Origin of the sequence: Marinobacter sp. EN3, from assembly GCF_000475315.1 — a bacterium.
Taxonomy (GTDB): Bacteria; Pseudomonadota; Gammaproteobacteria; order Pseudomonadales; family Oleiphilaceae; genus Marinobacter; species Marinobacter nauticus.
Genome location: NZ_AXCC01000024.1, coordinates 55,244 through 112,914, shown reverse-complemented (window position 1 = coordinate 112,914; position 57,671 = coordinate 55,244). Strand labels below are relative to the sequence as shown.

49 protein-coding genes (2 of these 49 running past the window's edge) are annotated in these 57,671 nt (G+C 59.1%); 20 read left to right on the top strand and 29 right to left on the bottom strand.

Features of this window, described 5'->3' with window-relative positions:
• Together Q675_RS29130 and slmA are read left to right on the top strand one after the other, a co-directional pair.
• A protein-coding gene (locus Q675_RS29130) for a thiazole synthase (protein ID WP_023011294.1) crosses the window boundary here: on the top strand, nt 1-290 show its 3' end. 520 nt of this gene lie to the left of the window's left edge; 290 of the gene's 810 nt are visible here — the last part of the coding sequence; its start codon lies off the left edge, out of view; it ends in the stop codon at nt 288-290.
• Nucleotides 291-359: 69 nt separating this feature from the next.
• Nucleotides 360-947, top strand: a complete 588-nt coding sequence (gene slmA / locus Q675_RS29125) for a nucleoid occlusion factor SlmA (RefSeq protein ID WP_023011293.1) — start codon at nt 360-362, stop codon at nt 945-947.
• Between the two features lie 184 nt (nt 948-1,131).
• On the opposite strand, the gene Q675_RS29120 is transcribed toward slmA, so the two are convergent.
• The 4 genes from Q675_RS29120 to Q675_RS29105 form a co-directional block, all read right to left on the bottom strand.
• Entirely contained in the window at nt 1,132-1,956 is an 825-nt protein-coding gene (locus Q675_RS29120) for an inositol monophosphatase family protein (RefSeq protein WP_011786912.1), read from the bottom strand.
• A gap of 52 nt (nt 1,957-2,008) precedes the next feature.
• A complete protein-coding gene (locus Q675_RS29115; RefSeq protein ID WP_023011292.1) occupies nt 2,009-3,304 on the bottom strand; it encodes a pyridoxal phosphate-dependent aminotransferase in 1,296 nt (431 codons plus the stop codon).
• A 45-nt stretch (nt 3,305-3,349) separates the two neighbouring features.
• The gene (locus Q675_RS29110; protein WP_023011291.1) at nt 3,350-4,669 is read right to left on the bottom strand and encodes a substrate-binding domain-containing protein; all 1,320 of its coding nucleotides are present in this window, start codon (nt 4,667-4,669) and stop codon (nt 3,350-3,352) included.
• Between the two features lie 136 nt (nt 4,670-4,805).
• A complete protein-coding gene (locus Q675_RS29105; protein ID WP_011786910.1) occupies nt 4,806-5,117 on the bottom strand; it encodes a DUF3301 domain-containing protein in 312 nt (103 codons plus the stop codon).
• Between the two features lie 221 nt (nt 5,118-5,338).
• Here Q675_RS29105 and Q675_RS29100 point away from each other — a divergent pair, with 221 nt between their 5' ends.
• Complete coding sequence (locus Q675_RS29100; protein WP_023011290.1) at nt 5,339-6,295, top strand: helix-turn-helix domain-containing protein; 957 nt, start codon at nt 5,339-5,341, stop codon at nt 6,293-6,295.
• Here the strand turns inward: Q675_RS29100 and Q675_RS29095 are convergent.
• Complete coding sequence (locus Q675_RS29095; protein WP_011786908.1) at nt 6,265-9,345, bottom strand: efflux RND transporter permease subunit; 3,081 nt, start codon at nt 9,343-9,345, stop codon at nt 6,265-6,267. The genes Q675_RS29100 and Q675_RS29095 overlap by 31 nt on opposite strands.
• A complete protein-coding gene (locus tag Q675_RS29090) occupies nt 9,345-10,442 on the bottom strand; it encodes an efflux RND transporter periplasmic adaptor subunit (RefSeq protein ID WP_011786907.1) in 1,098 nt (365 codons plus the stop codon). The genes Q675_RS29095 and Q675_RS29090 overlap by 1 nt, the downstream gene beginning before the upstream one ends.
• Here Q675_RS29090 and Q675_RS38120 point away from each other — a divergent pair.
• The gene (locus Q675_RS38120; protein ID WP_152525363.1) at nt 10,417-10,692 is read left to right on the top strand and encodes a hypothetical protein; all 276 of its coding nucleotides are present in this window, start codon (nt 10,417-10,419) and stop codon (nt 10,690-10,692) included. The two genes, Q675_RS29090 and Q675_RS38120, sit on opposite strands and share 26 nt — an antisense overlap.
• 42 nt (nt 10,693-10,734) lie before the next feature.
• On the opposite strand, the gene Q675_RS29085 is transcribed toward Q675_RS38120, so the two are convergent.
• Together Q675_RS29085 and Q675_RS29080 are read right to left on the bottom strand one after the other, a co-directional pair.
• Nucleotides 10,735-13,845 carry an efflux RND transporter permease subunit gene (locus Q675_RS29085; RefSeq protein WP_011786906.1) on the bottom strand — a complete coding sequence of 1,037 codons (3,111 nt, stop codon included), beginning with the start codon at nt 13,843-13,845 and terminating at the stop codon, nt 10,735-10,737.
• A 12-nt stretch (nt 13,846-13,857) separates the two neighbouring features.
• Nucleotides 13,858-15,000, bottom strand: coding sequence for an efflux RND transporter periplasmic adaptor subunit (locus Q675_RS29080; RefSeq protein ID WP_273132492.1), 1,143 nt, complete (start codon nt 14,998-15,000; stop codon nt 13,858-13,860).
• Between the two features lie 191 nt (nt 15,001-15,191).
• Here Q675_RS29080 and Q675_RS29075 point away from each other — a divergent pair, with 191 nt between their 5' ends.
• Together Q675_RS29075 and Q675_RS29070 are read left to right on the top strand one after the other, a co-directional pair.
• On the top strand, nt 15,192-15,968 hold the full coding sequence (locus Q675_RS29075) for an IclR family transcriptional regulator (RefSeq protein WP_011786904.1): 777 nt from the start codon (nt 15,192-15,194) through the stop codon (nt 15,966-15,968).
• 2 nt (nt 15,969-15,970) lie between these two features.
• Nucleotides 15,971-16,477: a DnaJ domain-containing protein gene (locus Q675_RS29070; RefSeq protein ID WP_011786903.1), complete on the top strand. Its 507-nt coding sequence runs from the start codon at nt 15,971-15,973 to the stop codon at nt 16,475-16,477.
• Here the strand turns inward: Q675_RS29070 and Q675_RS29065 are convergent, their stop codons facing one another.
• Nucleotides 16,478-17,272 carry a secretin N-terminal domain-containing protein gene (locus tag Q675_RS29065; protein WP_011786902.1) on the bottom strand — a complete coding sequence of 265 codons (795 nt, stop codon included), beginning with the start codon at nt 17,270-17,272 and terminating at the stop codon, nt 16,478-16,480. It abuts the gene before it with no gap.
• Nucleotides 17,273-17,637: 365 nt separating this feature from the next.
• On the opposite strand from Q675_RS29065, the gene Q675_RS29060 reads away from it, so the two are divergent.
• A complete protein-coding gene (locus Q675_RS29060) occupies nt 17,638-18,690 on the top strand; it encodes a 3-deoxy-7-phosphoheptulonate synthase (RefSeq protein WP_011786901.1) in 1,053 nt (350 codons plus the stop codon).
• Here Q675_RS29060 and Q675_RS29055 read toward each other — a convergent pair.
• Complete coding sequence (locus tag Q675_RS29055) at nt 18,635-19,306, bottom strand: LysE family translocator (RefSeq protein ID WP_011786900.1); 672 nt, start codon at nt 19,304-19,306, stop codon at nt 18,635-18,637. The genes Q675_RS29060 and Q675_RS29055 overlap by 56 nt on opposite strands.
• Nucleotides 19,307-19,487: 181 nt before the next feature.
• Here Q675_RS29055 and Q675_RS29050 point away from each other — a divergent pair, with 181 nt between their 5' ends.
• Nucleotides 19,488-20,927 carry a dihydrolipoyl dehydrogenase gene (locus tag Q675_RS29050; protein ID WP_023011286.1) on the top strand — a complete coding sequence of 480 codons (1,440 nt, stop codon included), beginning with the start codon at nt 19,488-19,490 and terminating at the stop codon, nt 20,925-20,927.
• 33 nt (nt 20,928-20,960) lie between these two features.
• Here Q675_RS29050 and Q675_RS29045 read toward each other — a convergent pair whose 3' ends face one another.
• Nucleotides 20,961-21,227, bottom strand: a complete 267-nt coding sequence (locus Q675_RS29045; protein WP_023011285.1) for a DUF2061 domain-containing protein — start codon at nt 21,225-21,227, stop codon at nt 20,961-20,963.
• A 226-nt stretch (nt 21,228-21,453) separates the two neighbouring features.
• Here Q675_RS29045 and Q675_RS29040 point away from each other — a divergent pair, with 226 nt between their 5' ends.
• The 4 genes from Q675_RS29040 to Q675_RS29025 all read left to right on the top strand — a co-directional run bounded on the left by Q675_RS29040 (nt 21,454) and on the right by Q675_RS29025 (nt 25,786).
• Nucleotides 21,454-21,927, top strand: coding sequence for a Dps family protein (locus tag Q675_RS29040; protein ID WP_011786897.1), 474 nt, complete (start codon nt 21,454-21,456; stop codon nt 21,925-21,927).
• A gap of 156 nt (nt 21,928-22,083) precedes the next feature.
• Nucleotides 22,084-23,952, top strand: coding sequence for a choice-of-anchor I family protein (locus Q675_RS29035; RefSeq protein ID WP_023011284.1), 1,869 nt, complete (start codon nt 22,084-22,086; stop codon nt 23,950-23,952).
• A 177-nt stretch (nt 23,953-24,129) separates the two neighbouring features.
• Nucleotides 24,130-24,756, top strand: a complete 627-nt coding sequence (locus tag Q675_RS29030; RefSeq protein ID WP_227499544.1) for a DUF2057 domain-containing protein — start codon at nt 24,130-24,132, stop codon at nt 24,754-24,756.
• 34 nt (nt 24,757-24,790) lie between these two features.
• Nucleotides 24,791-25,786 carry a porin gene (locus Q675_RS29025; protein WP_023011282.1) on the top strand — a complete coding sequence of 332 codons (996 nt, stop codon included), beginning with the start codon at nt 24,791-24,793 and terminating at the stop codon, nt 25,784-25,786.
• 91 nt (nt 25,787-25,877) lie between these two features.
• Here the strand turns inward: Q675_RS29025 and Q675_RS29020 are convergent, their stop codons facing one another.
• The 7 genes from Q675_RS29020 to Q675_RS28990 form a co-directional block, all read right to left on the bottom strand.
• Nucleotides 25,878-27,002 carry an NAD(P)/FAD-dependent oxidoreductase gene (locus Q675_RS29020; protein ID WP_022988402.1) on the bottom strand — a complete coding sequence of 375 codons (1,125 nt, stop codon included), beginning with the start codon at nt 27,000-27,002 and terminating at the stop codon, nt 25,878-25,880.
• Nucleotides 27,002-28,318 (bottom strand): SAM-dependent methyltransferase, encoded by a 1,317-nt coding sequence (locus Q675_RS29015; protein WP_023011281.1) that lies wholly within the window; start codon nt 28,316-28,318, stop codon nt 27,002-27,004. The genes Q675_RS29020 and Q675_RS29015 overlap by 1 nt, the downstream gene beginning before the upstream one ends.
• Before the next feature lie 193 nt (nt 28,319-28,511).
• Complete coding sequence (locus Q675_RS29010; RefSeq protein WP_023011280.1) at nt 28,512-29,810, bottom strand: TRAP transporter large permease; 1,299 nt, start codon at nt 29,808-29,810, stop codon at nt 28,512-28,514.
• The gene (locus Q675_RS29005) at nt 29,807-30,352 is read right to left on the bottom strand and encodes a TRAP transporter small permease subunit (protein WP_023011279.1); all 546 of its coding nucleotides are present in this window, start codon (nt 30,350-30,352) and stop codon (nt 29,807-29,809) included. The genes Q675_RS29010 and Q675_RS29005 overlap by 4 nt, the downstream gene beginning before the upstream one ends.
• 104 nt (nt 30,353-30,456) lie before the next feature.
• Nucleotides 30,457-31,533: a TRAP transporter substrate-binding protein gene (locus tag Q675_RS29000; RefSeq protein WP_011786889.1), complete on the bottom strand. Its 1,077-nt coding sequence runs from the start codon at nt 31,531-31,533 to the stop codon at nt 30,457-30,459.
• Nucleotides 31,534-31,672: 139 nt separating this feature from the next.
• Complete coding sequence (locus Q675_RS28995) at nt 31,673-32,131, bottom strand: hypothetical protein (RefSeq protein WP_023011278.1); 459 nt, start codon at nt 32,129-32,131, stop codon at nt 31,673-31,675.
• 52 nt (nt 32,132-32,183) lie between these two features.
• On the bottom strand, nt 32,184-33,254 hold the full coding sequence (locus Q675_RS28990) for an acyltransferase family protein (RefSeq protein WP_023011277.1): 1,071 nt from the start codon (nt 33,252-33,254) through the stop codon (nt 32,184-32,186).
• 178 nt (nt 33,255-33,432) lie between these two features.
• Between Q675_RS28990 and Q675_RS28985 the strand changes: the two genes are divergently transcribed.
• A complete protein-coding gene (locus Q675_RS28985; protein ID WP_023011276.1) occupies nt 33,433-34,500 on the top strand; it encodes a beta-N-acetylglucosaminidase domain-containing protein in 1,068 nt (355 codons plus the stop codon).
• A gap of 14 nt (nt 34,501-34,514) precedes the next feature.
• Here Q675_RS28985 and Q675_RS28980 read toward each other — a convergent pair whose 3' ends face one another.
• The 3 genes from Q675_RS28980 to Q675_RS28970 all read right to left on the bottom strand — a co-directional run bounded on the left by Q675_RS28980 (nt 34,515) and on the right by Q675_RS28970 (nt 36,527).
• A complete protein-coding gene (locus tag Q675_RS28980) occupies nt 34,515-35,225 on the bottom strand; it encodes an SIMPL domain-containing protein (RefSeq protein WP_023011275.1) in 711 nt (236 codons plus the stop codon).
• A 95-nt stretch (nt 35,226-35,320) separates the two neighbouring features.
• On the bottom strand, nt 35,321-36,253 hold the full coding sequence (locus Q675_RS28975; protein ID WP_023011274.1) for a ChaN family lipoprotein: 933 nt from the start codon (nt 36,251-36,253) through the stop codon (nt 35,321-35,323).
• A 91-nt stretch (nt 36,254-36,344) separates the two neighbouring features.
• Nucleotides 36,345-36,527 carry a hypothetical protein gene (locus Q675_RS28970; protein ID WP_022993113.1) on the bottom strand — a complete coding sequence of 61 codons (183 nt, stop codon included), beginning with the start codon at nt 36,525-36,527 and terminating at the stop codon, nt 36,345-36,347.
• A gap of 126 nt (nt 36,528-36,653) precedes the next feature.
• Here Q675_RS28970 and dauA point away from each other — a divergent pair, with 126 nt between their 5' ends.
• Both dauA and Q675_RS28960 read left to right on the top strand, forming a co-directional pair.
• Entirely contained in the window at nt 36,654-38,390 is a 1,737-nt protein-coding gene (dauA, locus tag Q675_RS28965; protein ID WP_023011273.1) for a C4-dicarboxylic acid transporter DauA, read from the top strand.
• A gap of 162 nt (nt 38,391-38,552) precedes the next feature.
• A complete protein-coding gene (locus Q675_RS28960; protein WP_023011272.1) occupies nt 38,553-40,511 on the top strand; it encodes a CASTOR/POLLUX-related putative ion channel in 1,959 nt (652 codons plus the stop codon).
• Nucleotides 40,512-40,521: 10 nt separating this feature from the next.
• Here Q675_RS28960 and Q675_RS28955 read toward each other — a convergent pair whose 3' ends face one another.
• From Q675_RS28955 to Q675_RS28945, 3 genes are read right to left on the bottom strand one after another with little or no spacing between them, the layout of a single operon-like run.
• Complete coding sequence (locus tag Q675_RS28955; RefSeq protein ID WP_022993110.1) at nt 40,522-40,911, bottom strand: CBS domain-containing protein; 390 nt, start codon at nt 40,909-40,911, stop codon at nt 40,522-40,524.
• A 14-nt stretch (nt 40,912-40,925) separates the two neighbouring features.
• Nucleotides 40,926-41,276 carry a P-II family nitrogen regulator gene (locus Q675_RS28950; RefSeq protein WP_022993109.1) on the bottom strand — a complete coding sequence of 117 codons (351 nt, stop codon included), beginning with the start codon at nt 41,274-41,276 and terminating at the stop codon, nt 40,926-40,928.
• On the bottom strand, nt 41,273-42,760 hold the full coding sequence (locus Q675_RS28945) for a DUF1538 domain-containing protein (RefSeq protein ID WP_023011271.1): 1,488 nt from the start codon (nt 42,758-42,760) through the stop codon (nt 41,273-41,275). Before Q675_RS28945 ends, Q675_RS28950 begins: the two co-directional genes overlap by 4 nt.
• A gap of 311 nt (nt 42,761-43,071) precedes the next feature.
• Here Q675_RS28945 and Q675_RS28940 point away from each other — a divergent pair, with 311 nt between their 5' ends.
• Together Q675_RS28940 and Q675_RS28935 are read left to right on the top strand one after the other, a co-directional pair.
• Nucleotides 43,072-44,664, top strand: a complete 1,593-nt coding sequence (locus tag Q675_RS28940) for an isocitrate lyase (protein ID WP_023011270.1) — start codon at nt 43,072-43,074, stop codon at nt 44,662-44,664.
• Between the two features lie 174 nt (nt 44,665-44,838).
• A complete protein-coding gene (locus Q675_RS28935; protein WP_023011269.1) occupies nt 44,839-46,656 on the top strand; it encodes an SLC13 family permease in 1,818 nt (605 codons plus the stop codon).
• Between the two features lie 7 nt (nt 46,657-46,663).
• Here Q675_RS28935 and Q675_RS28930 read toward each other — a convergent pair whose 3' ends face one another.
• Entirely contained in the window at nt 46,664-47,158 is a 495-nt protein-coding gene (locus Q675_RS28930) for a TetR family transcriptional regulator (protein ID WP_023011268.1), read from the bottom strand.
• On the opposite strand from Q675_RS28930, the gene Q675_RS28925 reads away from it, so the two are divergent.
• From Q675_RS28925 to senA, 3 genes are all read left to right on the top strand, one after another.
• The gene (locus tag Q675_RS28925) at nt 47,138-48,313 is read left to right on the top strand and encodes an efflux RND transporter periplasmic adaptor subunit (protein WP_031211358.1); all 1,176 of its coding nucleotides are present in this window, start codon (nt 47,138-47,140) and stop codon (nt 48,311-48,313) included. The two genes, Q675_RS28930 and Q675_RS28925, sit on opposite strands and share 21 nt — an antisense overlap.
• Complete coding sequence (locus Q675_RS28920; protein WP_023011266.1) at nt 48,313-51,423, top strand: efflux RND transporter permease subunit; 3,111 nt, start codon at nt 48,313-48,315, stop codon at nt 51,421-51,423. The genes Q675_RS28925 and Q675_RS28920 overlap by 1 nt, the downstream gene beginning before the upstream one ends.
• Nucleotides 51,424-51,718: 295 nt before the next feature.
• Nucleotides 51,719-53,053 carry a selenoneine synthase SenA gene (gene senA, locus Q675_RS28915; protein WP_023011265.1) on the top strand — a complete coding sequence of 445 codons (1,335 nt, stop codon included), beginning with the start codon at nt 51,719-51,721 and terminating at the stop codon, nt 53,051-53,053.
• On the opposite strand, the gene Q675_RS28910 is transcribed toward senA, so the two are convergent.
• The 4 genes from Q675_RS28910 to purH all read right to left on the bottom strand — a co-directional run.
• Nucleotides 53,023-54,594: a cation:proton antiporter family protein gene (locus tag Q675_RS28910; RefSeq protein ID WP_014422720.1), complete on the bottom strand. Its 1,572-nt coding sequence runs from the start codon at nt 54,592-54,594 to the stop codon at nt 53,023-53,025. The two genes, senA and Q675_RS28910, sit on opposite strands and share 31 nt — an antisense overlap.
• Before the next feature lie 78 nt (nt 54,595-54,672).
• Nucleotides 54,673-55,608 (bottom strand): alpha/beta fold hydrolase, encoded by a 936-nt coding sequence (locus Q675_RS28905; protein WP_023011264.1) that lies wholly within the window; start codon nt 55,606-55,608, stop codon nt 54,673-54,675.
• Between the two features lie 103 nt (nt 55,609-55,711).
• Nucleotides 55,712-56,998: a phosphoribosylamine--glycine ligase gene (gene purD, locus Q675_RS28900; RefSeq protein WP_023011263.1), complete on the bottom strand. Its 1,287-nt coding sequence runs from the start codon at nt 56,996-56,998 to the stop codon at nt 55,712-55,714.
• A 22-nt stretch (nt 56,999-57,020) separates the two neighbouring features.
• On the bottom strand, nt 57,021-57,671 hold the 3' end of the coding sequence (gene purH / locus Q675_RS28895; RefSeq protein WP_023011262.1) for a bifunctional phosphoribosylaminoimidazolecarboxamide formyltransferase/IMP cyclohydrolase. Its footprint extends 930 nt past the window's final position; only the last 651 of its 1,581 coding nucleotides appear in the window; its start codon lies off the right edge, out of view; it ends in the stop codon at nt 57,021-57,023.

Here is a 57,671-nt window from a genome sequence, read left to right as displayed (position 1 = left end):
GCCTGGGTATCCAGAACCGCTACAACATCCGGCTGATTGTCGAGAACGCCAAGGTGCCGGTGCTGGTGGATGCGGGTGTTGGTACGGCCTCGGACGCTACCATTGCCATGGAGCTGGGCTGTGACGGCGTGCTGATGAACACCGCGATCGCCCAGGCCAAAGACCCGATCAGAATGGCCAATGCCATGCGCCTGGCCATCGAATCCGGCCGTGAAGCCTACCTCGCCGGCCGTATGCCCAAGAAACTGTATGCCAGTGCCTCGTCACCGATCGACGGCACTTTTTTCTGAAAAGTCCCTCCCTCGCCGGGGAGGGCATATAAAACCAAAACCAGAATTTCAGAGCGCTGTAGTCCTGTCATGACCAACCAGAAACCCAGTCGCCGGGAGTCTATTCTCCAGGCGCTAGTCGAGCTGTTGCAAAGCGATCCCGGTGCCCGAATCACCACGGCTGGCCTGGCCAAAACCGTGGGCGTTACCGAAGCGGCCTTGTACCGGCATTTTCCCAGCAAGCGCAAAATGTTTGAGGCGCTGATCGAATTTGCCGAGGAGGCGGTTTTTTCCCGTTGCCAGGTGATTCTGCAGGAACAGGAGGATGTGCGCGTGCGCCTGCAGCAGCTGTCGCATCTGGTGCTGGTGTTTGCCGAGCGTAATCCGGGCCTTTGCTGTGTGCTGACTGGCGATGCGCTGGTGGGGGAGGATGAATCCCTTAGAAAGCGGGCATCCCAGTTTTTCGAGCGGCTGGAAACCCAGATTCGCCAGGCCCTCAAAGAAGGTGAAATTCGCCAAGGCCTGCGGCCCAGAACCACGGCGGCCCGTGGTGCGGACTTTGTCATGGTGTTCGTGGAAGGCCGGATTCAGCGCTTTGTGCGCTCTTCGTTTTTGCGTTTGCCGACGAGTGATTTCGACGAGGCCTGGGGGCTGGTGTCCGAAGCGGTCTGGGGATAAAGGTTGGGAGGTGGTGTACCCCTAGCCTGATGGTTTTGGAGAATGGCACTGGCTGGAAGCCCTTTCCCGAAACCGCTACAAGCACATCCCTGTGCGCTTCTCTCCGGCCATCCATGGCCTCTGAAATTTCGGGAAAGGGCTTCCAGCCAGTGCCGATCGTGCCTCGGTGAAATGTCGATAAAACTCAGTCGTAACCCGAAGCAGTCCGCAGAATTGAGCGCACTGGCGCCCACACGGCCGGCGCCGAGATGAGAATATCCCGCCCATAGAGATCCGCCGGATAGCCCTCCGGAACTTCCCCGAAATGGCCTACCGTAGCGCCAGCTTCTTTTGCGATCAGACGGGCGGCGGCGAAGTCCCAGGGGCTGACGTTTTCGTAGTAGATGTCCAGCCGGCCACAGGCCACCCAGCAGATGTCCAGAGCGGCGGATCCGATCCGGCGCAGGTCGCGGCACTGGTGAATCATGGCGTCCAGGCGGCGTACCAGCGGTTCCAGGTTGTCCTTGGTGTACGGAAAACCGGTGGCGAACAGCGATTGTCTGGGATTGGTCGCGCCGCTGTGGCGGATAGGTTGGTTGTTCAGGGTTGCGCCTTCGCTCTCGGTGGCCCGGAAGGTCTCGCCGGGAAACGGCGCGTGCACAACGCCCACCCGCACTTTGCCCTTCTCGGCGTAGGCGATGGACACCGCAACCTGCGGATGGCCGTAAGCGTAGTTCACCGTGCCGTCGATGGGGTCGACTATCCACAATGGCGTTTCCAGCTCTTCCGCCTGGGACAGATCCGGCATGGTTTCCTCAGAGAGGATGCGGTGGTGGGGGAAGCGTTCGCGGATGGTGCCGGTGATGAATTCGTCGGCCATCACGTCGGCGTGGGTGACCAGTTCGGTCTGGTGTTTGTAGTCGGTGCGCAGGGTGTTTTCTTCCCGCTCGTGGCGGATCAATTCGCCGGCTTCGCGGGCCAGGGCTTCGGTGAAATCGGTGATTTCCTGGAGAGAAACTGAGTCAGACATGGCACCCCCGCGGTTTTTGAAACTGTGAGGGTGCCAGTCTAGCACGGCAGGTTTACAGGCTGTTCAGCCACTTCTCCATTTTATCCATGGCCAGCACCAGTTTTGGGCAGGCCTGCTGGACAAAGCTGTCATCCAGTTCCTGATCGGCGTAATCGCCACCGGCCAGGTTCAGGGCCGCGGTACCGTCGAAATCGACAAATGCCAAACGGGCGCCGAGGTGGTCCGGTACAAAGCCGAAATCACTGGAGGGCAGGATGGCGACGCCGGTATTCTCCAGCAGGGCGGTGCAGAAGGCCTGGGAAGTCTTGATGTCCTTGCGGGCCAATTGGTCGCGGAAACCGGAGAAGTCCGGGAACAGGTAGAACGCACCTTCGGGCTTCTGAACCACCGCGCCCATGTCGGTCAGACGGCGATGCATGTATTCACCCACCACTTTCAGCACCCGGCGGGACTGAACCAGGTATTCCTCAATATCCTCACCACCATTGAAAGCAGCAATGGCCGCATGCTGGATGGGGGCACTGGTGGCGGTGTAGGTTTCGCTGGCGATGATTGCCATGGCGTCCTGCAGTGGCCTCAGCTCGGGCGGGAAGATAAAGGTGCCCAGGCGCCAGCCGCCGGCGCCGGCCCACTTGGACAGGCCGGTGCTGATGATGGTGCCTTCCGGGTAGTAGCGGGCAATGGACTTGTGCTTGCCCTCAAAGTGCACTTCTCCGTAGATCTCGTCTGAGAGCAGGATCAGCTTGTACTTGCGGGCCACGTTGGCGATGGCCAGCAGCTGGTCGTCGGTGTAGGTGCAACCGGTGGGGTTGGACGGGTAGTTGAGAATCAGGATTCGCGGGCGCGACGGGTCGTCCCGGCAGATAATGTCCAGTTCCTCGGCGGTCAGCTGCCAGTTGTTCTCAGCGTGGGTCGGCAGCCAGTGCACCGAGCGACCGATGATGCGGGCCTGGGGCGCGTAGGACACCCAGCTCGGGCGCGGGATCAGCAGGTCGCCGTAGTAGGCCAGCTGCAGCATGAACAGCAGCTCTTTGGAGCCCGGGCCGATCAGCACGTCTTCCCAGGTACAGCGCATGCGCTCGGCCCGGTTGATGTAACCGGCAATGGCCTGGCGCAGGCCTTTCAGCCCCTTCACCGGCAGGTAGTCTTTCTCGTGGGCGTGTTCTTTGAGGGCATTAACCACACGTTCCGGTACCGGGAACGGAGACTGGCCCAGTCCCAGCTTGATAATGTCCTTACCTTCCGATCGCAGCTGGTTGCTGAGTTCGTTGATACGCAGGGTAGAGGAAGGCTGGATGCCCCGAACGTTCAGGTTGATGGCGAAGCGGTGGTCGTTTTTGATGTCCATTGTCCCGGTCTGTTGGTTGGTGGTGACAATGGCAGTATAGGAAAATTATCGCGCCCTGATCCACACTTCCACCCGGCCGTTTCTCTGGTTACCGCTGCCACCGACAGGCATGTATTGTCCGTAACCAGTGTAGGCCACCCGGGGCAGTCCTGTCTGGTGCAGGGCCTTGCGAACGGACAGCGCGCGCAGTTCGGAAATCATCTGGGCCCGCAGTTCGTGGCTCTGGGCGTCGGCAAAGCCGATCAGCAACAGGTCGTCCGCGGAGCGGCCATGCTGTTCCAGGTAATCGATGACTCGTAGCAGGTCACGCTGGGCCTTGTTATCCAGCTTGGTGCGGCCTTCCGAGAACCGGAAGTTCACAGTCAGGCGCTGATACTCGGCGGTCAGGCGCTTGAAGGTGTCCGGCACCGAGCTATCAAGCTCCGGCTTTACCGCAATCGGGTTCTGGGAAATAAAGCCGGATTCGGCCACCAGCGCCTGCCCTTCATTGCCGAGGGCGAATTCAATCAGTCCGCGGGCGAATTCCGGGGTCTGGTTGCCCATGGTGTACATGAACAGCCGGCGTGACAGCGGGTAGTCTTCGCTGGCCACGGTGAGCTGGTTCGGTTTCAGGGCCGGGGCATTGCCGTCGGAAATGGCCAGCAGCTTGCTGTTGCGCACCGAGGCCAGGCCGGAGAAACCGATGCCGCCCGGGTCCCGGGACACATCGTCGGAAAGCTGGTCGTTGGATTCATAGCGCATTGCGCTGCTGTCCAGCGTGTAGGTTTTACCGAGGACCAGGGATTTGAAAGTATCCCAGGTGCCGGAACGGTCGTCCCGGGCGTACAGGCTGATGGCGTGGTCCGGGCCGCCGAGTTCTGACCAGTTGCGGATTTCGCCGGCAAAGATCTGCCCCAGTGTCTGTATGCTCAGGCTGCTGACGGGGTTGGACGGGTGCACCAGGATGGCCAGGCCGTCGATGGCGATCACATGTTCACTTTCCAGCGCGGTCAGGTCGGCCTGTGCATTGACCTGATCGGCCTCGCTCTGTTTGACCGGGCGGGACGATGCCCAGATACCGGCCTGGCCGCTAGCCAGGGTGCGAAAACCGGTGCTGGAACCATGGGCGGCCACCAGCACGCTCAGGGGACCACCTTCGCTGGTCACGCCCAGGATCTTTTCGTTCTCTACGCCGGTTGCACCCGTTTGCACGGAGCCGTTACCAATCTGTTCCAGATAACCGGTCACCAGCATGGGTGCCAGGGTCGCCCCCACGGTGTTGGAGCCGTGGATTTCCAGGTTATGGGCCAGAGCAGAGGACAACGGCAGGGCGGTCAACAACGCCAGTGCGCCAGCCTTGAAGGCTGCAGAAATGGAATAAGACATCACCAGAAAACCTATTCAGGACAAGAAGTTGTGCTGGCGCAAGGATGCTACATAAATATGACAGTTATGTTTCAGGCCGGTCGGGCAGGGCCTGGATTCGGGATTTTAAGGTAACGAATTGTAAACAGTCTTTCGGTCAAAACCGGTGTGGATCCAGTTCCATATGCACAATTTTGCGGCCGAGCATGATTACCCGGCCGGTATAGCGTTCTTCGCCGGTGGTGGCAAAGTCGAACAGAAAACGGCGCCATACCCGCAAGCTGCCTTGTGGGTCCCGTTTGAACCAGAGGCCCCGCAGGTACACCGCATCGTCCAGCAGCAGTACGTCCATGCTTTTGCAGTAGCGATGGGCCGCTTTCAGCACCGAGTCTTTGATGGCTTTGGCCTGCCACCAGTACCAGACAACAAAGCCGGCAATAAACAGCCAGAAGAGGGTTCCGAGGGTCAAGGGTGTGTCCTGTAGAGTTCTGTGTGAACAAGCATGGCTGGCAGCCAGCCTACCTTATCCTGTGGTGTCGGGGAATTGTGATGTTGGTGATATCAGGGCTTGATGGGTATCAAGAAATTGCCAATAACCATGTGGGTAATAGGGTTTTTGCAAGATATGGCTAGGGATTTGTGGGATTGTTGCTTAAAACAGCAGCCTCACCTTTTGCCTGTTCGAGTGGTATGCAGAACTTTATCGCCAATCCTGAGCTGGAATCTTACCTTCGCCTGAACCGTGCCGCCTGTGGGGAGTGGACCCTTGCCCTGCAGGATTTGCTGGGCTGCTCAGGGCTGGCCTGTGATTTGTCCCGGCCAAAAGAGGAAGTAGGCTCGCTGTCGGCACTGGGCGTGGGCGGCGGCCTGGTAGCAGCCTTGTCGGTGAGACAGGGCCTGGAGCTGCAGCACTGCCGTCTGGAATCGGTGTTGCTGGTGTTTCCGGTTCAGGGCCACTGTGAGCTTCTCTCTGATGGCGCGGCTGCCAATACCCTGCTTCCATTTCAGCTAATCCTCCCGGGGCAAACCTTCAGTCTTCGGGTGACGGCCGAAAGCCGCCTGCTCCTGTTGATGCCGGCCGAGCAGCCACAGGCGGTGCAGCTGGCCGCGGCAACCAGTGAGGCGATCACCCTGAGTATCCAGCGGTTTCTGTACCAGGCCGGATTTCTGCAAGACCACCATCAGGGATGCCAGGCGGCAGAAACCGTCTTGCGGGAGGTTAGAGAGATTCTGGCGGGAAGTTCAGGTGTTACCAAGGTAACCGAAGCCGTACCGGAGCCGGACCGCCGGTTGCTGAAAGCCATCAGCAAGATACGGACAGAGCCGGACTGGCCCTTTGACCTGCAGGAGTTATCCAGCCACGCCGGAGTGAGCGAGCGTAACCTCTACTACCTGATGAAACGGCAGACCGGAATGACACCCTACCGCTATTACCAGCGCTGCCGGCTGATCCGCGTGCGCCGGCGGCTGGTGGATTGCCAGTGTGCAGTGCCCCATATCTCCCGCTACGCCGGTGATGAAGGCTTCAGCCACTTTGGCCGTTTCGCGGCGCTCTACCGGGAACACTTCGGAGAGCTGCCCAGCGAAACGGTTCAGTGGCGCCGGCGTTTGCAGGCTCAGGAGCTGCTGGCGCCGGCACTTTCCTGATCTTCGTGCTCATCAGCGGCGGAGCCGTGATGATCACGGGCGAGCAGGATGTAGAACGCCGGCAATACGAACACGGTGAACAGGGTGCCAATGCCCAGGCCGGCACTGATGGTCAGGCCGATGGCAAACCGGCTTTCGGCGCCGGGGCCCACCGCGATCAGCAGCGGCACCATGGCGAAGATCAGTGCCAGTGAGGTCATGATGATCGGCCGCAGGCGAATAGCTGCTGCCTCAATCACCGCTTCTACTTTGTTCAGGCCTTGCTCTTTCTGCAGCTGGTTGGCGAACTCCACAATCAAGATGCCGTTCTTCGACACCACACCAATCAGGGTGATCAGGCCCACCTGGGTGTAGATGTTCATGCTGGCGAAGCCCAGCACGATGAACGCCATGGCGCCGGCAACCGACATGGGCACCGACACCAGGATGATGATCGGGTCGCGCCAGCTTTCGAACTGCGCCGCCAGTACCAGGTAGATCACCAGCAAGGACAGGAAGAAGGTCACCACCAGGGCGCTGCCCTGGGTCGCCAGCTGCCGTGATTCGCCGGTGTAGTCGAAGCTGAAGCCCTGCGGGAACACTTCGCCTGCGGTCTGCTCCATGAATTCCATGGCGGTACCGGCGGCCACGCCGGGCATGACTACCCCTTCGAGCGTGAGCGAGTTCAGCTGGTTGAACTGGGTGCGGTTGGATGGTTCCACTTCCTCGGTAAAGCTGACCACACTGGACAGCGGCACCAGCTCGCCGTTGCCGGCGCGGATGTAGTAGTCATCCAGTGCTTCCCGGCTGGCGCGGAACTGGTCGTCCACCTGCGGAATCACCTGGTAAGAGCGGCCTTCCATGTTGAAACGGTTGATGTAACCGCCACTGAGCATGCTGGCCAGCGACTGGCCAACATCCTGCATCGACAGGCCCAGGTCTGCCACCCGGTCACGGTCCACGTTAATGCGGGTGCTCGGCTTGTCGAAGTTGATGGATTTCTTCAGGAACATGAAGTTGCCGCTCTGCATGGCCTTGCCCAGCAGTTCATCGGCCACCTGGTCCAGCTGCTCGTAGCTGCCGCCGGTGGTGATCACAAACTGGAACGGCAGGCCACCGCCGGAACCCGGCAGGGCCGGCAGCGGGAACACCGCGGTTTGCAGGCCGGTGACATTCTTCAGCTCGGCATCCAGCAGCGGCTGGGCCTCGAACTGGCTGATTTCCCGCTCGCTCCAGGGCGACATCTTGAAGCCGCCAAACACGGCGTTCGGGCTGGTGACACCCAGGATCATGAAGTCTTCGTTGTAGCCGGGCACGGTGGCCATGCGGTCCTGCACTTCCTGGCCGTGCTCATAGAGGTAGTCCAGGGTGGACGTTTCCGGCCCCAGACCCTGATAGAACAGGATGCCCTGGTCTTCGGTGGGGGCCAGTTCGTTCTGGCTCATCATCACCATGAAGTAAATGGAACCCAGCACCACCACAGCGAAGAACACCACCACAGACTTGGTCTGCATCAGCGAGGTCAGTGCTGCTTTGTAGGCATTGGCCAGGCCGTTGAAGGTTTTCTCGACCAGTTGCTCGAACTTGCCCGGGTTGCCGTGTGGCTTGAGCACCTTGCCGGACAACATGGGCGATAGGGTCAGGGCCACGATGCCGGAGATGACCACGGTGCCGGCCAGGGTGAAGGCGAACTCGGTAAACAGCGAGCCCACCAGGCCACCCATAAAGCCGATGGGGGCGTACACCGCCACCAGGGTGGTGGTCATGGCGATGATGGGGGTAGCCATCTCCCGGGCGCCGTTAATGGCGGCCTCGAACCGGGATTCGCCCTGTTCGATATGCCGGTGCACGTTCTCCACCATGATGATGGCGTCATCCACCACCAGGCCGATGGCCAGCACCATAGACAGCAGGGTCAGCAGGTTCAGGGAAAAGCCGAACATCAGCATGATGAAGGCGCCGCCAATCAGCGACAGCGGCACGGCAACCGACGGCACCACGGAGGCACGTACTGAGCCCAGGCACAGGAACACCACCACCAGTACGATGATCATGGCTTCGATCAGGGTACGGATAACTTCGTTGATGGAGTCGTCGATAAAGTCCGAGGCATCGTAGGCCAGGCGTACATTCAGGCCGCTGGGCAGCTGGCTTTCGATGTCGGGCAGTTCGTCTTTCACCAGTCCGGCTACCGTCAGCGGGTTGGCTCCGGGCGCCATTTCGATGGCCACGTAGGTGGCCGGCTGGCCTTTGTACAGGGCCAGCTGGTCGTAGTTCTGGGAGCCCAGTTCCACCCTGGCAATGTCCTGAAGGCGGATCAGCGTGCCGCCGGATTGCTTCACTACCAGGTTGCGGAAGGCTTCCGGGTCCGCGATGTCGGTGTCGCTGGTCAGGCTCACTTCGGTGTACTTGCCCCGGGTCTGGCCCACGGCGGCCTGGTAGTTGTTGGCCCGCAGCTTGGCGGCCACTTCTACCGGCGTCAGGTCTACCGCAGCCAGTCGTTCCGGATCCAGCCATACCCGCAGGGCGAAGGTTCGGCCCAGCAGCTGGGCCTTGCCGACGCCAGACAGCGCCTGCAGCTTCGGCTGCACAACACGGGTCAGGTAATCGGTAATCTGGGGTACATCCATCTCGGTGCTGTAGAAAGCGATGTACATCAACGCGGTGTCGTCACCGGTGGTGGAGGTGATCACCGGGTCTTCGGCTTCCGCTGGCAGCACGTTGCGCTGGCTGGCCACCTTGGCCTGGATTTCCGCCAGGGCATCGTTGGCGTCGTAGTTCAGCACCATCTTGGCCTGGATGGTGGACACGCTCTGGGAGCTGGTGGAGGTCAGGTAATCAATGCCGCTGGCTTCGGCAATGGCCTGTTGCAGCGGCGTGGTGATAAAGCCCTTGATCAGGTCCGAACTGGCACCGGGGTAGGCGGTGGTGACCGTCACCGTGGTGCTTTCCAGCTTCGGGTACTGGCGGATTTCCATTTCCATGGCGGCCCGGGCACCGAGCAGCAGGATCAGCAGGCTGACCACCGTGGCCAGCACTGGCCGGTGGACAAATATATCGGTGAATTTCATTACTCAGACGCCTCCTGGCCGGATTCGTCCTGAATCTCAACCCGCTGGCCCGCCCGCAACCTGAGCAGGCCCTTGGCAACCACGGTTTCACCGGATTCGAGGCCGGACGTTACGGAGGCCCTGCCCTCACGGACTTCGCCAGTGGTGACGCTGCGGCGGCTGACCACCAGCTGGCCTTCATCGTTTTCTTCCACTACGAACACGAAGTTGCCGTAAGTGTTATAGGAAATAGCCTCGCGGGGCAGGGTGACGACTTCGTTATCCCGGGGCTGGCCGGTCTGGACAGTGGCAAACATACCCGGGCGCAGCAGGTTATCTTCGTTGTTCAGGATGGCGCGTATGCGCACGGTGCGGGTTTCCGGGTTCACCGAGGTGTTAATGGCGCTGACGTCACCCTCAAAGGTGCGGTCAGGCACTGCGGCTACAGTGACAGACACCGGATAGCCCTGGTCGACATCCGGCAGGTATTTCTCGGACAGGGTGTAGTCCACATAAATGGGGTGCAGCATGTTGATCTCGACGATCGGGGTGCCGGTGCCGATGTACTGGCCCTGGTCCACCATCCGGATGCCCAGCTTGCCGTCAAACGGGGCCTTGATCACCTTCTTGTTCAGCTGGGCCTCGGCCTCGTTCACCCGTGCCCGGGCGGCATCGTAGTTGGCCTTGGCTTCGTCGTACTGGGACTGGGACACGGCGCGCCGCGGCAGCAGGTCGGAAATCCGCTTGAACTCCTGCTGCGCCAGTTGAGCCTCGGCCCGGCGGGTGCGCAGGGCGGCTTCGTCGATAGCGGCATCCAGGCGCACGAGAACGTCCCCCTGTTTCACCGTATCCCCGGATTCAAAATTGATACTTTCGATCACCCCCGGAACCTCGTTGGCCACCTCAATACCGTTAATGGCCTCTACGCTGCCCACCGCCTTGATGGCCGGCTGCCAGTTTTCGGTGATTGCCTCGGTTACGGAAATGATCGCTGGCGGCTGCGGCTGTGACAGCATTTCCTTCATCTGGCCAAACTGCATGAACTTGTAGCCGAAGATGCCGCCAAGGACGACACCAAGGAAAATGACGACGATGACAAAACGGGATGCGGTGCGCATAGGTCTGTTCCTGGAGTGGATTCCTGTAGTTTCGGACGCCTGCCGGGGGGTGTTCATTAAAGTCAATAGGCGTTTTGGATTAGCATGCTACAAAAGCGACAGGACATTGTCACTATTGCAATTACGCCAGGTGGTGTGGGTTAGATTACCGTGGTTGATGTGTGCGGGTATTGCGGCCTATGCCGCCTATGGTTTCGGTGCCAGCCATGCAGGTTGGGCGGCTATGGGTGGTGTTTTCATCGCTGGATGACCGGGCCCTCCTGGCCCGGCATCACTCTGAGCGGCTGGGCGGTTAATCGTCAGCGGATTTCCGCTTTCCGGTCAGGCCCACCACAAACACGTAGAACAGCGGTACAAAGAAGATCGCCAGGATGGTCGCGGCCAGTGTGCCGCCGACCACCGCGGTGCCGATGGCATGCTGGCTGGCGCTGGAGGCACCGCTGGCGATGGCCATGGGCAGTACCCCGAAGATGAACGCCAGCGAGGTCATGATGATCGGCCTCAGGCGCAGCCGGGCGGCCTCGGCGGTGGCCTGCAGCAGCGGCTTGCCTTCCTGCTCATAGAGCTGGCGGGCGAACTCCACGATCAGGATGGCGTTCTTGGCGGCCAGCCCCATGGTAGTCAGCATACCCACCTGGAAGAACACATCGTTGGACAGCCCTCTGGCCATGGTGGCCAGGACCGCGCCAAGCACGCCCAGTGGCACCAGCATGATCACCGCAAACGGAATCGACCAGCTTTCATACAGGGCTGCCAGGCACAGGAACACCACCAGGATCGACAGCAGATACAGCATCATCGCCTGGTTGCCGGCCTGTTTTTCCTCGAACGACAGGCCGGTGTATTCCAGGCCCAGGCCCTGGGGCAGGTCGGCGGCAATGCGTTCCAGTGCGGCCATGGCATCACCGGTACTGTAACCGTTAGCCGGAGCACCCTGGATTTGCGTAGCGGGTAAGCCCTGATACCGCTGCAGGCGCGGCGAACCGAACACCCACTCGCCAGTGGCAAAGGCGGCAAAGGGCACCATCTCACCCTGGGCGTTGCGCACAAACCATTTGTCGAAGTCTTCCGGTGCCAGTCGTGAATCCGGTTTGCCCTGCACATAGACTTTCTTCACCCGGCCGTTGTGCAGGAAGTCGTTCACATAGCTTGAACCCCAGGCGGCAGACATGGTGGCATTGATGTCGGCAATGGACACCTGCAACAGCCGGGCTTTTTCGTCATCGATGATCACCTGGTATTGGGGCTCGTCCGGCAGGCCGTTGTGGCGCACCATGTTCAGCTCCGGCGCGGCATTGGCTCTGCTGATAAACTCATTGGTGGCGGCCATCAGGGCGTGGTGGCCGATAGCTCCGTTGTCTTTCAGGTAGAGGTCAAAGCCGGTGGCGTTGCCGAGCTCCAGAATGGCCGGTGGCACAATCGGGAACACGATGGCGTCTTTGATCTGGGCGAACCTTGCCCCGGAGCGGCCCGCGAGGGCGAACACGCTCTGGGCAAAGCTTTCCCGGTCAGCAAAGGGCTTCAGGTCCACGAACAGAATACCGGAGTTCTGGCCACGGCCGGCGAAGTTGAAGCCCCGCACAGACATCACGCTCTTGACCACCTCGGACTCTTCTTCCAGCAAATAATTTCCAGCTTCTGCCAGTACGGCTTCGGTGCGCTCGCCCGTGGCATTGGTGGGCAGCTGCACCATCACAATCATCACGCCCTGATCTTCGTCCGGCAGGAATGCGGTGGGCAGGCCCTTGAACAGGAAGCCCACAGCCACGACCAGCAACAGGTACACGCCCATAAAGCGGCCCTTACGTTTGATCAGGTAACTGACGCCTGATTTGTAGCGGTCTGCGCTGCGGTCAAAGGTGCGGTTAAACCAGCCGAAAAAGCCTTTCCTGACGTGCTGGTCGCCGGGTTTCAGCAAGGTGGCGCACAGGGCCGGGGTGAAAATAAATGCCACCAGCACAGAGAACGACATTGCCGAGATGATGGTGACCGAGAACTGCCGGTAGATCACCCCGGTGGAGCCGCCAAAAAAGGCCATGGGCAGGAACACCGCCGAAATCACCAGGCCGATGCCCAGCAGTGCGCCGGAGATCTGGTCCATGGATTTCTTGGCGGCTTCCTTGGGCGACAGCCCCTCTTCTTCCATCAGTCGCTCGACGTTTTCCACCACTACGATGGCGTCGTCCACCAGCAAACCGATGGCCAGGACCATGGCAAACATGGTCATCACGTTGACGGTGAAGCCAAAGGCGTACAGTACGCCAAAGGTAGCCAGCAGAACCACCGGCACCGCCAGTGTGGGAATGATGGTGGCGCGCCAGCTTTGCAGGAACAGGAACATCACCAGGAACACCAGCACCACGGCTTCGATCAGGGTCATGGCGACGGTCTCGATAGACGCCGACACGACCGGTGTGGTGTCGTAGGGGAAGACGATCTCTACGCCTTCAGGCAGAAAGCGTTCCAGTTCTGCCAGGGTTTCTTTTACCCGGCCAGCGGTTTCCAGCTGGTTGGCGCCGGTGGCCAGGCGCAGGGCCATACCGGCTGCCGGCGCGCCGTTGTATTTACCGGTGGTGGCGTAGTTCTCGTTGCCCAGATTCACCTCGGCGACATCGGCCAGGCGCACCTGGGAGCCGTCCGGGTTCACTTTCAGCAGGATGTTTTCGAATTCTTCGGCGGTCTTCATGCGCTGCTTGCCGATAACGGTGGCCTGCAGCTGCACGCCTTCTGCGGTGGGCAGGCCACCGAGCTGGCCGGCAGAGACCTGCACGTTCTGGGCGCGCACCGAATTGATCACGTCCTGCGGGGTCAGCTGGTAGCTGTTGAGTTTTTCCGGGTCGAGCCACAGGCGCATGGCGTACTGGGAGCCGAACAGCAGAAAGTCACCGACGCCCTGGGTTCGCGCAACCGGGTCCTGGATATTGGACACGATGTAATCGGCCAGGTCGCCCTGGGTGTACTTGCCATCAGGGCTGGTCAGCGCAAATACGGTGAAGAAGTTCACCTTGTACTTAGACACCCGGATGCCTTGACGCTGCACTTCTTCGGGCAGCAGCGGGTTGGCCAGCTGCAGTTTGTTTTGCACCTGCACCTGGGCGATGTCTGGGTCGGTGCCCTGTTCGAAGGTGGCAATGATGGTCATGCTGCCATCCGAGTTGCTCTCGGAGGAGATGTAGCGCAAGCCGTCCAGGCCGTTGAGCTGTTGCTCGATCACCTGGACCACCGTGTCCTGCACGGTCTGGGCGGAAGCGCCGGGGTAATTCACCGACAAGGCAATCGCCGGCGGGGCGACATCCGGAAACTGGTTAACGGCGAGGTTCTTTACTGCCAGTCCGCCGCCGAGCATCAGCATCAGGGCGACGACCCAGGCAAATATGGGGCGTTCGATAAAAAATCGGGGCATGTCCGGAGCTCCTTATTCGGCCTGGGTTGCGAATTCGGTTTTCAGGTCGACATTGGCTGCCGGTGCCGGCTGCACGGGAATGCCCGGCGCCAGGCGCTGAACGCCCTCGGTCACCACCTGTTCACCGGCCTGCAGCCCCTTTTGCACCAGCCAGGCGTTGCCCACGGTGCGCTCGGTTTCAATCTGGCGGACGCTTACCGTGTTGTCCTCGGCCAGCACCCAGACGGTTGGTACGCCGCGGGTATCGCGTGACACCGCTTGCTGGGGCACCAGGATGGCGTTCGGGCGGGTGCCTTCTTCCACCAGCGCGCGCACAAACATACCCGGCAGCAGCTTGCCATCCGGATTCGGGAACTCAGCCCGCAGGGTGACCGAGCCGGTGCCCTCATCGACCACCACTTCGGAGAACTTCAGCAAACCGGTGTGCGGATAGTCCTGGCCGTTCTCCAGCACCAGCGAGACTTCAACCACGTCGTTCTCATCGGCTTCAATCAGCCCGGCTTCGATAGCGCTCTGCAGGTCCAGAAGGCGGGTGACCGGTTGCACGATGTCCACGTAGATCGGGTCCAGTTGGGTGATGGTGGCCATTTCCTGCTGCTGGCCGCTGGTCACCAGGGCGCCTTCGCTGACTCGCGAACGGCTGATCTTGCCGGTGATCGGGGCTTTCACCCGGGTGTAGTTCATGTTGATGCTGGCGGCTTCGTATTCCGCCTCGGCGCTGCGCAGGGCAGCCAGGGCGTCGTCATACTGCTGCTGGCTGATGGAACGGGTGCCCACCAGGTTTTCGTAGCGCTTGGCCAGGTTGCGGGCATTGGTCAGGCTGGCATTGGCCCGGGCCAGGGCGGCCCGGTAGGGAGCGTCATCGATCTGGTACAGCACTGACCCCTCATCCACTACGCTGCCTTCAACGAACAGTCGCTCTTCAATAATGCCATTCACCTGTGGGCGAACCTCGGCAGTCCGCCAGGCGCGGGTGCGGCCAGGCAGGGCGGAAGACAGGGCCAGTGGTTGTTCTTCCACTTCATACACCCCCACCTGAGGCGCCGGGCGCTGGTTTTGTTGTTGCGGTGCCGGATCGCTGCATCCGGAAAGTACAAAAATACTGGTTAGCAGCAGCGCCAGCAGGCGGCTGTCGGGCAGGTGTTTGTTTGAAATCACAACGTTGTCCCCGTATGTGGTTGGCTCGGAGGTAATAGGTTCAATGTATTGTATTGCGGGATTGTAACCGAATTGTGATACATAGGTAACTTCGGATTTTACTGCGCTGGGGGCGGGAACCTTGCTTGACATAGCCTGTCTGCGCGCTCGTAATACCGGGTGATCGAAAACCCACGAGTCAGGAATCCATGCAGCAAACAGAAGACACAGGGCACGAAGATCGTCGCCAGGGTGGCATTCAGGTGATTGCCCGGGCGGCGGCGATTATGCGCGAACTCGGAGAGCATCCCGACGGCCTGAGCCTGGCGGAAATCGCCCGGGCCGTGGCCTTGCCCCGCTCTACCATTCAGCGCATCATCGGTGCACTGGAAGCTGAAGGCTTTGTTGAAATGGTGCGGGCCGAAGGCGGTTACCGGCTTGGGCCGGAGCTCGGGCGCCTGCTTTACCACACCCGGATTGACGTGATTTCCGTGGCTCGTCCCCTGCTGGAAGAACTCAGCCACCAGATTGGCGAAACCCTGGTGTTCTGTGGCGTGGAAGCCAACCAGGTGCTTGTGATCGAGCGCATTGTGGCGGAGCGGGAGCTGCGGGTGGTGCCGGCTATGGGGGTGATTCACGTGCCTTTCCATACCACTGCGGTAGGCAAGGCCCTGTTGGCCAGCATGGAAGACAGCAAGGTTGAAAAGATTCTGCGGGATACTTTGCCGTCGGGTAGCGAAGGCGTGGCAGTTAAGCGCCAGTTGCTGGCAGACCTTGAAAAAATCCGCCAGTCCGGCGTGGCAGAAGATTACGAAGAATATATGCCGGATATTGCGGCATTCTCAGTGGCGATGGACACTTACCTTGGTCGTTTTGCAGTGGCAGCAATTGTGCCCGTGAGTCGGGCAAGGACGCACCGCGATAAATACCTTGAACCCCTGAAAACCTTCAAGGCGAAGGTTGAAGCCCGAATCGGGGAGAGTTAAGCATGCAGTTGATTCTCGGCCTGGCCCTGGCGGCCGCCGTGTTTGTCATCCTGAAAAAATGGGGCGCGCTGTCGCCGGAAGGCCAGAAAGCGGCCATCTGGAAAGTGGTGCTAGTGGCTGGCGGTGCGCTGTTGCTGTTCATGGTGCTGACGGGCCGGGTGCATGTGATCACGGCCGGTATTGCCGCTCTTATTCCCCTGTTGAGAAAGGTGCCGGCACTACTGCGTTATGCGCCGATGTTTCGCAAGGCCATGGGCGATTCATCCGGTAATGACTCGACGCGCCATGCGAATGCCGGGGGCGATCGGGCTGCCACCCGGGGGCCAATGAGCACGCAGGAAGCCTGCGATATTCTGGGAGTTAACCCCGGTTGCTCCCGTGAGGAGGTGACCGCTGCCCACCGCAAACTGATGTTGAAGGTGCACCCGGACCGCGGCGGCAACGATTACCTGGCCGCCAAGCTCAATGAGGCCCGAGATGTCTTGCTGGGCAAGCGTAATCAGGCCTGATCAGGGCAGAATTTCCACTTTGACGTCGATGGACAGGTTTTCTGCACGCTTGCCGTTCACACGGTAGGTGATGCCTTGCTGCTCCTGATTCATGGAGGTGCGAGTTCCCCCGAGGCTGACCCATTGCCCCGGCTCGACCCGCCGGATGGTCATCAGGGCTTCGGTTTCGTAGCCGGGCAGTGCGGCGGGGTCTTCCTCAAAGGACACGATACTCAGCTCTACCGCCTGGTTCGAGATGGCCTGGGGGCTCACGACAAAGCCGCTTCGGGTTTCGACCTGCTGCAGTATGGCGGCGGGGTTGCGCCCACCCTTAACGGCAAATGGCAAGGTTCGCACATTGCCGGAGGTAATGTGGGCTGACTGGCCATCCTGCACGATCAACTGACGTTCACGGGTTGAATTGGTGCTGATGGTGCGGCGTTCGACGCTGGCGCCGGCCGAGCCGTTCGAGAGGCTGACGCCGCCTCCGGATTGTTTGCCGCCGATGTCCTGACGGTAGCGTACGCTGATCCTCATCTGTACCGGCGGCACATCCATCGATTGCACCAGTGTTCCGATTTCGTCCAGCAGTGCGGGTTCGCCACGGACCACCAGTTGTTGTCCGCGTGCCGTCACCGTAACCGGCGACTGTTGGTAAAGTTCGCGAATCTGTAGCGCAATGTCGTCGGCCGTTCGGTTGTTCAGCTCATAGACCCTGGCTTCTGATTGTGCCCAAACGACGGTGGAAGCCGTTAACATCGCAAGAAACAGGGCAGGTATCAGCCAGAGAACGGAGCGGTGCTCGGTGTTTCGCATGCAGGCCTCCAGAGCCATGACGGCCATGCCCGCATTAAATAATCCGTTTTGCGGGTTGCCATCGTTAAAACCGTAGGTATATAGTGAAAAGCATGAAGACCTTACACGCAGCCTGTCAATTGAATGTTCTGAAAGCTTTCGGTGAAAAACTGAAGGCCGCAGGCTCTGCTGTGTATTTTTGGTGGTTTGGTTATGGCTTTTATTTTAGCCAGAGCCCGGGCCGCCCATAAGATCTTCATCGACCGAATACAACGAGGAAGGCAGCCCGGCAAGCAACCCAGGCTGCCACCGGACTCCGAAAAGCCCCGACTGGTAGCCCAGCCGGGGCTTTTTTGATTCTGACACAGGGAAACGGGAACACAGACATGAACATGCCGCTGAAATCTGAAACACTGGATGCGCAAGCCTCAAGCGCCTGCCAGCACCGCCAGGAAGCGAGACTGCCCACCGCCGCCGAGTTGCGCCAGCAGTTTCCTGCCGATGAGCAACAGGTGCGGGCCATTGCCGGTTACCGTGATCAGATCCGCGCCGTGCTGCACGGTCAGGACGACCGCACCCTGATCGTGATGGGCCCCTGCTCCATTCACGACGAGCAGGCTGCCCTGGATTACGCCACCCGCCTGAAAGCACTGTCAGACGAAGTCAGTGACCGTTTCCTGATTGTCATGCGCGCCTACCTGGAGAAACCCCGTACCACGGTGGGCTGGAAAGGCCTTCTGTACGATCCGGAACGCACCGGTCAGGGCGATCTGAAACAGGGCCTGGAGCGTTCTCGCAAGTTGTTGCTGGCGTTGTCCGAGCTCGGCCTGCCGCTCGCCACCGAAGCCCTGAGCCCGTTCATGATGGATTACCTGGGGGACCTGGTAAGCTGGACCGCGATCGGCGCCCGTACCACCGAATCCCAGATTCACCGGGAAATGGTCAGCGGCCTGCCCATGCCTACCGGGTTCAAGAACGGCACCGATGGTGGCATTACCGTGGCCAGCCACGCCATGAAGTCGGCCTCGCACCCGCACCACCACATGGGGATCTCCCATAGCGGCGCACCGGTGATGATTTCCACCGCCGGCAATCCGGATACTCATCTGGTTCTGCGCGGTGGCCGGGGTGTGACCAACTACGATGAACTGAGCATTGCCAAAGCGGTGGCAGAGCTGGAAAAAGCCGGCGTATCAACGGCGGTGATGGTGGACTGCAGCCATGATAACGCCTGCAAGCAGGCTGAGCGGCAGGTGGACATCGCCCGGGAAGTGATGGCGCAGAAGCGTAACGGCAATCGGCACATCAAGGGCCTGATGCTGGAAAGCTTCCTGGAATTCGGCCGCCAGGACGACGGCAAAGAGCTGGTCTACGGGTGCTCGATTACCGATCCATGCCTGGGCTGGGAACAGACGGAGACTCTGATCCGCTCACTGTAGACAGCAGCAGTTGCCCGGCCAGCAATACCAGAATGCCCCCCATGGTCCGGTCGAGCCAGTGTCCGAACCGGTTGAACCCCCGGCGGACACGGGGGTGGGTAAAGAACACCGCTACCATGGCAAACCACAGGCCGGTGGCCAGGGCCATATAGATGCCGTATCCGGCCTGCAGCAGAACCGGCGTGCCTGGATTGATGATGACGGAGAACAGGGACACGAAAAACAGGGTGGCCTTGGGATTGAGGGCGTTGGTTAAAAACCCGAGCCGGAACGCCGCCCAGCCAGTCTGGGCCTGCCCGCCGTTCGCTTGCACGTGAATGGCTCCGGGTTTGGCCCGCAGGCAGTGCCAGGCGATATAGAGCAGATACACGGCCCCAATCACTTTCAGCACGGTAAACAGCATTACCGATTGCTGGATGATCAGCCCGATACCCAGCAGCGAATAGCCCACATGCAGCAGAATGCCGATGCCAATGCCCATGGCGGTCAGCAGGGCATTGCGCCGGGCCTGGGTCAGTGCCTGGCGCAGCATGACTGCAAAATCCGGCCCGGGGCTGGCCACCGCCAAAAGGTGCACCAGGGCAACGGTCAGAAACTCCAGCCAGTAATTCTGCACATTCATTCTCCCGCGTGTTTGCAATTGTGCTTGGGTTGTTGCGCCTGCAGCCAGTAACCACAGGGATTTTTTCTGTGATTCCCCTGTCAGCGGATAATAAGCTTTCTATACTTTACCGAAAGGCTCCTTAAGTTTAATAGCCCAAACCACCTGAAATTTCAGTCAGTCTCCAGGAGGCAGGATGGACAAGCGAGAAGTGCATGTAGCGGTTATCGGTGCGGGTACGGCGGGAATGGTCGCCTATCAGCGCGCCCGCAGGGCCACCGACCGGATTGTGTTGATTGAGGGTGATCAATACGGCACCACCTGTGCCCGGGTAGGGTGCATGCCCAGCAAGTTGCTGATTGCCGCCGCGGAAAGGGCCCATCAGGTGAGGCAGGCGGAAGCGTTCGGTGTGCTTCCGGGCGATGTGCGCATTGATGGTCCGGCTGTGATGGCGCGAGTGCGTGAAGAGCGCGATCGCTTTGTGGCACCGGTGGTGCGGTCCATGGAATCGCTGCCGCAGGAACACCGGTTGATGGGGCATGCCCGATTTGTTGACAGTCATCGTCTTGTCGTGGGTGATCATACCGAGGTCACCGCGGGCCGGATTGTTATTGCCACCGGCTCCCGCCCCAACATCCCGGGCATTCTGAAAGAAGCGAAAGACCGACTGGTGGTCAACGATGACGTGTTCGACTGGCGGGATCTGCCGTCTTCGGTGGCGGTGTTCGGCCCGGGAGTGATTGGGGTCGAATTAGGTCAGGCATTGAGCCGGCTGGGCGTAAAGGTCCGCATGTTTGGCGTCAGCGGCGGCATTGGCGGTATTCAGGATGAGAAGGTGAGGGAGTATGCGCTGGACACCTTCCGTGAAGAGTTTGCCATCAGCCCGAAAGCCGATACCCGGCGTGTTGAACGCATCGAGGAGGGGGTTCGCATCAGCTGGAGCGAGGGCGGCAAGGAGCATCAGCAAACCTTTGATTATCTGTTGGCAGCCACCGGGCGGAGACCCAACATTGATCACCTGGATATCCAGAATGCCGGCATCGAACTGGATGAACGGGGCATGCCGGAGTTTGACCCCTTCACCCTGCGCTGCGGTGACAGCCATATCTTCATTGCCGGTGATGTGAACAACGACCGCCCCCTGCTGCACGAGGCGGCAGACGAAGGCCGGATTGCCGGCGACAATGCCGGGGCCTGGCCGGAAGTCCGCACAGGCCTCAGGAAAACCCCCATGGCGGTGGTGTTTACCGAGCCCCAGATTGCCTCGGTGGGGTTGAATATCCACCAGGTAGATGAACGGTGCCAGGGCTGTTTTGCGGTTGGTGAGGTGTCATTCGAGGATCAGGGCCGTAGCAAGGTTATCGGCAAGAATCGGGGACTGCTCCGAGTGTACGGTGAGCACGGTAGTGGCCTGTTTATGGGCGCCCAGATGTTCGGACCTGCCGCGGAGCACATTGCCCATTTGCTGGCGTGGTGCGTGCAAAAGCGAATGACCGTGAGCGAAATGCTGGATATGCCGTTTTACCATCCGGTGATTGAGGAAGGGGTGCGAACCGCCTTGAAAGACCTGAGCAAAAAGCTCCAGATCGGCCCTGCGCCCGGGGAGGGGTGCATGGATTGCGGGCCGGGAGTGTAGCTTTACCCTCCGTCCTTGACGGAGGGCAAGCCATTAGAGCGTGTTCTGCCTTAGATTCATGGCATTAGCGGTTGTATTCCGCTGATGCCGTGCCCATATCTTCTCATGGAAGAAGTACGCAACGGTGTTGATGGCCGGTTCGACCATCGCGATCAGGCTACCGATCAGGATGTCACCGGTCAGCAGATACGCCACCGTGAACGCCACGGTAAAGTGGGTAATCGCGAAGGTGATTGTTTTCAGAAACGACTGGTCGCCCTTCGAGCTGTGATTGTGAACAAACAGTTTCAGGGTACTCATGGGATCAGCTCCGCTTGGTAAATGCCTATGACTCTATTTAAGGGCAAACGAGAATTGTTTCCAAATAGAAAGTGACATTTTTCTTGATAGGGTTCGGCTATGATTTTTCCTTATTGGTATAAGTTTCTGCTATGAGCGGTATTGAATAACCAAACTTTCGTTCTGACACTGAGCTGTCTTATAGTGACAGTTAGACAAAACCCCAAAACGAATCAGGAGGTTCAACATGGGTAAGAACTTTATAGGTCTCGACACAGACAAAACCCAGAAGCTGGCAGATGCACTTAACGAACTGCTCTCGAATTACCAGATTTTCTACATGAACGTGCGTGGTTATCACTGGAACATCAAGGGCGAGAACTTCTTTGAGCTGCACGCCAAGTTTGAAGAACTCTATGACGACCTGCTGCTCAAGATCGATGAAATTGCCGAGCGGGTGCTCACCCTGGGTCATCGTCCGGCTCACGCCTACAGCACCTATATTGAAAAATCTGAAGTGCCGGAGCGCAAAGATGTATCTGACGGCAAAGAAGCGGTGGGTAACATCGTTGAGAGTTTCGGCAAGCTCATCGCCAAGCAGCGCGACCTGCTGAACCTGGCCGGTGAAGCAGAAGATGAAGGTACCGTGGCACTGATGAGTGACTACATCTCTCAGCAGGAAAAAACGGTATGGATGTACCGGAGCTACCTGGGCCAGTAAGTTCCGGCTGATGCTCCGACATTCCCCGGCCCGGTATTGGGCCGGGGAGCTGTCACAGAAACGTCACTGCCCTGTCACTTTCCTTTCCCGCGTTCGTCACGTCTGTCGCCTAGCCTTCTTTGCTCTTTCATCATCAAATAAGCAAAGGAGCCCGCTGTGCCCAAGACATCGCACCCATTCCAACTGTCATTGCTCGCTCTCGCTGTGAGCGCCGTGCTGGTTTCCGGCTGTAATTCCTCGGACAACGATGATGACCTGGCAACGGAAGCTCAGGTCACTGGCCTGACGCTTGAATTCGCCGGTCGATACAGCACCGGGCAGTTTGATGAGTCTGCCGCGGAAATCACGGCGTTTGACCCTGCCAGTCTCAGGGCGTTTGTGGTTAACGCCTTGTCCGGAGCTGTGGATGTGCTGGATATGAGCGACCCGGTCAATCCAGCGAAAATCGACACGCTGACGGTTGCTGACATTGCCGCTGATGCGGTGGTTAACAGTGTGGCTGTGGCAAGCGGGCTCGTTGCGGTTGCTGTTGAATCGAATCCGAAAACTGCCCCCGGTTATGTCGCGGTATTTGGAGCTGCAGACCTGCAGTTGCGTGACAGTATCCAGGTAGGGGCGCAGCCCGATATGGTGACCTTTACGCCGGATGGGCGATATGTCCTGGCGGCAAACGAAGGCGAGCCGAGCGATGATTACCAGGTCGATCCGGAAGGATCGATCAGTGTGGTTGATGTTTCTAACCCGGCGAGCCTCACGGTACGAATAGCCGATTTTCTGGCCTTCAACAGCCAGGAAAGTGCCCTGAAGGCATCGGGTGTTCGAATTTATGGCCCGGGGGCCACCGTGGCCCAGGATCTCGAGCCGGAGTACATCACCGTCAGTGCCGACAGCCGCACCGCCTGGGTGTCATTACAGGAGAACAACGCTCTGGCGAAGCTGGATATCGATACGGCAACGGTCACCGATATTCTGCCTCTGGGCTTCAAGGATTACGGTGTTGAGGGGCAGGGTATTGATGCCTCGGACGATGACGGGGTTATCAATATCAAGCCATGGCCGGGTGTTGTGGGTATCTATCATCCCGATGCCATCACCAGTTATGACGTAGATGGTGCAACCTATATCGTGACGGCCAATGAGGGGGATGCCAGGGCCTGGGGTGAAGATAACGCTGACTACTGGAATGGCGACAGTTCCAAGGGCTTTGTCGAAGAGTTACGAGTTAAACACCTGGTACATCCGGATGGTTTTGCTCGCCGGGTTGGTGACGACATGCCACCTCAATTGACCGCGCTGGCCGAAGGGGCGCTGCTGAATCCTGAGGTCTTCGAATACTGTGGTGCCACAGCCGGGGCAGCCAATGCCTGTCGTGATGACGATCAGCTGGGAAGGCTCAACATCAGTTGGGTGCAGGGTTACCGGGTTATGGAAAATGGTGCTCCCGTCATGTTCAACGCGTCGGGCGCAGAGGACCCTGACGGCACACTTCTGATGTACGACACGTTGTACTCCTACGGCACGCGTTCTCTGGCAATCTGGAATGAGGACGGTGAGCTGGTATGGGACTCCGGTGATGCGATTGAGCAGTTCCTGGCCAGTGAGGAGTGCCGTCTGGGTACGGATCGCTCTATTCCCTGCGCAGACCACTTCAACTCCGCCCATGATGAGGGCATGGCATTCGATTCCCGGTCTGACGCCAAAGGTCCGGAACCTGAAGCCGTGACCGTGGCGACATTCGGCAATAAAACCTTTGCCTTTCTGGGCCTTGAGCGCATGGGCGGTATTCTGGTCTACGACGTAACGGACCCTGCCAGTCCGGTTCAGGTGGATTACCTGAATACCCGTGATAACTGGACCACTGTCGACACGGCTTCAGTACTCGAAACCGCAGGGGATCTGGGCGTGGAGAGTATCACTGTGGTGGCCGCCGATGACTCACCTACTGGTGAGCCGTTACTCATCACCGGCAACGAAGTCAGCGGCACCACGGCGATCTACCGTGTGAAACTCGAACTGACTGATTAATTCAGTTTCCGGAATAAAAAAGCCCCGTCTTCATGGCGGGGCTTTTTTGTGTCCGGGCCAAAAAAGTGTCCACAGGATCGTGTCATATAACCGAAACATATTATTAACAGTCCGTTAATAAATTCCCGCCATAGTGTCGTCTCAAGATTGCTGCCAACCACTGATTGGAAATAAAGCGTGACGAGACTTGCCTGGACGACCTGTTTACTTGCCGCCTTGATACCGTTGCCGGCTCTGGCAGAGGTTCAGCTCACTTTGGGGGCCTGTGTGAACGTGCAGGCTGTTCAGGATAGCGAACAGACCGCCGGCTCTGGCCAGTCACTGACTCTTGCTGATGGTACCCAGCAGTTGGTGGTGGAGTGCACCACCGAAATTGGTCGTGAAGAAGTGCTGGAAACCAGCGACGCCTTCGTTGTCCGTTTCGAGGCTGCTGATACCGCACTGGCCCTGAGCGCTCCGGAAATCGAGTCGCGCAATCAAATGGACGCTTTCAATCAACAGGGTAACTGGCAGTTGACTGATCGCCAGGGCCGTGAGGTGGCGTTTACCGCCGATGTGCTCGAGAAAGAGGGCTTTCAGCTGGTGCGGGACTATGCCCGTGAGCTGGCGGCCTATAACCGTTCCGGCGCCAAAGCGGCAGTAGCTGCTCCGGGGCTGATAACCAACCAGGACGGGTTGTTGCTGGATTCGCACGTCGATCCGGATCAGGAAATGGTCAGCAGGATGCTGCGCTACTGGTATCTGAAAGCTGACGAACAAACTCGAAAAGAGTGGGACAGCTGGGTCGATTCCAGCAACCGATAAACACCAAACCAAACTGAAAGTGGAGTTATAAGAAATGAAGAAGCTTCTTCTGGCTGTTGCTGTGTCTACTGTTGCCGCAGGTTCTGTAAACGCTGCGACTGTTTATGAGAAAGACGGTTTTACTTACAAGCTGAATGGTGATTTCCAGGTTCAGTTCCGTCAGGCAACCGGCATTGACGAGCGCGCCGAGGTTGAATTCGACGATCTGGAACTGAAAAACTACGTTGCCTACGACCTGGGCAATGACCTGACTGCCTTCGGTCGTCTGGACTTTGGTTTCAAGGATGCCGCTGAAGACGACGAGAATGGCAGTAATCTGGAAGAGGCGTTTGTGGGTCTGAAGTACGGTGTGACCTCTTTCTCCTTCGGTAAGCAGAACTTTGCCACGGATGAATTTGGTATCGAAGAAGCGATCGAAGTAGAAGACATTGATGAAGATCGCTTTGACGGCTTTAAGACTGATGGCGACGACACTATCCGCGTAGATATTGAACTAGACAATGTATACATCGCGGCATCCCATGAAATGGATGCAAGAGATGATAATGACGGCATTGATGGTGAGTTCTACGACCTATTCGTTGCGACTGAACTGGCTGGTCTTGAGCTCGCTGCCGCATTCCAACAGTATAATCCTGTTGAAATTGACGACTCCGTCAGCACTTGGGGCTTGAGTGCGGCCTACGATTTTGGCGTTGTAAAACTGGCTGCTGATTACAGTGTGTCTGATTGGAGTAAAGATAAAGACCAGATTACCGGTGAATGGGCAGAAGAAGACATGACCCAGTACAACGTTGCCGCTGTGTTCGCCGTTGCCAGCACTACCGACGTTGCCGTGGGTATGGGCAACAAGGATTCTGACGCTGATCGTTATGACGACATTACCGAGTGGTACGCCAACGTGACCTACAAGTTCCCGGAAGCCAAGAACGTGAGCGTCTTCGCTGAAATCGCCCAGAGCGATGTTGAGAATGAAGCTGGTGACGACGCCGACATGGGCTTCCTGGCCGGCATGCGCGTGAAGTTCTAAGCACCACCGCCAACGCACCAACCACGGTCACCCCCGTGGTTGGCGCACGTAAAAACAAAGGCCGGGCATCATTGCCCGGCCTTTGTGCTTCTCACACCGCCATATCCAGTGGCGGCACCTGCTGGTGTAAAAACCATTTCTCTGTCACCACCTTCCGTGTAAACCAGTGTGAGCGCATCAGCGTGCTGGCAATGGGTTGCTTGAGCCATTCAGGCAGGTCAAAGCCATGCTCCTGTTCGGAGGCGCGATTGCCAAAGCGGGCGGCAATTTGTTCGCCGTAGGACTGCAGGGAAACTGCAGAATAATCCGGGGCTTCCTGTATCACTTTCGCAGCCATCAGGGCAGATTCGATGGCCGGGCGGATGCCTTCGCCGCTCTGGGTGTAGGCCAGCCCTGCGGCATCGCCGATCAGCAGCACGCCATCGTCCACCAATGGCCGGTCGGCGTGGGCATACAGCAGATAGGCGTGGCCCTTGAACCGGCCGGGCAGGTCGGCGGGAATGCGGCCGGCTTGCTTCATATCTTCTACAAAGGCTTCCAGGTGATCCGTCAGTCGGTGATTGTCTTCCCGGCCCAGGCCGATGTTCAGGTAGCTGCCTTTGCGGAATACCCAGGCATAGCCTTTGAGATCCCGGCAGAACCAGAGCTCCGGCGTGTCGCCCCGGGCTTCGCAGGCGCGGGCCTGTTCCGGTGTCATCTCGAACTCTACTTCCTTGGCCGCAACCACGGTTTCATGCTTGCCGGGGCCGTTGCCCAGCTGCCGGGCCACCGGGCAGAAGTGACCGCCGGCGCCCACCAGTAACGGCGCCTGCCATTGTTCGTTGATTACCCAGTTGCCGTTGTCACGGGTAATGGATTTTACCGGCGTACCCAGCTGTTTGGTGCAGGACACCCGGCCAAGCAGGTAGTCATCAAACTCGCAGCGGCGGATGCCGTAACTGACCACTTCACCGTGGTCGTTCTCCACCGCGTCCTGGCCCATCATGCCGATGCGGAAGCGGCGAATGGGTTGCAGGGTGCGGCCATTGCCATACCCGGTGGTATCAATATCCAGGCTTGCCAGTACTGCGGGGGTCACCCAGCCGGCGCAGGTTTTATCCCGGGGGAATTTGGCCTTGTCGATAATCAGCACCTGCTTGCCGGCGCCCTCCAGCGCCCGGGCCAAGGTAGCGCCGGCGGGGCCGGCACCGACAATGATCACATCGTAGTAATCCATCAAATGCCCTCCGGTGTGGCTGGGAAGGTATAAAGATCCTGCCGGCTCCGGGGCAGCTGATTGTTATCGCCGTGGGTGAACACCACCTGGAACAGCTGCAATGAGCCGGCCCGGAACGCGGCGATGGAACCAGCTAGATACAGTCGCCAGGCCCGGGTGAAATGTTCGTCGTACATCTCGGTGACCTGGTCCTGGTTGGCGGTGAAATTGTCCATCCAGTGGGTCAGGGTCTGAGCGTAATGCAGCCGCAGGTTTTCCACATCCAGTACCGAGAAATCGCTGTGCTCGCAGATTTCCATGAACTCGCCAATGCTGGGCGGATAGGCGCCGGGGAAAATCCGCTTCTCGATCCAGGCGTTCATCAGCATGGGCCGGTTGCGGCCGATGCTGTGGAGCAAGGCAATACCATTCGGCTTCAGGGAGCGTTTGATCAGTTCCGACAGAGCCGGGTAATTATCCTTGCCCACGTGTTCGAGCATGCCAATAGAAACGAACGCGTCATACTGGCCCTCAATATTGCGGTAGTCGTCTTCGACATAGGTAACCAGGTTGTCCAGGCCTTGTCGCTCTGCTTCAGCCCGGGCGTAGGCCAGCTGTTCCCGTGAGATATTGTAGGAATGCACCTTCACCCCGTAATGACGGGCCATATATCGGGCCAGCCCGCCCCAGCCGCAGCCGGCTTCGACCACGGTCATGCCCGGTTTCAGCCTAAGTTTGCGGCAAACGTGTTCCAGTTTGGCCAGTTGCGCCTGTTCCAGGGTGTTGTCGGCCTGCTCGTAATAGGCGCAGGTGTACTGCATTTCGGCCTCATCCAGCCACAGTTGGTAAAACTCGTTGCCCAGGTCGTAGTGGTGGTGAATGTTCTCCTTGGCCTCGGAGATGCCGGTGGCACGCGGGTTGTGGTTGCGCCACAGGGCGTCCAGCCAGCGTGGCCACTTCTGGCGGGCGGCATGGACGGCCCGGTACAGGCTCTCCATCAGATCTGGAAGATCGCCGTCGATTTCCAGTCGACCGGCGGCATACAGGTCACCAAAGGCCAGATTGGGGTTGGCCACCAGGGAGTAGAGAGCCTTGTGGTCGGTCAGGTGCAGGGTGAAGCGGGCGTCCTGAACTTCCGGTTCTATGACATCGCCGTTCCAGAGCCGGAAACGAATGGGGGGAGAGCCGGCCATACGCATCAGTTTATGGATCAGCCAGCGTTCATAACTGTGGGGTTCGCGATCGGATTGACCGCGCTCCAGGGGCAGGCTGAGGACGTGGGCCCGGTGTTCTTCCTTGTCCGGGAACTCCGGTTTATGAGCGGTACTCTGTGCCATGGAATGCTCTCTCCTCTGGTTCGTTATGGTCCGTGCAATCCCGAAAACTGAACTGAGAGTCGCGGCTTTTTGACTCAGTATAGAAAATGATCAGGTTTTGTCAGGTCGGCGGACTGAAGACGGAGGGGCAGAGCGGGGGGATGGGCGGAGCCGGGGTTGGCCGGCTCCGCCAGGGTTGCAGGGTTATTCGGGGTCAGTAGGTGGCGCTCATGCCGAACCATTCCGGGAAGATGACGATCAGCGCCAGCACCAGGATCTGGATCAGAATGAACGGAATAATACCCTTGTAGATATCCGTGGTTCGGACTTCCGGTGGTGCCACCCCTTTGAGGTAGAACAGCGAAAACCCGAATGGTGGTGTCAGGAAGCTGGTTTGCAGGTTCATGGCAATCAGGATGGCGAACCAGAGCATGTTGATGCCCATGGCCTCGGCCACCGGTGCCAGAATGGGCACGATGATGAAGGAAATCTCCACGAAATCGATGAAGAAGCCCAGCACCAGAATGACCACCATGGCCAGGATAATGAAGCCCCATTGTTCGCCGGGCAGCATCATCAGCCACTCTTCCAGCAGATAATCGCCACCGGTATAGCTGAAGACCATGGAGAAGGCGGTCGCGCCGATCAGGATAGCGAACACCATGGCGGTCACGCTGACGGTGTCTTTGGCGGCATCCCAGACCATTTTGAACGAGAACTGGCGGTAGATGATCGCGAGAACCACGGCACCAACACCGCCCAGTGCGGAGGATTCCGTCGGAGTGGCGATGCCGGTGAAGATGGAGCCCAGCACAATCACGATCAACGCCAGTGGCGGAATAATCGCGAGCAGGGCATCCCGGATTTCCTTGCCCCGGCTGGCCGATTCATCCTGGGCCGGCATGGCCGGTGCGGTTTCCGGCTTGAAACGTGTCAGGATCAGAATGTAGACAATGTACAGGCCAATCAGTACCACGCCGGGCATGACCGCAGCCTTGAACAGATCGCCCACGGGCAGGCCAAGGACGTCACCCAGAATGATCAGGATGATCGATGGCGGCACAATCTGGCCCAGGGTGCCCGAGGCGCAGATGGTGCCGGTGGCCAGGCGCTTGTCGTACTTGTGCGCGAGCATGACCGGAAGCGAAATCAGGCCCATGGCAACCACGCTGGCGCCGACAACGCCGGTGGAGGCAGCCAGCAGAGCACCGACCAGAATGGTGGAAATAGCAAGGCCGCCGGGCAACCCGCCAAACAGCCGTCCCATGGAGGTCAGCAACTGTTCAGCCAGTCTGGTGCGCTGCAGTACCACACCCATGAAGATGAACAGAGGCACTGCCATCAACACGGTGTTCTGCATCACGCTCATGATCCGGAAGGGCATGAAGGCAAACAGATCCATGCCTTCGGCGTAGATACCGAAAAACAGTGCGACGCCGCCGAAGGTGAAGGCTACCGGGAAACCGAACATCAGCATGACCAGCGCCACGCCGAACATAATCATACCGATCATGCCAGACCTCCTGCGCTGTGCTCGCCTTCGTACCGCTTGTCACCGGCCATCACACGGATGGCGTAGGTCACCATGTTCAAACCGGCCGTTCCCATAAAGAAAGCGCTGACCGGAATCACGGATTTGATCACCCAGCGGTGCGGTAAGCCGCCGGGGTCGCCGCTGCCTTCGCCCATCTGGTAGGCATCCATGGCGTAGCTGTAGCCATAGGTGGCAATCAGGTAGGCGAACGGAATAACAAAAAGAACGGCGCCAATCAGGTTAATCCAGGCTTTGCGCTTCTGGCTCCAGTTGGTATAGAAAACGTCCACACGTACATGACCATCAGTGCGCAGGGCATAGGGAATGCCAAGCAGGAAGACGACTGAATAAAGGTGCCATTCCATTTCCTGCATGGCGATGGACACATCGTTGAAAGCATAGCGTGCGACGACGTCATAGAAGACGTTGGCAGCCATCAGGATCATGGCCACACAGGCGATCCAGCCGCAAAGTTTGGAGAGCCAGGCCAGGCCCTCGTCCAGTCGGATAATCCAGCGCATCGAACTTCTTCCTCCGCATCGCGGAATTTCTGAATGTTGGAAATGAAAAAGCCGGGATCACTTGGAAGAGCGATCCCGGCTCTGATTCGTCATAAACGAATAGTTTACTCGACTTCGGCCATGGTGTTGAGGTAAGCCCGCTCCGAAATGTCGGTGTAAGCGCGGCTCTGCTCCAGATAATTGTGCTGGGATTCAATGATCTTCGCAGCCATCTCACTTTCTGCCGCGGCTTCTTTCAACAGCTTCTCGTTGGCCTCGTACATGGCCTGGAAAATGTCATCCGGGAAACGCTTGATCTGTACGTTCGGATACTCTTCCTTGATGTTTGCCCAGGCTTCGGCGTTGGCGTGCTGGGAGTGAACCAGCATGTCATAGGAAGCGGTGCGCATGGCTACCCGCATGATTTCCTGAAGGTCTGCCGGCAGGCGATCCCAAACGCGTTTGTTGATCAGGAACTGCAGCTCGGTTGCCGGTTCGTGCCAGCCGGTGTAGTAGTAGTCAGCAATCTGCTGGAAACCAAGACGCAAATCCAGCGCCGGGCCTACCCACTCAACGGCATCAATCGTATTACGCTCCAGAGCGGTGTAGAGCTCGCCCGGGGCGATGTTGGTGGGGTTAACACCCACTTCTGCGAAGACTTCACCGGCAAAACCGGGAATACGCATTTTCAGACCCTTGAGGTCATCCAGGGACTTGATTTCCTTGCGGAACCAGCCGCCCATCTGTACGCCGGTGTTGCCGCCAGGGAACGACAGCATGTTGTGGGGCTCATACACTTCCTGCATCAGCTCCATGCCGCCACCGTGGTAGAACCACGCGTACTGTTCCATGGCATTCATGCCAAATGGCATGCTGGTGAAGAACAGGGTTTCCGGCACCTTGCCCTTCCAGTAATAGGAGGCGGAGTGGCCCATGTCGTACTGACCGGCCTTGACCATGTCGAATACGCCCAGCGGGGCCTTGTGCTTGTTGGCTGAGTCGATGCGGACGGTCAGTCGGCCATCAGACATCTTGTTAACGGTTTCGGCGAAGCGTTTGGTGGTGTCACCAAAAATGGGGAAGTTCGGCCCCCAGGTTTCTGCCAGTCGCAGGGTGAACTTGTCTTGGGCAAGCGCCTGGGTGGCGGCAAAGGTAGTTGCCACAGCCAGCACAGCCGCGGAAAGAACAGAACGGATCTTCATTGCTCTTCTAACCTCTTGTCATTGTTGTAGTAGAGCCCGGCCCCTCGTGGGGTCCGGAACTCAAGATTGTAGTTCAGATTAGCAACTATGGCGGGTGGGCTGCAGCAAAAAATTGCCGGACTACGACATTGCTCTAACGTTAGATGTCGTTCATTCGACCGATCTGGCTGGCCAGGAGCATGGCCTCGTGCTCCTCCAGGGATTTCAGATCCTCCAGCAGGGATTTGGCCTCGGGAATCTCGGCTTTGCCGATCAGGGAGTCGTACAGGTCCATCACCTGGTCGTGGAAATCAAAGATCTCCCGGGCAATACCGTCAAAATCCAGTTCGTTATAGCGGGTATCGCAGGTGCGGTTCTTCTCGATGGGTTTATGCACGCCATAATCGTACAGGCGGGTGGTCATGGCTTTCGGATCGGCCTGTTTCTCGTACTCGGCAACAGCCTTTTCCAGCAGTGCCTCGTGGGAACTGATGTAATCGAGCAAGGCGCTGGCGCGTTCGTTCTGATTTTTCTGGGCGGATTCGTGCAGGCACCGGGCAAGGTGGGCGTGGAGCTGGCGTGTCCAGTCAATCAGGTCTGCGAAGGTTTTGATTTCCATGGCGTCTTACTCTTGTCAGGCAATGGGTTTCAGGTCTTTTGTTGTGTTCAGTCTAGTCAAGATTTTCCGCTTTTTTCGGTACCGGGGCGTTGATCAACGTCAGACCCGTATCCGGTACGGCACGTTTGCGCCACTGCCGGAACCAGCGCAGAGCGGGTTTTTCGATACCGTAATGCAGGGCTGCCGCCAGACCAATGGCGACGGCCAGGGCCATCATCACACCAAGTTGGCCGGGTAGACCGGATTTGTAAGCCAGATCAATCACGCCATAACCAATGTTCTGGTGCACCAGGTACAGGGTGTATGAAATGCTGCCCAGCCAGAGCAGTCCCGGCCGTGCCAGAACGTTGAGGTAGCCGGCTACGGCCAGCCCGAAAACGCCATAACAGCCGAGCACAAAGAGGTTGAACGGTGCCTTGTAAGCGAGCAGGCAGTGGCTGATGGTTAGTGTCAATAGCGCAAGATCCGCGACCGGCAAACGATTGTGGCGGTGCCAGCGGTAGATCAGCATGCCGCTGATGAACAGGGGCGCGTAGCGGGTAAACAACAGGTCCTTGATCAGGAACTCCAGCCCATCGGGAATGGCCTTCCACCAGATCACCGCCGCGTAGCTGGCCAGAGTCCAGGCCCAGAGCACTGGCCGCATGCGCTGCCAGCTCCCCAGCCCGTAGAACAGCAAGGCAATCCAGACGTAGAACGTGGCTTCAATCACCAGGCTCCAGTAGGCGCCATCGACATGGGGATGGCCCAGGTATTCGTGCAGCAGAGTGATGTTCAGTAGCGCCGAGCCCGGGCTCACCATGCGGTCAGCTGGCCCCATCAGTTGAACGGCAATCCAGGTCAATATAATGCCGGCCCAGAGTGCAGGTAGCAGGCGGAAGGCCCGGGCCAGTCCGAACCAGCTGGCGCTGCGGGTGCGCTCCAGGGTCATGAAGATGACAAAGCCGCTGAGGATGAAGAACAGGTGAACCCCGTAGCGCCCGAAACCGAGGGTGTCCGGCGTGCTGAAACTGTGGCCGTAGAGTTTGTCGTAGTAGGGGAGGTAGTGGAACAGCACCACACCCAGGGCCGCTATGCCTCGAAGCGCGTCCAGTGCGGGCAGTCGGTCTTGACCATTGGGCATGAAAGTTGTGCTCCTGAAAACTCAACATATTACCGGATCGTTTATTCTAGGCAGGTTGTGACAGTAGCGGCTAGGATCTAATCATACGGTATGCTTGCTGAGATCTGACGATCCCGTCATCAAGGCGGCTGGTCCGGTATAGTACTCGCTTGGGTGGCAGACAGGGAGCAACAGGTTTATGACGGTGGAACTGGGAATTATTGAAGGATTTTACGGCCCCCTGTGGAGCTGGTCCGAACGGCGCCAACTGGTCAATACCCTGCTTGCCCATGGTTACGGCTTCTATCTGTATGCCCCCAAGGCCGATCCTTACCTGCGTCGTCGCTGGCAGGAGCCGCACCCTCCGGAGCAGGCTGAGGCAATGGCGGACTTTGCCAGATTCTGCCGGCGTGAAGGTGTGCGGTTTGGTATTGGGCTGAGCCCGTTCGAAATCTTCAATAACTTCGATGAGGCGGCCCGGGAGGCCCTGGCGAAGAAACTGAAAATGCTGGATCGCCTCGGTATCCAGGAGCTGGCTATCCTGTTTGATGACATGCACCCGGACACCCCGGACCTGGCCCGCACCCAGGCTCGGATCGTGGACTGGGTAAAAGCCAACACCAGTGCCGGCAAACTTAGCGTATGCCCCACCTACTACTCCGATGACCCGGTGCTGGACCGGGTGTTCGGGCAGCGGCCGGCGGACTATCTGGAAACCCTGGGGGCGGAACTGGACCGTGAAGTGAGAGTTTTCTGGACCGGGGAAGAGGTCTGTTCCCGTGAAGTTTCTCCGGGCCATCTCAAACGTGTCAGCAAGTTGCTGGGGCGCAAGCCACTGCTCTGGGATAATTACCCGGTGAATGATGGCGATCGCATGTCCCGGCATCTGCATCTTCGTGGCTTTACCGGCCGCCCTGCCGGGAATGCCGCCTACCTTTCCGGCCACGCCATCAATCCGGCACTGCAGCCGGTGCTGACCACGATCCCGGCGATCACACTGGCGGAATGCTACCGCCAGGGGCCGGACTACCAGTATGGCCAGGCGTTTTTGCATGCAGCGCGGGAAGTGCTGGGGTTGGAGCTTGCGGGGCAGTTGCACAGGGATTTGCTGACCCTGCAGGACACCGGGCTGGCACGAATCAGCGATGAGAAAAAGCAGGCATTGATTCACACCTACGACGCGTTTGATCACCCCGCGGCTCACGAGATCCTGCGCTGGCTGGCCGGCGACTATCAGGTGACCGACGAAATGGTGGCCACCCAGTAGGCACCTGTTTTCGGTTACTCCAGGTAGTAATCGAAGGTGGAGACCACCCGCACGGTTTTCACAGGCTGTTGTTGCTCCGACACGCCTGGTGCCTGATCCCTTGCCAGAATCTGGAACACACCCTGATTGGCCCGGCGCAGGCTGCCAAGTTTGGCCTCGGCATCCCGAGCGAACTGTTGGGCGGATTCACGGGCCGCCGCGGTGGCCTCGGCGATCATGGCCGGTTTGATATCGTTCAGGCCGTTGAACAGGTAAGTGGGGCCGCTCGGGCCGTAGTCTGAGGACAACACTACGCCGGAATCCACTAGCTCGCTGACGTTCTGTGCCGCCTGTCGGATGCGATCGATATCGGTGCTGCGCACCATCAGGGTCTGATTGATGATGTACTGTTGCTCGCTGATATTGCCGGCGTATGGATTGGCGCGAGTGTCGGTCACGTCCAGACGTTGGAGCTCAACCGCTGACTGGTCAATGGCCTGCAGTTTCAGGAACGCCATGATGGCTTCCCGGCTGCTTCGGGCTTTGTTCTGTGCTTCGTCCAGCGTGCTACCGGTGGCAACAAAGCGTATGGGCCAGAGCGCCAGGTCTGCCTGCACTTCCCGTTCGGCCATGCCCTTGACCGTTACGTAGCGATCGGCCGTGCGAAGCCCCATCAAGCCCTGGCTCAACAGGGAAGCAGCAACAATGGCGCACAGGCCGATAATCAGGGCAGAGACAACTTTCATGGCTTACTCCTTGCGGTTCGGAAAACGTCCTGATGTCTGCGCAGGTTAACGGGAACCGGGGCTGCTGGGAAGGCGCGCCTTACGCGCCACTTTGGTCACTCGCAGCGGGTGTCTGAATGGCGGCTGAAGCGTTTCTGCATGGCGCTGCGCTGGCGTTCCGCATCCCGGTATTCCGGAGGCAGGGGCAGAATAAAGTAAAGGTAGTCACCCTTGTGACGGTTTGCTGCCACCGGCATCGCCTGTTCCGGGGGCGACCATTCAACCGGTGAGAGCACTGCAATGCTCAGCTCTGGTGCCCGTTGCTCAAGGACCGCAACGGTACCGAGCCGCTGTTCGCTGTGGAAGGTGCCGGTGGTGTGCAAAACCTGATGTCCGGGGTGTTCATTCAGTGCAGTCAGTATCCGCTCGGCCATGGTGTTGTCCCGCAACAGCTGGGCCTGATAGGTGCTCAGCAGGCGCCCGGCCAGTTCTGTCTGTTCTGCACCGTGGCTGCCGGCAATGGCGTCGACGAATTTGTCACGGTAGTCCGGGGTATCCAGGAAGGCCTGTGCGGGCAGGGCGGCGCGTTGCGCGTCTGGCAGGCGCTTCAGATAGTCCTTACCCTCACGGCCGACACAGCGCACGATATCCGCCGGGGCGTTAGCCGCGACAACCGGCAGCTGGTGTTCTCGGGCAAACTCCACCAGGGGCCGGTAGGAGGCTTTGTAGTTCTCCCAGGCGTCCGCGTCTTCGATCATTTCCGTTTCACCGGTTTGTCCGGCCAGGTAGGCATCCAGGGCGTCCTGGTGGTTCAGGTTGAACTGCTCCATGGACAGGATCTGCCGGGGGTTGTGCCGGTACAGCGCCTGTTGAAGGCGGGCCTGTAACAGGTGCGAGGCATGGTGGCCGTGGTATTCCCCCGTCACCACCACATCGGTGTCTGCCAGTTGCCGGGCCAGTTCTGTCACGGTGATGATCTCGCCGGTACCGGCATTGACGATGACTGCATCGTACTGGCTGACAGGCTCGGGCAGGTTTTCTGCGCGCATGGCGGTGCATCCTGTGAAGGCGACGATGGTTGCAAGTGTCAGGGCAAGGCGGGTGGCGTAAAGATTCATGTCCGATTATACGTTGCCGGAGTCAGTCGGTTTTCTGGGCGCTGCTCTCGCGCCAGTCTGGCCCGAGCCGCTCTTCCACATATTCACGAATGAACTGACGAACCTTCTGGGAGGGAGTCACGTCCTCCTGCTTGCAAAGGGCCTCGAAAATTTTCTTCTTTTCAGGGTCAATCAACAGGGTCAGCCGGGCAGTTCGGTTTTCCATGGTGTTTCTGGTTCTCAACAGGTTCAGCGAAGATGGTTACAGATGGCATGTTAATCATATTAACATTGAGTGTACAGATGATGAGCATATAATGTAACCAAATGCCTGGCCTGAGAGAGTCTGTTCATGCCCCATCGCGCCCATCTGTTTTCTCTTCGTACCGCTCACGCCGTTCGCGAGGCCTGCGTTGATGAACCCTACAGCAGCGGGCGCTTTTTCAAGGACCTGATGGCTGGCGCCACCGTTGGCATCATTGCCATTCCGCTGGCGATGGCGCTGGCGATTGCCTCCGGGGTTGCGCCGCAGTATGGCCTGTATACCGCTATCATAGCCGGTTTTCTGATTGCCCTGTTTGGCGGCAGCCGCTACAGCATTTCCGGACCAACGGCCGCTTTTGTCGTGATTCTCTATCCCATTGCCCAGAGCTATGGCCTGGGTGGCTTGCTGCTGGCTACGCTGATGTCCGGTGTGTTGCTGGTGATTATGGCGGTGATGCGCCTGGGCCGCTTTATTGAGTATATCCCCGAATCCGTCACTCTGGGATTCACCGGTGGTATTGCCGTGGTGATTGCCACCTTGCAGGTGAAGGACTTCTTCGGGCTCTCCGTAGACACTATGCCAGAGCATTACTGGGACAAGCTGGCGGTCCTGGGTCAGCAACTGCCGGCGCTGGATGAACTGAGTACGCTGGTGGCGGTGGTTACCCTGGCGGTGATGCTGCTCTGGCCAAGGCTGAGAACCCCGGTGCCGCCTCATCTGCCAGCAGTGATTGTCGGCAGTCTTCTGGCATTGTGGTTGAACGCTGGTGGCGCGGCGATTGAGACCGTGGGGTCACGCTTCAGCTACCTGCTTCCCGATGGCAGTACCGGCGCCGGCATACCGCCGTTTTTACCGGAATTCGCCTGGCCCTGGCAGCAGGCCGGGGCCGATGGGCGACCCCTCGGCCTGTCCTGGGACCTGTTCCGGGAGCTGATTCCGGCCGCCTTCGCCATCGCCATGCTGGGGGCCATCGAATCCCTGCTCTGTGCCGTGGTGCTGGATGGCATGACCGGTAAACGCCACAGTGCCAACAGCGAGCTGATGGGGCAGGGCATTGGCAATATGGTGGTGCCATTCTTTGGCGGTATCACGGCCACCGCCGCTATTGCCCGGTCCGCCGCCAATTACCGGGCCGGCGCTGAATCGCCGGTGGCTGCGATGATTCATGCGCTGGTGGTGCTGCTGGCGCTGGTCTCCCTGGCCGGCATTCTTGCCTATCTGCCCATGCCGGCCATGGCCGCGTTGCTGGTGATGGTCGCCTGGAACATGAGTGAGGCACCCAAAGCCGTGCACCTGCTCAAGACCGCGCCCCGCAGCGATATTCTGGTGTTTTTGACCTGTTTCGGGCTGACGGTGGCCCTGGATATGGTAATTGCCATCACCACCGGGGTGTTGCTGGCTGCGGTGCTGTTCATGCGGGAAATGGCACAAATGACCAGGGTAACTGACATTACCGGCAACAAACGGGTGCAGCAGGTTGGAGTGCCGGAGGGCTGGCAGGTGTTCAAGATCAATGGTCCGCTTTTTTTCGCGGCCGCTGACCGCATCTTCGGCGAGCTGGCCGACTTGTCCCAGCAGGCTAAGGGCCTGGTGTTGTACATGGACGGAGTGACCATCCTCGACGCTGGCGGCCTGGCGGCGCTGAACAAACTGATCGCCAGTTGCCGGAAAACCGGTACCCGCCTTGTATTTGCTGACTTGCAGTTCCAGCCATTGAGAACCCTGGCCCGGGCCGGCGTAAAACCGGAGCCCGGCGTGAGCTATTTCTACCCGACTCTGGAGGCGGCGCTGGCTGAGTTGTCAGAGATGGACTGGCAGACCTAAAAAAAACAGGCAGTTGGCATAACACGCCAGTGATCAACACAAGAATGCCTGAAGGCCGCATCATGTCAGGGCTCACCTTCCGGGACTGTTTGAACTATCCTAGGCGACAGAATCAGAAACCGGCAAACCGTTTGCCGCGGGAACGACGCTATAAGGGATCGAATGCTGCCATTTCGAATTGTTGATCGGATCAAGTTCATCGTGGAGCGCCAACTGGTCAAAGGGGCCGGCTTTCAGTTGCTGGTGGTCGGTTGCTTTATTGCGCTGATATCGCTGATTGGCGGTCTGCTGGTGGTGCTGCCCCAGGCCGGCGAGTTTGAAAGTGCCGGGCACGCCATCTGGTGGGCATTTTTGCGCCTGACCGATCCGGGTTACCTGGGAGACGACGTGGGCACCTGGCAACGCATTGTCTCCACCCTGCTGACGATAATGGGCTACGTGGTGTTCATGGGTACCCTGGTGGCCATTCTCACCCGTTGGCTGATTGCCAAGATGGAAGATCTGGAGCGTGGCCTTACCCCGGTGACATTGAAGAACCATATCGTCGTGCTGGGCTGGACCGCCCAGACGCCGCCGCTGGTAGCGGAGTTATTTGGTTCGTCTGGGCGTATGGCCCGGTTTCTGGAGAAGCATGACGCCCAGAAACTGCGGCTGGTTCTTTTGGCGGAAGAGGCCAGTGTCGAGCATTTGCACGAACTGATCAGGGAGCCTGGTATTGGCCGGCGAGCCCGGGAAGTGATTCTGCGCAGCGGTTCTGCCATTCAGCCGGAAGCGTTGCATCGGGTTGCCTGTCTGGATGCGGCGGCGGTGATTGTGCCCAGCCAGGTGCACGAGGGCGGCTCGCTGATAACCTCCGATGTTGAAACCGTGAAGGCGCTGTTGTCCATCGCCGCCCAGGCCAGGCACTACAACGCCCGGCTGCCCTTTGTGGTGGCTGAAATTCAGGACATGCGTAAACTGCCCGTTATCGAGCGGGCCTACCCCGGGGCCGTGGAAGTGGTGGCCGGTGATGCCACCATCAGCAGGTTGATGGTTCAGAACGTCATCCACCCGAACCTTTCCGAGGTATACAACGAGTTGCTGACCGCCGGTGAAGGCAACGAGATTTTCGTGCGTGGGGGAGAAACCGCTGAAGGCCTGACCTTGGCAGAGCTGGCAAGCCAGCGGCCCAATGCGATTGTCCTGGGTTTGTTGCATCCAAACCCGAGCGGGGGCTGGCAGGTCAATCTGTTGGCAGATTCAGGCACGGTCATCCGCAACGAAGACCGGGTTGTGCTTCTGGCCCGGGATTACCAGCATACCGTGGCCGTGCCAAAGGCAGCGACGTTGCCGAAGCTGGAGCGAAGACAAAACCAGGCCCTGCCAGAGCCGGTTCCGGGTGTCCACCGGGTGCTGGTACTGGGCTGGAACCGTAGGGTGCCGACCATGGCGGCCGAGTTTGCCAGCTATGGCAGTCGGGTTTTTGAACTCGATCTGGTGTCGGCGATTCCGTTGGATGACCGGAATCGGGAAATGCAGCGTTACGGCGTTGACCTGTCGAAAGTAAACGGTCGCCTGCTGGAAGCCGACTACATGGTGGAAGAGGACCTTCGGCGCCTTGATCCAGCCGGATACGACACAGTGATGTTGCTCAGCAGCGATCGAGTTGGCTCCGGAGAGGAAGCCGATGCCCGTGCCATGGTGGGCTATCTCCAGTTGGAAGATGTTCTGTCGGCCGCCCCCAGGCGACCGCAGGTCATAATGGAACTGAGTGACCCGGATAACCGCCATCTGTTGTATGGCCACAAGAGCGAGATGCTGATCAGCCCGATGATTCTCAGTCATGTGTTGGCTCAGGTGGCGTTACGGCGGGAACTGAGGGTGGTGCTGGATGAATTGTTCACGGAGGGTGGGGCAGAAATCCAGTTCCGGAGGCCTCACGACTACCCGTTGCCGGCCAGCGCGGATTTCCAGGTGTTGGAGAAGATTGTGGCGGAGCGCGGGGAAATTGCCCTGGGCGTTTATCGGGCCGAAGCGGATGAACGCGGGCGCCATTTGCAACTGAATCCGCCCCGGAACCAGTACCTGGATCTGCGCGATGGCGATCAGCTGTTGGTGCTTTGTCTGGGGGCTGAACGTTGAGCCGGCGTCTCTAGTCGACGGTCTCCAGCAGTGCCTGCATGATGTCGTCCATGACCACGAACCCGGAAATGTCGTTGTCACATAGCACCAGCAGGCGCTTGACCCTGTATTCGGTCATCAGTCTGGCCGCGTATTTCAGAGCCAGGTTCTCACCTACGCTGATCACCGGTTTGGCACACACATCGTAGACGTTCAGCAAATCGATGTCGCCGTCCTCCGAGATAACTGACTTGAGAATATTGGTATAGGTAATCAGCCCCCAGGCATCGTGCTCATTCTGGCGTTCGACCACCAGGGATTTGACATTGTGGCGCTTCATCAGGGAAAGCGCCTCGCGAATGGTGGCGAAGGGCGAAATCCTGATGATGTCGGTCACCATCACGTCTTTGACCAGTTTCATTATCTGCGCTCCGCTTACAGAGAGTCTTTCACGTGTTGTTCAAATTTTTCCACCTGGGCCATGTCGATGCCGCCCAGGTGTTCCAGTGGTACGGTAAAGATCATACCCTGGGAATCTTTGCCATCCGGCATGATGACTTTCTGGATGGCTTTCAGCACATCCAGCGACAGCCCCTTCTCCAGGACCATCAGCAGCACGCTCTGGCTGCCGTCGTAGGTCAGGCCGAAGAACGTTTTTTTCGCGGTATTGCTGATGCCCCGGCCGGACATCACAGTGATTCCTCCGGCACCGCAATCCCGGGCAGCATCAATACACTTCTGCTCCAGGTCTTCAGGAACGATGGCCACCAGTGCCGAGAATTTCATGGTGTCTCCTTACGTGGTTCTGCAAGATACTGGGATACGATGGCATAGGCCATCACCGTTACGATAGGAAAGATTGACGCAAAGGCAATCAGCCCGAAGCCGTCGATAAGAACGCTGCGTCCGTCAATACTGCTGGCCAGACCAATGCCCAGGGCGGTAACCAGGGGAACCGTGACCTCCGAGGTGGTGACGCCGCCCAGATCATAGGCCAGCGCAACGATGTAGCGGGGCGCAATCAGCGTCAGCCCGATCACCAGGATGTAACCGCCCATGATGTAGTAGTGAATGGAGTCGCCGGTGATGATCCGGTGAACGCCGATAGTGATGCCGACGGCTACCCCGACCGCCACCAGTATGCGAATGACATTGCCGTTCAGGGTTCCCCCGGCGGCTTCTTCCGCCTGTCCGCCGATGGCGATCAGCGCCGGTTCCGCCATGGTCGTGGCAAAGCCGATCATCAGGGCAAAGAGGTACACGTAGAGATAATTGTCCCTGGCCGTCAGTTGTTCGGCCATGCTGGTGCCAATCGGAAACAACCCCATCTTGAGACCGATCACAAAGGCATAAAGCCCCAGAATCACCAAGGTAAAACCAAAGATGACCTTGCGTGGATTGGGAAGTTTGCGACGCAGTACCAGATACTGAAAGAACAGCACAGTGATGATGATGGGCAGAACATCCCGAATCATGGTGACCAGGTCCAGCAGGGCGCCGACCACGCCGGACGGTTTGGTTTCTCCGGTATCGGCTGAGAGCGAAATACCTTCGGCTTCGGCAGAACCGGAGTACACCAGCATGCCGTAAACCTGCACGGTGATCATCGGTACCATCACCGCCAACGCCACCAGCCCGAAGCCATCTATCAACGGGTTCCGGCCACGTATGGAGGCCGCCAGTCCGATACCCAGTGCGGCAATCAGTGGCACGGTCACGACATTGGTGGTGACACCGCCGGAATCGTACGCCAGACCGACGATTTCCTCCGGTGCAAACCAGGTGACGATCACCACGATGACGTAACCGGTAATCATGAACCAGTGTAACGGGTAGCCGAAGATGGTCCGGAAAATGCCGAGGGCCACCACGAAACCCACGGACAACGCCACCAGCACCCGGAGTGTCAGGCTGTCGATGCGCCCCTCGCTGATGGTTTGCGCCTGCTCGGCCACCGCAATCAGGGCTGGCTCGGCGATCACCGCAGAGAAGCCCATAGCAAAGCCGAAGGCCAGGAGAATGACCAGGGAACCGCGCCGGGCAAACTGATTCGACAGGCTCTTTCCGAGCGGGAAGATGCTAAGCTCGAGCCCTTGCAGAAACAGGGCAACACCGATGGCAACCACAAACAGGCCGGCAACCATGCTGAACAGGTTCTCTGGCACCTGCTGGAGAATGGCGATCTGAAAGAACGCCACCACGATCACAATGGGAAGCAGGTTCTTCAGTGCGTGCAGGAGTGAATGATTGAAGGCGCGGACGTAGAACACAGAATGCCCCTGTAGCCCGTGGGTGAGGGAGGTTGCTGATCTGGGTCAAGTGCCTGAATCATAGCACGCTGTAGTCTGTCCGAAATGACCCGCCTCAATAATAGGCCTTCAGCCTGTCGGCAGGGATTATGTGTATTCATTTAAAAAATGCTGAAAATACACCATATAAATTTCAATTATAAATTCGAAAGCACTAAAGTTACGCCCAACGTCACCACCAGCCCGGTTAATCCGGCCGGTGGCTGACTCCGGAGGCTGCTGGCAGCAGCACTCCGAACCTTTTGAACACAAACGTAGAAAGGATAGAGACCATGCCTTACGCACAAGACGTCGACCAAATCGCTTCCCTCGTGAAGCAGAACCCCACCTGGAACGCCATCAACCCGAAGCACGCGGCCCGCATGCGCGCCCAGAACAAGTTCAAGACTGGTCTGGACATCGCCAAGTACACCGCCAAGATCATGCGTGAAGACATGGCTGCTTACGATGCCGATTCTTCCAAGTACACCCAGTCCCTGGGTTGCTGGCACGGTTTCATCGGTCAGCAGAAGATGATCTCCATCAAGAAGCACTTCGGTACCACCAAGCGTCGTTACCTGTACCTGTCTGGCTGGATGGTTGCTGCCCTGCGTTCCGAGTTCGGCCCGCTGCCTGACCAGTCCATGCACGAGAAGACTGCGGTTTCTGGCCTGATCGAAGAGCTTTACACCTTCCTGCGTCAGGCCGATGCCTGGGAACTGAACCACCTGTTCCGCGCTCTGGATGAGGCCGAGAAAGCTGGTGACACCGCTAAGGCCAAGGAAATCGAGCAGCAGATCGACAACCACGAAACCCACGTTGTGCCCATCATTGCGGACATCGACGCTGGTTTCGGTAACGCCGAAGCCACCTACCTGCTGGCCAAGCAGATGATCGAAGCCGGTGCTTGCTGTATCCAGATCGAAAACCAGGTGTCTGACGAGAAGCAGTGTGGCCACCAGGACGGTAAAGTAACCGTTCCGCACGCTGACTTCCTGTCCAAGATCAACGCGGTTCGCCTGGCGTTCCTGGAACTGGGTGTGGACGACGGTGTTATCGTTGCCCGTACTGACTCCCTGGGTGCTGGCCTGACCAAGCAGATCGCTGTTACCAACGAGCCGGGCGACCTGGGCGACCAGTACAACAGCTTCCTGGACGGCGAGTACATCGACGACGCTTCCCAGATCGAGAACGGCGACGTTGTGATCAAGTCCAACGGCAAGCTGCTGAAGCCGAAGCGTCTGGCCTCTGGCCTGTTCTGCTTCAAGCCGGGTTCTGGCGAAGACCGTGTTGTTCTGGACTGCATCACCAGCCTGCAGAACGGCGCTGACATGCTGTGGATCGAAACCGAGAAGCCGCACGTTGGCCAGATCGCTGGCATGGTTAACCGCATCAAGGAAGTGGTGCCCGACGCCAAGCTGGTTTACAACAACAGCCCGTCCTTCAACTGGACTCTGAACTTCCGTCAGCAGGTATTCGATGCCATGCAGGAAGAAGGCAAAGACGTATCTGCCTACGACCGTGCCAAGCTGATGAGCGCCGAGTACGACAACACTGAGCTGGGTCAGCTGGCTGACGAGTGGTGCCGTAACTTCCAGCGTGATGCGTCCCGTGAAGCTGGTGTATTCCATCACCTGATCACTCTGCCGACGTACCACACTGCGGCTCTGTCTACCGACAACCTGGCCAAAGGCTACTTCGGTGACGAAGGCATGCTGGCCTACGTTGCTGGCGTACAGCGTCAGGAAATCCGTCAGGGCATCGCTACCGTGAAGCACCAGGACATGGCCGGTTCCAACATCGGTGATGACCACAAAGAGTTCTTCGCTGGTGAAGCGGCTCTGAAGGCCGGTGGTAAAGACAACACCATGAACCAGTTCGGTTAATCGACTGGTTCAGGTTGTCCGGCAGGCACCCGCAGGTGCCTGCCAGCTACCAGAAACCCCGCATGGCTATCGCCCTGCGGGGTTTTGTTTTTCCAATGGCAGGTCATCAGTCTGGCTAGTACCAAGGCGATCTGGGAGACTTGTGCAAGGTGGTGCAGGGAACCTGGAGATATTATGGTGGCTGACCAATGGATTGTGTTTACCGTTCTGCTTGTTACCCTGGCAGCGTTTATCTGGAACCGGTTGCGGTTTGATGTTGTCGCCATGCTGGCGCTGCTGGCGGTGGCCATTGCGGGACTGGTGCCAGTTGACAGCGTATTCGCCGGTTTCGGACACCCGGCCGTGATTACCGTGGCGGCGGTGCTGGTTATCAGCCAGGGGCTGGTTAACGGTGGTGTGGTAGACGAGGTGGCGCGGCTGCTGGCCCGGGTAGGGAACAATGCCGTGATTCAGGTGCTGACCCTGACCCTCGTGGTGGCCGTGTGCTCGGCATTTATCAACAATGTGGGGGCACTGGCGCTTCTGATGCCGGTCGCCATCTGGATGTCCCGGGAAGCCGGACGGTCGCCTTCACTGCTGCTCATGCCTCTGGCGTTCGGGTCGCTGCTGGGAGGCACCATTACGCTGATCGGTACCCCGCCCAACATCATCATTGCCAGCTATCGAGAGGCGGGCACCTTCGGGCTATTTGACTTTGCGCCCGTGGGGCTGGCAATTACCCTGGCGGGTATCGTCTTTATCGGATTGATCGGCTGGCGCCTGACACCGAAACGGGAGGACCCGGCCGCCGGCGAGAAACTGTTCAGCGTGGGTGATTACCTGACGGAGCTGAAACTGACCGAAGGTTCTGACTATGCCGGTAGCACCCTGCACAACCTGCTGACGGCCGGAGACAGCCAGAACAATCTGGTGGTCTTGTCGTTGATCCGCGATGACAAAACAACGCCGGCACCCTCAACCTTTACCATTCTGCGTGAAAATGATGTCCTGCTGGTGGAAGCCGATACTGAGAGTCTGGGCGAGTTTCTGGAGATCACCGGTCTGACGTTGGCTTCGGGCGCGCCGAACGAGGAAGTAGAGAAGGATGGCACCGAAGGCAAAGGGCGTCGGCAACAGGCGGAGGATGAGCTGGTTGCCGGCGATGCCCGCTTGATCGAGGCGGTTGTGACGCCCGGTTCACAACTGGTAGGCCGTACCGCAAACCGTCTGAATCTTCGGGAGCGCTACAGTGTCAACGTCGTGGCCGTCGCCCGGCAGGGCCACCGTCTCAAACAGCGGCTGGCGGATATCCGTTTTCGTTCCGGTGATATCCTGCTGGTGCAGGGCTTCGAGGAGACGCTCCCGGCTAATCTGAGGACGCTGGGCTGCCTGCCGCTGGCTGAACGGGGGCTGGCGTTTGGCCGGGAGAAACGTCTCGGACTGGCCGGAGGGCTGTTTGCCGTTGCTATCCTCGTTATTGTCGCCGGCTGGGTGACGCCTCCCGTTGCGCTGGTGGCGTGTGCGGTCGCCATGGTGCTGGCCGGACTGCTGGAAGCCAGTGATGCCTACAAGGCCATCGACTGGTCGGTGGTGGTATTACTGGCGGCGATGATTCCGGTGGGGCAGGCCCTGGAGACCACCGGCGGCGCCGATCTTATCGCCCGTCAGATTCTGGTCATCGGTGAGGGACAGGCGCCCTGGCTGGTGCTGTCGATTATTCTGATTGGCACCATGTTGTTATCCAATGTGGTGAACAATGCCGCGGCGGCCATTCTGGTCGCACCTATTGCCCTGGGCGTTGCTGGACAGTTGGGGCTGTCTTCGGACGCAACGCTGATGGCCGTCGCCATTGGCGCATCCTGCGCGTTTCTGACCCCGATAGGGCATCAATCCAATGCGCTGGTCATGGAACCCGCGGGTTACCGGTTCGGCGATTATTGGCGCCTGGGGTTGCCACTGTCTGTGGTGGTCACCGCCACGGCGGTGCCGGTTATTCTCTGGGTATGGGGCTGACTGGAGCTCAGGCTTCCGGCTCACCCAGCAGACCACTGAAAACGGTTTCCACCAGTATCGGTGCAACCTCGGCCAGCGGAAGGCGCTCAGGTTTGGCCAGCCAGTCGAAAAACAGTCCCAGCATCTGGGTATGCACCAGATAGCCCGCCAGTTCCGGGCTCAGGCCCGGTCGCAGTTTTTTCGCGTTTTCAGGGCTGCGGAAAATGTCGGTTACAAAGGCAATTCCCTCCTCTGCAAGCTCCCGGTGTTTGTTCAGCGCCTGATCAGATTCGTTGCGGTGGAAGAGGATGTAGTACACCCGGAAGTACTGTTCGTCTTCGGCCAGCTTGCTGAGAGCGATAACGCAGAGATGCTTCAGGTTGGTCAGGCTGTCCTGGCTGATGGCCGCTTCATCCAGCATTTCGCCGAGCGGCGCGCGAACCCGCTCCAGCATGGCATCCAGGATGTCCTGCTTGTTGCGGAAGTGCCAGTAGACCGCGCCATGCCCGTTGAAATGTCTCATCACCCTAACGCCCGCAAGGGACTGCTTTTTGCTGGTTTGTCGACACTGCTGATGCTAACGGGGTGCAGCGGTCAGGATGGTGAGGGCCAGCAGGCCGGCGCGGGCGGCATGCCTCCGGCGGCGGTTGTGGTGCAACAGGCGACGCTGGCCGATGTCACGGTGAGGCAGGATTACGCCGGCCGTGCCCGGGGTGCCCGGGAGGTGGAGGTCCGGGCTCGCATCAGTGGCATTCTGGAACAGCGGCTATACGAAGAAGGCCAGATGGTGCGGGAAGGTGATGCCTTGTTCCGCATAGATCGCAAGCCCGCAGCGGCGGCACTGCAGCGAGCCCGGGCCCAGCGCCAGGTTGCCGAGGCGGATGTTCAGCAAGCGGAGCGGGAATGGAACCGTATTTCCTCCTTGTTTGAGCGTAACGCCGTCAGTGAACGGGATCGGGACTCGGCGCAGTCTGCATTGGAACTGGCCCGGGCCAACCTGGCGGTGGCCAACGCCGGCGTGGCCCAGGCTGAACTGGATCTCGGCTACACCGATGTCACGGCGCCGATCAGCGGCGTGACCAGTCTGGAGGATTTTCCGGAGGGTAGCCTGATCGATACCGGCACCTTGCTGACCACCATTGTTCAGCTCGATCCCGTTCACGTTCGCTTTGCGCTTCCGGAAAACGACGCCAACATTCGCCGTGCTGCCCGTGAGGGCATGGTAAGAGCAGATCAGGAACAGAATGTCTCGGCGCGCCTGGTTCTGGCGGACGGCAGCGAATACGACCTGGATGGACGCATCGACTTTACCGCTTCAACCCTCGACCCCCGCACCGGCACGGTGTCCGCCCGAGCTGTGTTCCCGAATCCGGAGCAAGTGATTGTACCGGGGCAGTTTGTCCGGGTGCGGGTGGAACTGCAGAGTTTTGACGATGTGATAACCGTGCCCGAGAGGGCGGTAACCCAGGGGCAGCATGGCCCTGTGGTCTATGTGGTTGATGACGACAGCAAAGCCCGGGTCCGGGAGGTGGAGCTTGGGCCGGTGAGTGATGGCCGGCAGATCCTCCTGAGCGGCCTGGATGCGGGCGATCGTTATATTGTCAGTGGTCTGGTGAACCTCCGTGATGGCGCCGCCGTTAACGTCACGAATCCGGATAGCCCGCAGGAGGCCAACTGATGCTGCGAACATTCATCGACCGGCCGATTTTCGCCTCGGTTATCTCGATCATCATTACCCTTGGTGGTGCGCTGGCCCTGCTGGGTTTGCCGGTAGAACAGTACCCCAACGTGGTGCCGCCTCAGGTGGTGGTGGACGGCCGCTTCCCGGGAGCCAGTGCCGATGTGATTTCCGATTCGGTGGTGGCGCCGCTTGAGCAGGAAATCAACGGCGTGGACGACATGATCTACATGGAATCCAGTGCGACCGACTCCGGCAGCTTTCGGGTGACGGTGTCGTTTGAAATCGGCACCGATCCGGACCAGGCTACGATCAACGTCAACAACCGTGTGCAGCAGGCTTTGGCCCGGTTGCCTCAGACCGTCCGGGACCAGGGTCTGAAGGTGGAATCCCGTTCCACCTCAATCCTGCAGGTGATTACCCTGTCCTCACCGGACAACTCCATGGATGTGGTGGAGATTTCCAACTACGCGTTGCTGAACGTGCTGGATGAGCTGGTGCGCCTGCCCGGCATCGGGGACGCCTCTTTGTTTGGCGCCCAGGATTACTCCATGCGTATCTGGCTGCGCCCGGACAAACTGGCCCAGTTCGAGCTGACACCCGCGGATGTGGCTGGCGCCCTTCGGGCCCAGAATGCCCAGTTTGCAGCTGGCCGGATCGGGGCAGAGCCGGCGCCGGAAGGCCAGGCGTTCACCTTCAGCGTGTCCGCTCCGGGCCGGCTCACCAGCCCGGAAGAATTTGGCGAAGTGATTCTTCGCAGTGATGATCAGGGCGCGTCGTTGCGCCTGAAAGATGTGGCACGGATAGAGCTGGGCGCCCAGAACTATGATTTCGCCGCCATCTATAACGGCGGAGCCACGGTGCCGATGGGTGTGTATCTGCAGCCGGGCGCCAATGCACTGGATGCTGCGGAAGCGGTGAACGAAGCCATGAAGGAAATTGCCGACCGTTTCCCGGAAGGCCTCGAATACAATGTACCCTACGACACCACCCGCTTCATTGATATCTCCATTCAGGAGGTGATCTCCACCTTCATCGTGGCGGTGCTGCTGGTGGTTGTGGTGACCTTCCTGTTCCTGCAGCATTTCAACGCCACGCTGATTCCGTTGATCGCCATTCCGGTGTCCCTGGTGGGCACCTTTGCCGGCATGCAGGCCATGGGGTTCTCGGTCAACCTGCTGACCCTGTTTGGCTTGATACTGGCCATCGGTGTGGTGGTGGATAACGCCATTATCATCATGGAAAACGCAGAACGGCTGATCAAGGAAGAGGGCATGTCGCCTTACAATGCCGCCGTGACGACGGTTAGCCAGGTATCCGGGGCCGTGGTGGCGTCCACGCTGGTGCTGGTGGCGGTGTTTGCACCGGTTGCGTTCCTGGGTGGGCTCAGTGGTGAACTCTATCGGCAGTTTGCTATCACCATTGCGGTATCTGTGGTGATCTCCGGTGTCGTCGCCCTGACGCTGACGCCTGCCATGTGCGCCCTGTTGCTCGGCCATGAAGGCAAACAGCTCACCGTATTCCGCTGGTTCGATGCCGGTTTCGACAAGCTCACCAACGGTTTTTCGGCGGTTGTGGACTGGCTACTGCGCCACGCCGTGATCGGCGTACTGCTGTTCGCAGCCATGATCGGTGGCACCGTTTTCCTGCTCAACAAGATGCCGTCCGGGCTGGTCCCCCAGGAGGACCAGGGCTTTGTGCTGACGGCTTATTCATTGCCGGCCACCTCATCTCTCAGCCGCACCGAAGCCACCCGGGACGAGCTGGCGCAGAACATGCTGCAGCTGCCTGAGGTGAAAGACGTTGTCGCCTTTGCCGGTTTTGACATTATTTCCAGTGCCTTGCGCACCAACAGCGGTGTCGCGTTCGTAACGCTGGAGGACTGGGCTGAGCGGGAAGGCGAAGGCCAGGGCGCGGCCGATATTGCCAACAAGATTATGGGTATCGGGTTTGGTATGCCCGAAGCCTTTGTCATTGCCTTTACCCCGCCACCGATCCAGGGGCTGTCGACCACCGGCGGTGTGGAAGGTTACATCCAGGCCCGTGGTGGCCGCACACCTTCCGAGATCAAGGCGATGGCGGACCGGTTCACCCAGGCTGCCAACCAGCGCCCGGAACTGACCAACGTCCGGGTGACCCTGGATACCGGTATTCCCCGCTATCAGGCGATTGTTGACCGGGAGAAGGCCCAGGCGGCAGGTGTGCCGGTGGATCAGATTTTCACCACCATGCAGAGCACGTTTGGCGGCCTGTATGTAAACGACTTTACCCTGCAGGGGCGAAACTGGCAGGTGACGCTGCAGTCTGAAGGCGAATTCCGAAGCCACCCGGATGACCTGCGCAAGGTGTTTGTGCGTTCCTCCTACGGGGAGATGATTCCCCTGAGCTCACTCGTGGAGCTGGAGCGGGTGAGCGGACCGGACATCCTGAACCGCTTTAACGTCTACCCCGCGGCCAAATTGCTTGCGGACCCGACGCCGGGCCACACCACGGGCGAAGCCCTTACCGCGCTGCAGGAAGTTGCCAATCAGCGGTTTGACCGAAACACGTTGCTGGGCTGGACCGGTGAAGCCTATCAGCTGCAGGACTCTGCGGACTCCGGCACCCTCGCCTTTGGCATGGGGCTGCTGCTGGTGTTTCTGATCCTCGCCGCCCAATACGAGCGCTGGGGTCTGCCGGTGGCAGTGGCTACCGCGGTGCCCTTCGGGGTATTCGGGGCGGCACTGGCCTCGCTGTTGCGTGGCTTCCCCAATGACATCTACTTCCAGGTAGGGTTGCTGGTGCTGATTGGCCTGGCGGCCAAAAACGCGATTCTGATCGTTGAGTTCGCCGCCCAGAACCGGCAAACGGGCATGAGCTCGTTCGAGGCCGCCAGCACCGCAGCCCGCCAGCGCTTCCGGGCGATCATGATGACCGCGCTGACGTTCATCGTGGGTTCTTTGCCGCTGGCATTCAGTACCGGCGCGGGTGCCGTGAGCCGGCAGGAAATCGGTACCGTGGTGGTTGGCGGCATGCTGGTGGCCAGTACCCTGGCCCTGTTCTTCGTGCCCTTGTTCTACAAGCTGATCGAAGACCTGGCGGACTGGCGGCGCAAACGCAAAGCCGCCTGATCGCAGTTTTTGCGCCCTGCTTGCCAACTGCGAGTGAGCTGAATCGGGGCAGGCTATCGTCGTCATAAAGAGATAACCGTCGTCGGTGACTACCGGCGGCGGTTTTTTGTTTGATACTCTCGTCTATCTAAGGCGTATGAAGAGCAAGTTCCGAGAGGCTTTCCAAAAATTTGTGGAGCCATGGATGGCGGAACATAAGCGACACATGGATGTGCCGGCAGGAGCGCTTTTTGGAAAGCCTCTCGGAACTTGCTCCTGCACCGAGGTTTCAGGCTGAGAGAGATAAGGTCTAACCATGAACAAAAAAGAGCTTCTGGATGAACTGGAACAGGCTCGCGTCCGCACCGAGAGCCTGATTGTGTCGTTACCGGAAGACAAACTTGAGGTCCCGTATCATCCGGGTGTGAATCCGCCACTCTGGGAAATGGGCCACTCAGCGTTTTTCTACGAGGTCTTTGTCTTCAACCTGTTGGACGGAACACCGAGCTACGATCCCTCCATGGATGACCTTTGGGATTCATTCCATGTCGATCACAAGGATCGCTGGCGCCGTGATCTGTTTCCCGGCCGGGAGGCCACGCTTCAGTTTTTCAATACCATCTACGACCGGGTCGCGGAGCGGATTCAGTCCCGGGGGCTCACCGACCGGGAGCTGTACCTTTACCGCTACGCCATCTACCACCAGAACATGCACATCGAGTCGCTCATCTGGTGTCGGCAGACAGTCGGCTATCCGGCGCCTTTGGATTACAAAGGTGATCGGCCTGCTCCGGGCGAGTCGATCAGCGGTGATGCTCAGATCCCGGCCGGTCGCTGGGTTATTGGCATGCCCGGTGAGCCGCAACAGTACGCGACCGAAGACTTTGCCTTTGATGCCGAGAAGCCCCGTTTTGAGGTCGAGCTGCCGGCGTTTGCCATCAGTCGCACGTTGGTGAGCAACCGGGAATTCCAGGCGTTTGTAGACGATGATGGTTACAGGCGTCCCGAACTCTGGTCGTTCGGCGGCCGCAAGTGGCTGGAAACCGAGCAGGACGTCAGTCTGGTCCATGGGGTAAACGAGCCAATGATGCGGTTGCCCCGGCATCCGCTGTACTGGCGCTGGCATGATGAACAGTGGCAGGAGCGGGTGTTTGATCGCTGGCAGCCGTTGCAGCCAGACGCCCCGGTTAACCATGTCAGCTACTGGGAGGCGGAAGCCTTCTGTACCTGGGCCGGGCGGCGGTTGCCGACCGAGTATGAATGGGAAGTGGCGGCGCTGGGCAATAAACCCGGTAGCCCTTTTCGGCGTTTTCCGTGGGGTAATGAGTCACCGGATGCTGTGCGGGCGGATATGAATGCCCGGACCATGGCTCGTAACCCGGTGTCGGATTACCCGGCCGGCGATAGCCCGTTTGGCTGCCGGCAGATGGTTGGCTCGGTGTGGGAATGGACCAGCAACGAGTTCCTGCCCTATGACGGCTTCAAGGTAGATATGTACCCATTCATGTCGACCCTGCAGTTTGCCACGCACAAAGTCACCAAGGGCGGCAGCTGTGCCACCTCATCCAACCTGATCCGTGGCACCTACCGGCAGGCGTATCTGCCGTTTCGCAGTGATGTTTACACCGGGTTCCGCACCTGCGCCGCCTGAATTCCTGATTTGTCCATAAGGTGACTTGCCAGGGCCACACCGGTCTCACTCATCGTGAGGTAGGCATCATTGGCGCCGGCTTCGCGAATTTTTACGGCTTCATCGGCATACATGGTGTGCGCCACGATATAGCCCTCGAAGCCGAGCTTGCGCAGCATCCGCGCGGCGATAAGCTTGCCTTCGATGTCACTCATTGCCAGCACCACCGAGTTGAGTTCCGGCATGTGCAGACCTTCCCAAAAGGTGGTGTCTTCGGCGTCTGCAAAGACGACATTGCGCCCATCTTTCTGGTGTTTCTCGGTTTTGGCAGGGTCTGAGTCGATCCCCATGATTCGCGTTTCATGGGGTGCAAGCCAATCGTAAGCCGCTGTGCCTGTTCGCCCCATGCCCATCACCAGAACCTGTGTAGTACCCAGCGAGATAGGTTGCTCATCAGGATGACGTTTCTGACTCTCGAAACGAACCAGCTTGTGGGCAACATGCTCGTAAATACTGTGGGAAAACCGGTTGAGCGGCGCCGAAAATACAAACGACAGGGAAACCGATATCGCCAGCGGAACCAGCCATTCTGGCAGGGCAACACTGGCGACAATGAGCCCGAATTCACTGTAGTTTGTGAGTGACAGCGAGGTGAGGAAGCTACTGCGAGCCCGCAGGCGGAAAGCCAGCAGCAGGAAGTAGAACAGGATGCCTTTGAGTGGCAAGAGCAAGGCTGCTACTGCCGCAAAGATCAGAGCCTGCTGGTCTGGCAGGCCGTCAATGCCGATCTGCAGGAAAAAACCGACCAGGAAGATTTCTTTCACGCTCCAAAGGGACTTGGCCAGTTCCTGGGAACGGGGATGGTTGGCCAGCATGGCACCGAACACCAATGCACCCAATTCCGAGCTCAGACCCACGGCCTCAAACCCAAGGCCACCAACCACCAGGGCCAGCAGAAGCCCGAGCAGTACCAGCAGTTCGTCGTGCCCGCTGGCATCCAGCAGCCTGTAAAGCAGCGGCCGGAGCAACGGAAGGCCGAATACAATGACGGCCCATTCTGAGGGTGTTTTGCCGGCCGCGAGACTCATCACCACCAGTGCAATCAGATCCTGCATAATCAATATGCCAATAGCGACCCGGCCGTGGAAGGCTCTGAGTTCCCGTTTGCTTTCCAGTACCTTGGCGGCCAGTACGGTGCTGGAAAAGGACAGGGCGATCGCCAGCATCAGGGCCGTTGTCCAGTCCAGGTCAAAAAGCAGGTAGAGGCCGGGGGCAAACACCACACAGGTAATCGCAAAGTGGAGCAGACTGCCGCCGATGACTTCCGGGCTGACAATGGAGCGTAGCTTCAGCTTCAGGCCGACTGTAAACAAGAGCAGCAAAACGCCAAGATGAGCAATGTGGGCCAGTACATCGGTGGGCTCTGCAGTGATGCTGGTAGTTGCGCTGAGGCCGCTGAGCACAAAGCCGGCGGCCAGATAGCCCACCAGCGGAGGCAAACCGATTCCCTTGACGAGAAGGCCGATAACAAAGGCAAAACTTATCCAGATGGCTTCAGGCATGGGCGAATCTTCTGACGACGGAATCCAAAGCTCTGAAGCCTACCTTTTTTTCGGGCCTAGCTGTAGTGGCGATTGGTTTCAGGGTTGCCGGTCGGCAAGAAAGTCCCGGAACAGGGCTGCCGATTCCTCCGGCGCCTCCACCATCGGCGCGTGGCCGATATCATCGAGAATGGCCTTGCGCGCGTTCGGGATAGCCTCAACAAAGACATCGGCATTGCGATAGTCAATTACCCGGTCGAGTTTGCCCCAGACCACCAGAACCGGCGCCTGGATGTTGGTGATGGCGTTGCGGAAATCCGGCTCGAAGCCGGTGTCTCGGATGGCCCGGAAAATGACTTCGTTGACTTCCCGGTTGGCGATGGCCTTTTCTTCCATCACGTCAAAGATCGGCCAGGGCACGAAAGGGCGTTTTTCCAGAGCGAAGTCCAGCAGGCGGTCGAAATCGCCTTCCCGTTTCGGGATGAGCGGGTTGTCGCCATCCATGACCAGTTCCACCAGCTCACTTTCATATTCGAAGATACCGGCAGGGTCGAACAGTACGGCTGTGTGAACCTGTTCTGGATGGGTGGCAGCGTAGAGGGCAGTGATGGCGCCGCCCATGGAGTTGCCCATCATGTGGAAGCGTTCCACCCCGAGCTCCTTCAGTATCTGGTGGACGTAATCTACCTGATCCTCAAAACGGTAGCCGATGTCCAGGGGTTTACTGCTGTCGCCATGGCCTGGCAGATCGAGGGCATAGATGTTGAACTCACCCTGGAACTCTTTGGCCAGACGGGTCCAGTTATCCTTGTTGGCGCCGAAGCCGTGAATCAGCACCAGGGTGTCGCCATCGACCGGTTCTTCACTGCGAAGGTAGGCAATGTCCAGATCGCCAACGGTGACTTGCGCGGCCTCCAGACCGGCGCTTGAGCGTTCCCAGCCTATGGCGTTTTCGTAGATGCTCTGGCGGGAGCAGGCGCTGACCAGCAGGGTAACGGTCAGCAGCAGGAACAGCTTCAGGTGAGTGCGGCGCACAGGGAACTCCTTTTCGTTATGGCTATTATTGAATGCCAACACTAACCCATAAAAAAGCCCGGTCAATGACCGGGCTGACGCTGTTACTCGGCGAGCCGGAGCCTCAGCTCTGCTCCCGGGCAATGGCCCGGTAGGCAATGTCGTTGCGGTAGAACATGCCGTTCCAGCTGATTTTCTTTGCCAGCTCATAGGCCCGTTGCTGGGCTTCGGTGACGGTGTTGCCCAGAGCGGTAGCGCAGAGCACGCGGCCCCCGGCAGTGACGACATCGTCGCCGTTGAGTTTGGTGCCGGCGTGGAAGACCTTCTCACCTTCTGTTTCACCGTCCGGCAGGCCGGAGATGGCATCGCCCTTGTCGTAGCTGCCGGGATAGCCACCGGCAGCGAGTACGATGCCGACAGAGGCGCGTTCATCCCACTCGGAATCGCACGCGTCCAGCTTGCCATCCACGGCGGCCTGGCACAGTTCCACCAGGTCGGACTTCATGCGCAGCATGATCGGCTGGGTTTCCGGATCGCCAAAGCGGCAGTTGAACTCAATGACCTTGGGTGCACCGCTGGTATCGATCATCAGGCCGGCGTACAGGAAACCCTTGTACGGGTGGCCTTCCGCCGCCATGCCTTTGACCGTGGGGTAGATCACCTCGTCCATGATCCGCTGGTGCACATCGGCAGTGACCACCGGGGCGGGAGAATAAGCTCCCATGCCACCGGTGTTGGGGCCGGTGTCGCCGTCGCCTACGCGCTTGTGGTCCTGGGACGTGGCCATGGCCAGTACGTTCTTGCCGTCGACCATCACGATGAAGGAGGCTTCTTCGCCGTCCAGAAACTCTTCCACCACCACGCGGCTGCCGGCATCGCCAAAGGCGTTGCCTGCGAGCATGTCGCGGATGGCATCTTCGGCTTCTGCCAGCGTCATGGCGACGATTACACCTTTACCGGCGGCCAGGCCGTCGGCTTTGACCACGATGGGTGCGCCTTTTTCACGCACGTAGGCGAGGGCCTCGTCGACATCGGTGAAATTGGCGTAGTCGGCGGTGGGAATCTTCTGGCGGGCCAGGAAGTCCTTGGTGAAGGCCTTGGAGCCTTCCAGCTGGGCGGCGCCAGCGCTGGGACCGAAGATGCGCAGGCCGCGGGCTTCAAATTTGTCCACCACGCCGGCCACCAGCGGGGCTTCCGGGCCAACGATGGTCAGGCCGACGTTGTTCTGCTCGGCGAAGTTGGCCAGGCCGTCCAGGTCCATCACGTCCAGGTTGACGTTTTCCAGATTCGGTTCCCGGGCGGTGCCGGCGTTACCCGGGGCGACAAACACTTTATCCGCTTGCGGTGACTGGGCGGCTTTCCACGCCAGGGCGTGCTCACGTCCGCCACTGCCAATAACCAGAATGTTCATGTGTTACTCCTGAGTTCTTTGATCAGTGACGGAAATGGCGCATGCCGGTGAAGACCATGGCGATGCCATGCTCGTTGGCGGCATCGATCACTTCCTGGTCGCGCATGGAGCCGCCGGGCTGAATCACGGCGGTAATGCCGGCTTCGGCCGCGGCGTCGATGCCGTCACGGAACGGGAAGAACGCATCCGAGGCCATGACGGAACCCTTCACTTCCAGGTTTTCGTCGGCGGCTTTGATGCCTGCAATCTTGGCGCTGTAGACGCGGCTCATCTGGCCGGCGCCGACGCCGATGGTGCGGCCGGCTTTGGCATAGACGATAGCGTTGGATTTAACGTACTTGGCCACTTCCCAGGCGAACAGCAGGTCGTTTAGTTCCTGCTCGGTGGGCTGGCGTTCGGTGACCACTTTCACGTCTTCCATGGCCACCATGCCCAGGTCGCGATCCTGCACCAGCAGGCCGCCGGTGACGCGCTTGTAGTCCATGGTCTGGGCGCGTTCACCGTCGAATTCGCCGCAGGCCAGCAGGCGTACGTTCTTCTTGGCGGCAACAATCTCGACTGCTTCCGGCGCAACGCTCGGGGCGATAATCACTTCCACGAACTGGCGATCCACAATGGCCTTGGCGGTCGCCGCATCCAGTTCCCGGTTGAAGGCGATGATGCCGCCAAAGGC

What these genes read in the sequence shown, in the direction of transcription:
- Q675_RS29050 (WP_023011286.1), top strand. Translation starts at nt 19,488, where the DNA reads ATGGACAAGCGAGAAGTGCATGTAGCGGTTATCGGTGCGGGTACGGCG.
- Q675_RS28950 (WP_022993109.1), bottom strand. Translation starts at nt 41,276, where the DNA reads ATGAAATTCTCGGCACTGGTGGCCATCGTTCCTGAAGACCTGGAGCAG.
- Q675_RS29095 (WP_011786908.1), bottom strand. Translation starts at nt 9,345, where the DNA reads ATGAAATTCACCGATATATTTGTCCACCGGCCAGTGCTGGCCACGGTG.
- Q675_RS28920 (WP_023011266.1), top strand. Translation starts at nt 48,313, where the DNA reads ATGCTGCGAACATTCATCGACCGGCCGATTTTCGCCTCGGTTATCTCG.
- Q675_RS29085 (WP_011786906.1), bottom strand. Translation starts at nt 13,845, where the DNA reads ATGCCCCGATTTTTTATCGAACGCCCCATATTTGCCTGGGTCGTCGCC.
- Q675_RS28925 (WP_031211358.1), top strand. Translation starts at nt 47,138, where the DNA reads ATGCCCGTTGAAATGTCTCATCACCCTAACGCCCGCAAGGGACTGCTT.
- Q675_RS29020 (WP_022988402.1), bottom strand. Translation starts at nt 27,002, where the DNA reads ATGGATTACTACGATGTGATCATTGTCGGTGCCGGCCCCGCCGGCGCT.
- Q675_RS29070 (WP_011786903.1), top strand. Translation starts at nt 15,971, where the DNA reads ATGCAGTTGATTCTCGGCCTGGCCCTGGCGGCCGCCGTGTTTGTCATC.
- Q675_RS29110 (WP_023011291.1), bottom strand. Translation starts at nt 4,669, where the DNA reads ATGTCTTATTCCATTTCTGCAGCCTTCAAGGCTGGCGCACTGGCGTTG.
- Q675_RS29060 (WP_011786901.1), top strand. Translation starts at nt 17,638, where the DNA reads ATGAACATGCCGCTGAAATCTGAAACACTGGATGCGCAAGCCTCAAGC.
- Q675_RS28995 (WP_023011278.1), bottom strand. Translation starts at nt 32,131, where the DNA reads ATGGAAATCAAAACCTTCGCAGACCTGATTGACTGGACACGCCAGCTC.
- Q675_RS28935 (WP_023011269.1), top strand. Translation starts at nt 44,839, where the DNA reads ATGGTGGCTGACCAATGGATTGTGTTTACCGTTCTGCTTGTTACCCTG.
- Q675_RS29040 (WP_011786897.1), top strand. Translation starts at nt 21,454, where the DNA reads ATGGGTAAGAACTTTATAGGTCTCGACACAGACAAAACCCAGAAGCTG.
- Q675_RS29100 (WP_023011290.1), top strand. Translation starts at nt 5,339, where the DNA reads ATGCAGAACTTTATCGCCAATCCTGAGCTGGAATCTTACCTTCGCCTG.
- Q675_RS28975 (WP_023011274.1), bottom strand. Translation starts at nt 36,253, where the DNA reads ATGCGCGCAGAAAACCTGCCCGAGCCTGTCAGCCAGTACGATGCAGTC.
- Q675_RS29090 (WP_011786907.1), bottom strand. Translation starts at nt 10,442, where the DNA reads ATGCGCACCGCATCCCGTTTTGTCATCGTCGTCATTTTCCTTGGTGTC.
- purD (WP_023011263.1), bottom strand. Translation starts at nt 56,998, where the DNA reads ATGAACATTCTGGTTATTGGCAGTGGCGGACGTGAGCACGCCCTGGCG.
- Q675_RS29015 (WP_023011281.1), bottom strand. Translation starts at nt 28,318, where the DNA reads ATGGCACAGAGTACCGCTCATAAACCGGAGTTCCCGGACAAGGAAGAA.
- Q675_RS29120 (WP_011786912.1), bottom strand. Translation starts at nt 1,956, where the DNA reads ATGTCTGACTCAGTTTCTCTCCAGGAAATCACCGATTTCACCGAAGCC.
- slmA (WP_023011293.1), top strand. Translation starts at nt 360, where the DNA reads ATGACCAACCAGAAACCCAGTCGCCGGGAGTCTATTCTCCAGGCGCTA.
- Q675_RS29000 (WP_011786889.1), bottom strand. Translation starts at nt 31,533, where the DNA reads ATGAAGATCCGTTCTGTTCTTTCCGCGGCTGTGCTGGCTGTGGCAACT.
- Q675_RS28955 (WP_022993110.1), bottom strand. Translation starts at nt 40,911, where the DNA reads ATGAAACTGGTCAAAGACGTGATGGTGACCGACATCATCAGGATTTCG.
- Q675_RS28980 (WP_023011275.1), bottom strand. Translation starts at nt 35,225, where the DNA reads ATGAAAGTTGTCTCTGCCCTGATTATCGGCCTGTGCGCCATTGTTGCT.
- Q675_RS29010 (WP_023011280.1), bottom strand. Translation starts at nt 29,810, where the DNA reads ATGATCGGTATGATTATGTTCGGCGTGGCGCTGGTCATGCTGATGTTC.
- Q675_RS28940 (WP_023011270.1), top strand. Translation starts at nt 43,072, where the DNA reads ATGCCTTACGCACAAGACGTCGACCAAATCGCTTCCCTCGTGAAGCAG.
- Q675_RS29045 (WP_023011285.1), bottom strand. Translation starts at nt 21,227, where the DNA reads ATGAGTACCCTGAAACTGTTTGTTCACAATCACAGCTCGAAGGGCGAC.
- Q675_RS29005 (WP_023011279.1), bottom strand. Translation starts at nt 30,352, where the DNA reads ATGCGCTGGATTATCCGACTGGACGAGGGCCTGGCCTGGCTCTCCAAA.
- Q675_RS38120 (WP_152525363.1), top strand. Translation starts at nt 10,417, where the DNA reads ATGACAAAACGGGATGCGGTGCGCATAGGTCTGTTCCTGGAGTGGATT.
- Q675_RS29065 (WP_011786902.1), bottom strand. Translation starts at nt 17,272, where the DNA reads ATGCGAAACACCGAGCACCGCTCCGTTCTCTGGCTGATACCTGCCCTG.
- dauA (WP_023011273.1), top strand. Translation starts at nt 36,654, where the DNA reads ATGCCCCATCGCGCCCATCTGTTTTCTCTTCGTACCGCTCACGCCGTT.
- Q675_RS28960 (WP_023011272.1), top strand. Translation starts at nt 38,553, where the DNA reads ATGCTGCCATTTCGAATTGTTGATCGGATCAAGTTCATCGTGGAGCGC.
- senA (WP_023011265.1), top strand. Translation starts at nt 51,719, where the DNA reads ATGAACAAAAAAGAGCTTCTGGATGAACTGGAACAGGCTCGCGTCCGC.
- Q675_RS29115 (WP_023011292.1), bottom strand. Translation starts at nt 3,304, where the DNA reads ATGGACATCAAAAACGACCACCGCTTCGCCATCAACCTGAACGTTCGG.
- Q675_RS28985 (WP_023011276.1), top strand. Translation starts at nt 33,433, where the DNA reads ATGACGGTGGAACTGGGAATTATTGAAGGATTTTACGGCCCCCTGTGG.
- Q675_RS28970 (WP_022993113.1), bottom strand. Translation starts at nt 36,527, where the DNA reads ATGGAAAACCGAACTGCCCGGCTGACCCTGTTGATTGACCCTGAAAAG.
- Q675_RS29025 (WP_023011282.1), top strand. Translation starts at nt 24,791, where the DNA reads ATGAAGAAGCTTCTTCTGGCTGTTGCTGTGTCTACTGTTGCCGCAGGT.
- Q675_RS28990 (WP_023011277.1), bottom strand. Translation starts at nt 33,254, where the DNA reads ATGCCCAATGGTCAAGACCGACTGCCCGCACTGGACGCGCTTCGAGGC.
- Q675_RS28910 (WP_014422720.1), bottom strand. Translation starts at nt 54,594, where the DNA reads ATGCCTGAAGCCATCTGGATAAGTTTTGCCTTTGTTATCGGCCTTCTC.
- Q675_RS29075 (WP_011786904.1), top strand. Translation starts at nt 15,192, where the DNA reads ATGCAGCAAACAGAAGACACAGGGCACGAAGATCGTCGCCAGGGTGGC.
- Q675_RS28930 (WP_023011268.1), bottom strand. Translation starts at nt 47,158, where the DNA reads ATGAGACATTTCAACGGGCATGGCGCGGTCTACTGGCACTTCCGCAAC.